The 57,671-nt window shown below is 35.7% G+C and carries 58 protein-coding genes (2 of these 58 cut by a window edge); 23 read left to right on the top strand and 35 right to left on the bottom strand.

What is annotated here, in order from left to right:
- The 5 genes in view from I6U50_RS11355 to I6U50_RS11335 are tightly spaced (at most 51 nt apart) and all read left to right on the top strand, a layout consistent with a single transcriptional unit that may run on beyond the window.
- Window positions 1-1,073, top strand: partial view of an alpha-L-fucosidase gene (locus tag I6U50_RS11355; protein ID WP_198638919.1) — the 3' portion only. It extends 1,000 nt beyond the left edge of the window; only the last 1,073 of its 2,073 coding nucleotides appear in the window; its start codon lies off the left edge, out of view; the stop codon is at window positions 1,071-1,073.
- Window positions 1,074-1,124: 51 nt separating this feature from the next.
- Window positions 1,125-1,907, top strand: a complete 783-nt coding sequence (locus I6U50_RS11350) for an L-fucose dehydrogenase (RefSeq protein ID WP_198638918.1) — start codon at window positions 1,125-1,127, stop codon at window positions 1,905-1,907.
- A 5-nt stretch (window positions 1,908-1,912) separates the two neighbouring features.
- Window positions 1,913-3,223, top strand: a complete 1,311-nt coding sequence (gene fucP, locus I6U50_RS11345; protein WP_198638917.1) for an L-fucose:H+ symporter permease — start codon at window positions 1,913-1,915, stop codon at window positions 3,221-3,223.
- The gene (locus I6U50_RS11340; RefSeq protein ID WP_198638916.1) at window positions 3,220-3,564 is read left to right on the top strand and encodes an L-rhamnose mutarotase; all 345 of its coding nucleotides are present in this window, start codon (window positions 3,220-3,222) and stop codon (window positions 3,562-3,564) included. Before fucP ends, I6U50_RS11340 begins: the two co-directional genes overlap by 4 nt.
- A 5-nt stretch (window positions 3,565-3,569) precedes the next feature.
- Window positions 3,570-4,736: an alpha-hydroxy acid oxidase gene (locus I6U50_RS11335; protein ID WP_193710714.1), complete on the top strand. Its 1,167-nt coding sequence runs from the start codon at window positions 3,570-3,572 to the stop codon at window positions 4,734-4,736.
- 116 nt (window positions 4,737-4,852) lie between these two features.
- On the opposite strand, the gene I6U50_RS11330 is transcribed toward I6U50_RS11335, so the two are convergent.
- Window positions 4,853-5,299 carry a PAS domain-containing protein gene (locus I6U50_RS11330; RefSeq protein WP_198638915.1) on the bottom strand — a complete coding sequence of 149 codons (447 nt, stop codon included), beginning with the start codon at window positions 5,297-5,299 and terminating at the stop codon, window positions 4,853-4,855.
- An 848-nt stretch (window positions 5,300-6,147) separates the two neighbouring features.
- On the opposite strand from I6U50_RS11330, the gene I6U50_RS11325 reads away from it, so the two are divergent.
- The 6 genes from I6U50_RS11325 to I6U50_RS11305 all read left to right on the top strand — a co-directional run bounded on the left by I6U50_RS11325 (window position 6,148) and on the right by I6U50_RS11305 (window position 9,962).
- Window positions 6,148-6,717 (top strand): Crp/Fnr family transcriptional regulator, encoded by a 570-nt coding sequence (locus I6U50_RS11325; protein WP_198638914.1) that lies wholly within the window; start codon window positions 6,148-6,150, stop codon window positions 6,715-6,717.
- 62 nt (window positions 6,718-6,779) lie between these two features.
- Window positions 6,780-6,932, top strand: a complete 153-nt coding sequence (locus I6U50_RS16090) for a hypothetical protein (protein ID WP_317192028.1) — start codon at window positions 6,780-6,782, stop codon at window positions 6,930-6,932.
- Window positions 6,914-7,189, top strand: a complete 276-nt coding sequence (uraH, locus tag I6U50_RS11320; protein ID WP_317192029.1) for a hydroxyisourate hydrolase — start codon at window positions 6,914-6,916, stop codon at window positions 7,187-7,189. Before I6U50_RS16090 ends, uraH begins: the two co-directional genes overlap by 19 nt.
- 126 nt (window positions 7,190-7,315) lie before the next feature.
- Entirely contained in the window at window positions 7,316-8,479 is a 1,164-nt protein-coding gene (locus tag I6U50_RS11315; protein WP_198638913.1) for an MFS transporter, read from the top strand.
- Between the two features lie 231 nt (window positions 8,480-8,710).
- Window positions 8,711-9,148 (top strand): nucleoside deaminase, encoded by a 438-nt coding sequence (locus I6U50_RS11310; RefSeq protein WP_198638912.1) that lies wholly within the window; start codon window positions 8,711-8,713, stop codon window positions 9,146-9,148.
- Between the two features lies 1 nt (window position 9,149).
- Entirely contained in the window at window positions 9,150-9,962 is an 813-nt protein-coding gene (locus tag I6U50_RS11305; RefSeq protein WP_198638911.1) for an META domain-containing protein, read from the top strand.
- A gap of 155 nt (window positions 9,963-10,117) precedes the next feature.
- Here the strand turns inward: I6U50_RS11305 and I6U50_RS11300 are convergent, their stop codons facing one another.
- Together I6U50_RS11300 and I6U50_RS11295 are read right to left on the bottom strand one after the other, a co-directional pair.
- The gene (locus tag I6U50_RS11300) at window positions 10,118-11,794 is read right to left on the bottom strand and encodes a sulfatase family protein (RefSeq protein ID WP_198638910.1); all 1,677 of its coding nucleotides are present in this window, start codon (window positions 11,792-11,794) and stop codon (window positions 10,118-10,120) included.
- 93 nt (window positions 11,795-11,887) lie between these two features.
- A complete protein-coding gene (locus I6U50_RS11295) occupies window positions 11,888-13,438 on the bottom strand; it encodes a sulfatase family protein (RefSeq protein ID WP_198638909.1) in 1,551 nt (516 codons plus the stop codon).
- 919 nt (window positions 13,439-14,357) lie between these two features.
- Between I6U50_RS11295 and I6U50_RS11290 the strand changes: the two genes are divergently transcribed.
- The 5 genes from I6U50_RS11290 (at window position 14,358) to I6U50_RS11270 (ending at window position 18,479) form a co-directional block, all read left to right on the top strand.
- Complete coding sequence (locus I6U50_RS11290) at window positions 14,358-14,507, top strand: hypothetical protein (RefSeq protein WP_198638908.1); 150 nt, start codon at window positions 14,358-14,360, stop codon at window positions 14,505-14,507.
- Window positions 14,508-14,864: 357 nt separating this feature from the next.
- The gene (locus I6U50_RS11285; RefSeq protein ID WP_198638907.1) at window positions 14,865-15,419 is read left to right on the top strand and encodes a hypothetical protein; all 555 of its coding nucleotides are present in this window, start codon (window positions 14,865-14,867) and stop codon (window positions 15,417-15,419) included.
- A 391-nt stretch (window positions 15,420-15,810) separates the two neighbouring features.
- Entirely contained in the window at window positions 15,811-16,575 is a 765-nt protein-coding gene (locus tag I6U50_RS11280; protein WP_193710741.1) for a LytR/AlgR family response regulator transcription factor, read from the top strand.
- Between the two features lie 11 nt (window positions 16,576-16,586).
- Window positions 16,587-17,693, top strand: coding sequence for a sensor histidine kinase (locus I6U50_RS11275; protein ID WP_198638906.1), 1,107 nt, complete (start codon window positions 16,587-16,589; stop codon window positions 17,691-17,693).
- Window positions 17,694-17,903: 210 nt separating this feature from the next.
- Window positions 17,904-18,479: a DJ-1/PfpI family protein gene (locus I6U50_RS11270; protein WP_232805925.1), complete on the top strand. Its 576-nt coding sequence runs from the start codon at window positions 17,904-17,906 to the stop codon at window positions 18,477-18,479.
- Window positions 18,480-18,612: 133 nt separating this feature from the next.
- Here the strand turns inward: I6U50_RS11270 and miaA are convergent, their stop codons facing one another.
- From miaA to I6U50_RS11235, 7 genes are all read right to left on the bottom strand, one after another.
- Window positions 18,613-19,524 carry a tRNA (adenosine(37)-N6)-dimethylallyltransferase MiaA gene (gene miaA / locus I6U50_RS11265; protein ID WP_198638905.1) on the bottom strand — a complete coding sequence of 304 codons (912 nt, stop codon included), beginning with the start codon at window positions 19,522-19,524 and terminating at the stop codon, window positions 18,613-18,615.
- Window positions 19,514-20,347 carry an ion transporter gene (locus I6U50_RS11260; RefSeq protein ID WP_198638904.1) on the bottom strand — a complete coding sequence of 278 codons (834 nt, stop codon included), beginning with the start codon at window positions 20,345-20,347 and terminating at the stop codon, window positions 19,514-19,516. The genes miaA and I6U50_RS11260 overlap by 11 nt, the downstream gene beginning before the upstream one ends.
- A gap of 66 nt (window positions 20,348-20,413) precedes the next feature.
- Complete coding sequence (locus I6U50_RS11255; RefSeq protein ID WP_198638903.1) at window positions 20,414-21,787, bottom strand: exonuclease domain-containing protein; 1,374 nt, start codon at window positions 21,785-21,787, stop codon at window positions 20,414-20,416.
- Window positions 21,788-21,807: 20 nt separating this feature from the next.
- A complete protein-coding gene (locus tag I6U50_RS11250; protein WP_198638902.1) occupies window positions 21,808-22,461 on the bottom strand; it encodes a YggS family pyridoxal phosphate-dependent enzyme in 654 nt (217 codons plus the stop codon).
- 4 nt (window positions 22,462-22,465) lie between these two features.
- Window positions 22,466-23,716 carry a DUF1015 domain-containing protein gene (locus I6U50_RS11245; RefSeq protein WP_198638901.1) on the bottom strand — a complete coding sequence of 417 codons (1,251 nt, stop codon included), beginning with the start codon at window positions 23,714-23,716 and terminating at the stop codon, window positions 22,466-22,468.
- Between the two features lie 175 nt (window positions 23,717-23,891).
- Complete coding sequence (locus I6U50_RS11240; RefSeq protein WP_198638900.1) at window positions 23,892-24,779, bottom strand: 3-hydroxyacyl-CoA dehydrogenase family protein; 888 nt, start codon at window positions 24,777-24,779, stop codon at window positions 23,892-23,894.
- A 154-nt stretch (window positions 24,780-24,933) separates the two neighbouring features.
- The gene (locus I6U50_RS11235; RefSeq protein ID WP_198638899.1) at window positions 24,934-25,899 is read right to left on the bottom strand and encodes a Gfo/Idh/MocA family protein; all 966 of its coding nucleotides are present in this window, start codon (window positions 25,897-25,899) and stop codon (window positions 24,934-24,936) included.
- Window positions 25,900-26,035: 136 nt separating this feature from the next.
- Here I6U50_RS11235 and I6U50_RS11230 point away from each other — a divergent pair, with 136 nt between their 5' ends.
- Complete coding sequence (locus I6U50_RS11230) at window positions 26,036-26,677, top strand: protein-L-isoaspartate(D-aspartate) O-methyltransferase (RefSeq protein ID WP_193710900.1); 642 nt, start codon at window positions 26,036-26,038, stop codon at window positions 26,675-26,677.
- Window positions 26,678-26,944: 267 nt separating this feature from the next.
- On the opposite strand, the gene yidC is transcribed toward I6U50_RS11230, so the two are convergent.
- The 4 genes from yidC to I6U50_RS11210 all read right to left on the bottom strand — a co-directional run bounded on the left by yidC (window position 26,945) and on the right by I6U50_RS11210 (window position 31,236).
- Window positions 26,945-28,822, bottom strand: a complete 1,878-nt coding sequence (gene yidC, locus I6U50_RS11225) for a membrane protein insertase YidC (protein WP_198638898.1) — start codon at window positions 28,820-28,822, stop codon at window positions 26,945-26,947.
- 52 nt (window positions 28,823-28,874) lie between these two features.
- The gene (locus tag I6U50_RS11220; RefSeq protein ID WP_193710752.1) at window positions 28,875-30,509 is read right to left on the bottom strand and encodes a CTP synthase; all 1,635 of its coding nucleotides are present in this window, start codon (window positions 30,507-30,509) and stop codon (window positions 28,875-28,877) included.
- Window positions 30,510-30,630: 121 nt separating this feature from the next.
- Window positions 30,631-30,867: a DUF3820 family protein gene (locus tag I6U50_RS11215; RefSeq protein WP_198638897.1), complete on the bottom strand. Its 237-nt coding sequence runs from the start codon at window positions 30,865-30,867 to the stop codon at window positions 30,631-30,633.
- The gene (locus I6U50_RS11210; RefSeq protein ID WP_193710754.1) at window positions 30,868-31,236 is read right to left on the bottom strand and encodes a response regulator; all 369 of its coding nucleotides are present in this window, start codon (window positions 31,234-31,236) and stop codon (window positions 30,868-30,870) included. It abuts the gene before it with no gap.
- A 532-nt stretch (window positions 31,237-31,768) separates the two neighbouring features.
- On the opposite strand from I6U50_RS11210, the gene I6U50_RS11205 reads away from it, so the two are divergent.
- Entirely contained in the window at window positions 31,769-33,295 is a 1,527-nt protein-coding gene (locus I6U50_RS11205; RefSeq protein WP_198638896.1) for a GH3 family domain-containing protein, read from the top strand.
- On the opposite strand, the gene I6U50_RS11200 is transcribed toward I6U50_RS11205, so the two are convergent.
- The 3 genes from I6U50_RS11200 to I6U50_RS11190 form a co-directional block, all read right to left on the bottom strand.
- Window positions 33,292-33,864 (bottom strand): M48 family metalloprotease, encoded by a 573-nt coding sequence (locus I6U50_RS11200; RefSeq protein ID WP_198638895.1) that lies wholly within the window; start codon window positions 33,862-33,864, stop codon window positions 33,292-33,294. The two genes, I6U50_RS11205 and I6U50_RS11200, sit on opposite strands and share 4 nt — an antisense overlap.
- A 226-nt stretch (window positions 33,865-34,090) precedes the next feature.
- A complete protein-coding gene (locus I6U50_RS11195; protein ID WP_198638894.1) occupies window positions 34,091-34,573 on the bottom strand; it encodes a DUF4168 domain-containing protein in 483 nt (160 codons plus the stop codon).
- A 209-nt stretch (window positions 34,574-34,782) separates the two neighbouring features.
- Window positions 34,783-36,651: a TIGR00341 family protein gene (locus I6U50_RS11190; protein WP_198638893.1), complete on the bottom strand. Its 1,869-nt coding sequence runs from the start codon at window positions 36,649-36,651 to the stop codon at window positions 34,783-34,785.
- A gap of 340 nt (window positions 36,652-36,991) precedes the next feature.
- On the opposite strand from I6U50_RS11190, the gene I6U50_RS11185 reads away from it, so the two are divergent.
- Entirely contained in the window at window positions 36,992-37,435 is a 444-nt protein-coding gene (locus I6U50_RS11185; RefSeq protein ID WP_198638892.1) for a VOC family protein, read from the top strand.
- Between the two features lie 71 nt (window positions 37,436-37,506).
- Here I6U50_RS11185 and I6U50_RS11180 read toward each other — a convergent pair whose 3' ends face one another.
- From I6U50_RS11180 to I6U50_RS11170, 3 genes are all read right to left on the bottom strand, one after another.
- A complete protein-coding gene (locus I6U50_RS11180) occupies window positions 37,507-38,319 on the bottom strand; it encodes a Cof-type HAD-IIB family hydrolase (RefSeq protein WP_198638891.1) in 813 nt (270 codons plus the stop codon).
- Window positions 38,320-38,481: 162 nt separating this feature from the next.
- Window positions 38,482-38,838 (bottom strand): phage holin family protein, encoded by a 357-nt coding sequence (locus tag I6U50_RS11175; RefSeq protein ID WP_193710763.1) that lies wholly within the window; start codon window positions 38,836-38,838, stop codon window positions 38,482-38,484.
- A 52-nt stretch (window positions 38,839-38,890) separates the two neighbouring features.
- The gene (locus I6U50_RS11170; RefSeq protein WP_198638890.1) at window positions 38,891-39,523 is read right to left on the bottom strand and encodes a SanA/YdcF family protein; all 633 of its coding nucleotides are present in this window, start codon (window positions 39,521-39,523) and stop codon (window positions 38,891-38,893) included.
- 126 nt (window positions 39,524-39,649) lie between these two features.
- Between I6U50_RS11170 and I6U50_RS11165 the strand changes: the two genes are divergently transcribed.
- Entirely contained in the window at window positions 39,650-40,282 is a 633-nt protein-coding gene (locus I6U50_RS11165) for an NAD(P)H-dependent oxidoreductase (protein ID WP_198638889.1), read from the top strand.
- On the opposite strand, the gene ribB is transcribed toward I6U50_RS11165, so the two are convergent.
- The 12 genes from ribB to I6U50_RS11105 all read right to left on the bottom strand — a co-directional run bounded on the left by ribB (window position 40,279) and on the right by I6U50_RS11105 (window position 52,026).
- The gene (gene ribB, locus I6U50_RS11160; RefSeq protein ID WP_198638888.1) at window positions 40,279-41,427 is read right to left on the bottom strand and encodes a 3,4-dihydroxy-2-butanone-4-phosphate synthase; all 1,149 of its coding nucleotides are present in this window, start codon (window positions 41,425-41,427) and stop codon (window positions 40,279-40,281) included. The genes I6U50_RS11165 and ribB overlap by 4 nt on opposite strands.
- A 30-nt stretch (window positions 41,428-41,457) precedes the next feature.
- Window positions 41,458-42,909 carry an LptF/LptG family permease gene (locus I6U50_RS11155; protein WP_198638887.1) on the bottom strand — a complete coding sequence of 484 codons (1,452 nt, stop codon included), beginning with the start codon at window positions 42,907-42,909 and terminating at the stop codon, window positions 41,458-41,460.
- Between the two features lies 1 nt (window position 42,910).
- On the bottom strand, window positions 42,911-43,552 hold the full coding sequence (locus tag I6U50_RS11150) for a LolA family protein (RefSeq protein WP_198638886.1): 642 nt from the start codon (window positions 43,550-43,552) through the stop codon (window positions 42,911-42,913).
- 19 nt (window positions 43,553-43,571) lie between these two features.
- Window positions 43,572-45,950, bottom strand: coding sequence for a DNA translocase FtsK (locus I6U50_RS11145; RefSeq protein WP_198638885.1), 2,379 nt, complete (start codon window positions 45,948-45,950; stop codon window positions 43,572-43,574).
- A 192-nt stretch (window positions 45,951-46,142) separates the two neighbouring features.
- A complete protein-coding gene (locus tag I6U50_RS11140; RefSeq protein ID WP_193710770.1) occupies window positions 46,143-46,505 on the bottom strand; it encodes a diacylglycerol kinase in 363 nt (120 codons plus the stop codon).
- A complete protein-coding gene (gene tpx / locus I6U50_RS11135; protein ID WP_198638884.1) occupies window positions 46,505-47,005 on the bottom strand; it encodes a thiol peroxidase in 501 nt (166 codons plus the stop codon). The genes I6U50_RS11140 and tpx overlap by 1 nt, the downstream gene beginning before the upstream one ends.
- 128 nt (window positions 47,006-47,133) lie before the next feature.
- Window positions 47,134-47,382, bottom strand: a complete 249-nt coding sequence (locus I6U50_RS11130) for a DUF6952 family protein (protein WP_193710772.1) — start codon at window positions 47,380-47,382, stop codon at window positions 47,134-47,136.
- Window positions 47,363-47,677, bottom strand: coding sequence for a thioredoxin family protein (locus tag I6U50_RS11125; RefSeq protein WP_198628581.1), 315 nt, complete (start codon window positions 47,675-47,677; stop codon window positions 47,363-47,365). Before I6U50_RS11125 ends, I6U50_RS11130 begins: the two co-directional genes overlap by 20 nt.
- A gap of 21 nt (window positions 47,678-47,698) precedes the next feature.
- Window positions 47,699-48,337, bottom strand: a complete 639-nt coding sequence (locus tag I6U50_RS11120) for a peroxiredoxin (RefSeq protein ID WP_193710774.1) — start codon at window positions 48,335-48,337, stop codon at window positions 47,699-47,701.
- Window positions 48,338-48,521: 184 nt separating this feature from the next.
- Window positions 48,522-50,009, bottom strand: coding sequence for a Na+/H+ antiporter NhaC (gene nhaC / locus I6U50_RS11115; protein WP_198638883.1), 1,488 nt, complete (start codon window positions 50,007-50,009; stop codon window positions 48,522-48,524).
- A 134-nt stretch (window positions 50,010-50,143) separates the two neighbouring features.
- Complete coding sequence (locus I6U50_RS11110; protein ID WP_198638882.1) at window positions 50,144-50,722, bottom strand: outer membrane beta-barrel protein; 579 nt, start codon at window positions 50,720-50,722, stop codon at window positions 50,144-50,146.
- Between the two features lie 101 nt (window positions 50,723-50,823).
- Window positions 50,824-52,026 carry an aminotransferase class I/II-fold pyridoxal phosphate-dependent enzyme gene (locus tag I6U50_RS11105; protein ID WP_198638881.1) on the bottom strand — a complete coding sequence of 401 codons (1,203 nt, stop codon included), beginning with the start codon at window positions 52,024-52,026 and terminating at the stop codon, window positions 50,824-50,826.
- 232 nt (window positions 52,027-52,258) lie between these two features.
- Here I6U50_RS11105 and I6U50_RS11100 point away from each other — a divergent pair, with 232 nt between their 5' ends.
- Both I6U50_RS11100 and lpdA read left to right on the top strand, forming a co-directional pair.
- The gene (locus tag I6U50_RS11100) at window positions 52,259-52,717 is read left to right on the top strand and encodes an Lrp/AsnC family transcriptional regulator (protein WP_193710778.1); all 459 of its coding nucleotides are present in this window, start codon (window positions 52,259-52,261) and stop codon (window positions 52,715-52,717) included.
- A gap of 101 nt (window positions 52,718-52,818) precedes the next feature.
- Window positions 52,819-54,225, top strand: coding sequence for a dihydrolipoyl dehydrogenase (gene lpdA / locus I6U50_RS11095; RefSeq protein ID WP_198638880.1), 1,407 nt, complete (start codon window positions 52,819-52,821; stop codon window positions 54,223-54,225).
- Window positions 54,226-54,418: 193 nt separating this feature from the next.
- On the opposite strand, the gene I6U50_RS11090 is transcribed toward lpdA, so the two are convergent.
- Window positions 54,419-55,057 (bottom strand): hypothetical protein, encoded by a 639-nt coding sequence (locus I6U50_RS11090; protein ID WP_198638879.1) that lies wholly within the window; start codon window positions 55,055-55,057, stop codon window positions 54,419-54,421.
- A 6-nt stretch (window positions 55,058-55,063) separates the two neighbouring features.
- Window positions 55,064-55,558 carry an RNA polymerase sigma factor gene (locus I6U50_RS11085; protein ID WP_193710781.1) on the bottom strand — a complete coding sequence of 165 codons (495 nt, stop codon included), beginning with the start codon at window positions 55,556-55,558 and terminating at the stop codon, window positions 55,064-55,066.
- Window positions 55,559-55,738: 180 nt separating this feature from the next.
- Here I6U50_RS11085 and I6U50_RS11080 point away from each other — a divergent pair, with 180 nt between their 5' ends.
- Window positions 55,739-57,046, top strand: coding sequence for an NAD(P)/FAD-dependent oxidoreductase (locus I6U50_RS11080; RefSeq protein ID WP_198638878.1), 1,308 nt, complete (start codon window positions 55,739-55,741; stop codon window positions 57,044-57,046).
- A gap of 236 nt (window positions 57,047-57,282) precedes the next feature.
- On the opposite strand, the gene I6U50_RS11075 is transcribed toward I6U50_RS11080, so the two are convergent.
- Window positions 57,283-57,671, bottom strand: the 3' portion of a protein-coding gene (locus I6U50_RS11075) for a hemerythrin domain-containing protein (protein WP_198638877.1). It continues 46 nt past the right edge of the window; 389 of the gene's 435 nt are visible here — the last part of the coding sequence; its start codon lies off the right edge, out of view; its stop codon occupies window positions 57,283-57,285.

The raw sequence follows: 57,671 nt of genomic DNA, 5'->3' as shown, positions 1-57,671 counted from the left end.
ATGAGAAGGATGTAGAGCAATTAATGAAGTTGCGCAAACAGCTTGATAAAGATTTTGCCCAGAATTTGGCGACCAATGCCAATGTCACGGCTTCTTCAGAAGCAGGATCAGATTATACTGCTCAAAATACGACTAATGGTGATACTGAAGCATATTGGATGCCCGAAAAAGAAAGCATAAAATCCTACATATCAATTCAATTTAATGAACCTCAGGAAGTTAATCGTTTTGTGGCGCAGGAATATATAGCTCTGGGACAAAGAGTGAAATCTTTTGAATTGGAAGGCTTGATTGATGGTGAATGGAAAAATATAAGTTCGGGTACTACTATAGGTTATAAACGAATATTAAGATTTGATGTAGTAAAGGTTGATGCCCTGCGTTTAAGCATTTTGGATGCCAAAGCAAGACCACTAATTTCAAATATTGAAGTCTACAGGGCACCATTAGTAATGGAAGCTCCACAAATTGTTCAAAACAAAAGTGGCGAAATTAACCTGGAGAGCTACGATAATGGTCTGGAAATATACTATACCTTAAATGGAGAGAAACCCAACAAAGATTCTGAACACTATTCTGAAGCTTTTGTTTTGCAAGATCCTACCCAGGTAATGGCGGTTGCGTATAACCCCACAACCAATTCCTATAGTGAAATTTCAACTAAAAGACTGGATATACCTAAAAAGAATTGGAAAGTAATAGATGAGAAAGATGAAGCAGATAAAATTATAGACGCCAATATCAATTCGGTTTGGACAAAAGAAGGCAAACTTCCGCAGGAAATTATAGTAGACCTTGGTGCCTCTTATAACTTAAAAGGATTCACTTATTTACCACATCAAAGTAGATGGCCACAAGGTGTGATTGCCGACTATAAATTTTTGGTTAGCCAAAACGGCAAGCAGTGGACAAAAGTTAGTGAAGGAGAGTTTTCTAATATTAAGAACAATCCTATAGAGCAGCTTATTGAATTTAAAACTACAAAGGCTCGTTATTTTAAGTTTATAGGAAAAAGAAGTGCCGATGATTCAGAAGTTCTTGGAATTGCTGAAATAGGGGTGATCACAGAATAATAGTCGTTTAGGAAGAAGAATTAAAAACAGGTTTAAAGAAAAAATTTAGATATGGATTTAGGATTAAAGGATAAAGTGATTTTAATAACCGGCGGAACCAAAGGCATAGGTGGGGCTATCAGTAAAGCGGTTGCCCGGGAGAATGCAATTCCCGTATTTATTGGTAGAGGGGAAGCCAGCGGTAATAAAATGCTTGAAACCTTGAAAGCCAGTGGAAAAAAAGCTCGTTTTATCCAGGCTAATTTAAATGAAGAAGGAGAGTCTAAAAGAATTGTGGAAGAAGTTCTACAGGTCTTCGGAAAAATTGATGCCCTGGTTAATAATGCAGGGGCAAATGATAGTATAGGTTTAGAAGCCGGTAATCCTAAGAAGTTTGCCAACTCGGTTTTTAATAATTTGAATCATTATTATGAGATGGCACATTATTGTCTGCCTGCACTTAAAGAATCTAAAGGTAATATTCTAAATATTAGTTCTAAAGTTGCCCTGGTAGGCCAGGGAGGAACCTCTGGATATGCAGCATCAAAGGGAGCGCAACTGGCTTTAACACGGGAATGGGCAGCCGAATTATTGCCTTATAATATTAGGGTGAACGCCATCTTACCGGCAGAGGTAATGACACCGCTTTATAAAAGTTGGTTGGATTCTTTTGATGATCCTGAACAAAAACTAAAAAATATAACCCAAAATATTCCACTGGAGCAAAGAATGACCTCTGATACCGAGATAGCCGATTTGGCTGCGTTTATTCTATCTGAAAAATCTGGGCATACCACCGCGCAATGGTTTTCTCCAGATGGTGGTTATGTACATTTAGACCGATCTTTAACCTAAATACTATGTCTCAGGAATCTTTAGTTTCAAAGAAAGTACTGCTGCCGTTTATTTTAATAACAGCTTTATTCGCATTATGGGGTTTTGCCAATGATATTACTAACCCTATGGTTTCGGCCTTTAAAAAGGTTTTAGAGCTTAATAATTTTCAGGCTTCATTGGTACAACTTGCATTTTATGGAGGGTACTTCACAATGGCCTTGCCGGCAGCACTTTTTGTTAATAGGTTTTCTTATAAAAAAGGAGTGCTAATGGGGCTGGCGCTCTACGCTCTGGGAGCTTTATTGTTTTATCCTGCTGCAATTTTTCAGGAATATATCTTCTTTTTATTGGCTTTATATATCCTAACATTCGGACTGGCATTTTTAGAGACTACCGCCAATCCTTATATTTTAGCAATGGGCAGTGAAGTAACTGCTACAAGGCGTTTAAACCTAGCCCAGGCTTTTAATCCTATGGGGGCTTTAGGTGGTTTAATCGTTGCACAACACTTTATTTTAGGAGCGCTTGAATCTGATGATTTAGATAGCAACGGAAACCCTATTTATGGAAGCCTTTCTGAATCTGCCAAGGCAACTATAAGAGATTCAGATTTGGAAGTGATAAGTACTCCTTATGTATTATTAGGGCTGGTAGTTATACTATTCTTCCTTGTTATTTTTTTAATAAAAATGCCTGAAAATAGAAAGAAAGAGACCAGGGTAGACGTATTACCGGCTATAAAAAGACTTTTTGGCAATAGAAAGTTTGTTGGTGGAGTAGTAACGCAAGCCTTTTATGTAGGGGCACAAATTATGTGTTGGACCTATCTTTATCAATATGCCGAATCTATAGGAATAGATAATAAAAGTGCCGTAAATTATGGTATTGCTGCTTTATTAATATTTCTTATAGGACGCTGGATAGGGACCTTTTTGTTACGTTATATAACTTCAGGGAAATTATTGATGTTATTTGCCTTAGGCGCATTAATTACTTGCCTGATCTGTATTTTTAGTCCGGGGTTAATTGGCTTATATTCTTTGGTAGCTGTTTCTTTTTTTATGTCTATAATGTTTCCAACAATCTATGGGATTGCTTTAGAAGGTCAGGGAAACGATGCGAAATTTGGAGCAGCGTTTTTAGTAATGGCCATTGTAGGTGGAGCTTTAATGCCCACTTTTCAAGGTATGATATTGGATATTGGCGGTGCCGGCTATAAAGATACTAGTATCCTGGGTGTGCCAGAAGTTAATTTTTCCTTCTTTTTACCTGTACTATGCTTTATAATTGTTGGCATCTATGGGTATTATATTTATAAAAGAAACAACGCATGAAAACTAAAAAATACGTATTAGCTTGTGATTTAAAGGATGATGTAGCCTTAATCAAAAAGTATGAAGACTATCACCGTGAGGTATGGCCCGAGATTATTAATAGTATACGAAACGTTGGTATTTTAAATATGGAAATTTTTAGAACGGGAAACCGCCTGGTTATGGTTATGGAAACCCAACCAGATTTTTCATTTGAACGAAAGTCTAAAGCCGATGAACAAAATCCTAAAGTTCAGGAATGGGAAAACCTAATGGGGCAGTACCAACAGGCAGTCCCATGGGCAAAGCCAGGTGAGAAGTGGACCTTAATGGATAAAATTTTTGATCTAGCAAATACATAGAAAATATGGCAAATTACTTCAATGCTCAATATCCTTCTATAGAGGACCTTAGGGCAAAAGCTAAAAAGAGAACCCCCAATTTTGCATTTGAATATTTAGATGGTGGATGTAATGAAGATATAAATCTTTATAAGAATACTTCTGATATTCGAAAAATCCAGTTAGAGCCCAGATACCTTCAAAATTACCATACGGCAACTACAACTACTAAACTGTTTGGAAAAGAATACAGTGCACCTTTTGGAATTTCGCCGGTAGGATTACAGGGCTTAATGTGGCCAAACTCTCCTGAAATACTCGCCAAAGCAGCTTTTGAGCATAATATCCCCTTTATTTTAAGTACAGTTACCACTATGAGTATTGAGCGCGCCAGTGAACTTACACAGGGCAACGCCTGGTTTCAGTTATATAATCCTGTAGAGGATGAGGTTAGAAATGATATCTTAAAAAGGGCCGAAGCGGCCGCCTGCCCTGTTTTAGTGCTTTTATGTGACGTGCCCACTTTTGGTTATAGACCCAGAGATATTAGAAATGGGCTGGCCTTACCCCCAAAAATGTCGGTGAAAAACATCTTACAAATCTTAGGAAAACCCGCCTGGGCCTTAAATACACTTAAGCATGGCGTGCCCACTTTTGAAACCTTAAAGCCCTATACGCCCGAAGGATTAAACCTGAAACAATTAGGAAAGTTTATGGATAAAACCTTTTCCGGAAAATTAAATGCTGAAAAAATTAAACCTATTCGGGATAAATGGAAGGGAAAGCTAGTTCTTAAAGGAGTTTCGGCGCCACGCGATGTGGAAGATGCCATAAAAATGGGGTTTGATGGGGTAATTTTATCCAATCACGGTGGTAGGCAGTTGGATGCTGCGCAATCAACGATTTCAACTTTACCTAATATAGCTGAAAAATATGGTGATAAAATTGAAATAATGATGGATAGCGGTCTTAGATCTGGACCAGATATTGCCCGTACTATGGCAGCCGGAGCAAAATTTACCTTTATGGGAAGGTCTTTTATGTATGGTGCTGCAGCCTTAGGGAATAAAGGAGGAGATCATACTATAACTATGCTAAAAACACAGTTTAAACAAGTAATGGACCAATTATGTTGTGAAAATGTAGAGGATTTAAAAGGTCATTTAATTAAAAATAGCCTGGCTGAACTTTAGATTTTAGCAACTTTGAGTTTTAAAAGAAGACCACAGTTTCCGTTAGCATTTTAAAAATGATTTATAACGGAAACAATGGTCTTTTTACTCCATAATCGAAATAATTTACAATGCGGTTAGGAAACATTTAGTTCCCTTATTAGTAAACTCTTAAGTTTCTTATTTTCTAAACGTAATTCCTTGTTTTCTTCTTTGAGTGTAACAGAATCATTTATTTGAATATAAGTAAGAATCACACCATCAATTTCTTCTTCATAATCGGTAAAATAGGGTTGTATGCATAATTGGTATAAGCGTCCATCACTTAACTCTATTTCTTTTTGTACCACACGTTCGGTGATTAAAACCCCTCGTACATTTTCTATAAAAGCTTTATGACAAAGTTTATTTTTAATTGAATGTAATTTCTGCCCAATACAATCTCTGCTTATTCCAAAATGTTCTTCGGTGGCAGGGGTTAATTCCCTTATAAATAGATTTACGTCAACAAATAGTTGCGGTATAATTGAGTTTTCAAAATACTGACTCAAAATTCTATTGCCTAAAGACAATCTACTTTGCATATTTTTTAGAATTAATACTATTATAGATTTAATTAAAAGAGTTCTTTTCGGCCATATTTGGTGAAAAGAACTCTTTTTTATACTTGGTTTTATTATTTAATTTTTACTACGAAACTCTTGATTTGCGTCCTTTCAACTTTTTTTCTTCCAACTTACGAGCAGCTTTTTCCTGCCTTCTTGCTTTTAAATCTTTTTTAGAAGTTTTTAGATTAGAACCTCGTTTTGCCATGACAAATAAATTAAAATTCAACACAATTTTTCAAAAGAACGAACCTGTATACTAAAACCTTTATATAGCGAGTTATACTCCCAAATTAGGGACTGTAAATAATTAATAAAGGAAAAACAGGTTAAAAAAGCACACTCGCCGGTGCTTATAAAGTCGGAAAGATGATCTTGAGTTTTAAAAAAGCCTGATTCATAGCTATAACACTAAAAGTGAAAATATTAACTCGCAATTTACAATATTTTTCTGTATAAAAAATTAAGGAATGTTTAAAAAACCTTTTAATTAGTTAAATTATCCTAAATCTAAAATTTAATCCGATTTAATAAAAATACCTGTAGTTATATTCAGCCCATTTTTCTGGATTTTCTAATTTTAAATTGTTAGGAAACGCTGAGGTTTTTTTCGATACCCAAGACTTAATAATTCCTGGTTGGCTTGAAATTCAAATAAATCTATTTTATACCCTATTGATCGGTACCGCCAAAGGATATCATACCCCGAGGTAGTTTATTTGGTGCGAGTTAATTTATTAAAAATTAAAAACCTTAATTTGTAATAATCATCTTTAGATAGGTATAAGAGGTGAGCAATTTTATAATTTTAAGGTAAGTAAAATAAGATGTATCAGAAATTTAAAGAATACCTACAAAACATAACTTCCTTAAAGGAAACCGATATTGAGTATATTGCCGGTTTCTTTAGTTTTAAAACTGCAAAGCGAAATGAAATATTGGTAGATTGTGCCCAGGTTTGTACCGACTTTTACTTTATCAACAAAGGAATGATGCGTATTTATACCTTAAATTCAGAGGGTATAGAAACTTCCCGGTTTTTTGCTTTTGAAGAAATGTTTTGTACGGCTTTACCAAGTTTTATTGATCAAAAACCCGCAGGCGAATATCTTCAATGCCTGGAGAAATCTGAATTATTGGTGTGTAAACGGCAAGACTTCTATAAATTAATTAAGCAATTCCCGGAGCTAGATCGGGTTTACCGAAAGATTTTGGAACTTGGATTTATTACTTCTCAAAAAAGAATTTATGGCTTCCAGGGATTTAATGCCCTTGAAAAAGTAAAATGGACCATAGAAAACCAACCAAGAATCCTTTTAAGAATTTCCAATAAAATAGCAGCTTCCTATTTGGGGATTTCTCCTTCTACTTTAAGCCGGGTTAAAGCTAAGCTCTAAATTTCTTGACTTATGTCAACGTTTATGGGTAAAAGCCTTTTTATTTTTGTAAAAAAAAGAAAATGAAAAGAGTAGTTTTAAGCTTTGGTTTGTTCCTATTGACTTCATTGGGGTTTGCTCAAGAAGATAGTTACCAGTTATCTACGCATATTTTAGATATCTCAGAAGGCGCTCCGGCAGCAAATGTTGCTATTAAATTAGAAAAAAGGAAATAATAAAACGGAGTCCTGGGGACTATGTTTCCGAAAATTTAACCACCGAAAATGGCCGGGTTAATGACTTTCTTCGTGCACGGCAGAATAATATTGGAATTTATAAGTTCATCTTTTTTGTAAATGAATATTATAAAGAAAAGGGCAAAGAAACTTTTTATCCGTTTATAGAAGTAGTGTTTGAAATTAAAGATGAAAAACATTATCACGTGCCCGTTACACTTTCTGCATTTGGTTATTCTACCTATAGGAGAAGTTAAATAATTCTTTTAAAATTGGCAGGGGCAAAACCGTAGTTGCTTTACAATTATTAGTATAGACCCTACAGTAATTATAGGTTTATGCCCCTTTGCCAATACTTGTTTATATTTTAGTAGCATTTTTAAATGAAACAACTAAGTAATTCAGTATTGTACCTAATGAGTATTGCAGCCGGCCTGGTAGTTGCAAACTTGTATTACAATCAGCCGCTGCTTCACCAAATAGCTGTTAGCTTTTCTGTAAAAGAATCGGCTGTAAGTAATGTAGCTCTTGCTACGCAGTTGGGTTATGCCCTTGGCTTATTAATCATTATTCCGCTAGGTGATAAGGTATCTAATAAAAAGATTTTACACATTGATTTCTTTTTAATGATTTTGGCATTAATTGCTACGGCAGTTTCAAATTCTTTGTTGTTACTTATTATTAGTAGTTTTTTTATAGGCTTTACATCGGCTATTCCGCAACTTTTTGTTCCCATGGCAGCCGAGTTGTCCAATGATAAAGGCCGTGGTCGTGCCATAGGAATTGTAATGAGCGGATTGCTTATTGGTATTTTAGGAAGTCGGGTAATAAGTGGATTGGTTGGGGAACAATTTGGTTGGAGAGCCATGTATTATGCGGCTGCGTTAATTATGCTAGCACTCTATATATTGCTCCAACTTAAATTACCGGTAATAAAACCCAGTTATAAAGGTAGTTATGCCGCCTTAATGAAATCTCTTTGGTTTTATTTAAAAACGGAACCCGCTCTAAGGTTGGCCGCACTTAGGGGAGGATTGGCTTTTGCAGGATTAAGTGCTTTTTGGACTACCCTGGTTTTCTTAATGGAAGATTCTTTTGGCTACGGCAGTGATGTTACGGGAGCTTTTGGTCTTTTTGGAATATTAGGAGCCCTGGCGGCTACTGTAGTAGGTAAAATAAATGATAAGGTTGATAAAAATAAGATTATTCTATATTCAATTATTTTACTTATCCTGTCCTGGGGTGTTTTCTTGTTTTCAGCAAAGTCTTTAATAGGTTTAGTAATTGGGGTTACATTAGTAGATCTTGGTCTACAGGCTTTACATATTACGAATCAAAATATTATCTTTTCAAAGAACCCAGAGGCACGCAACCGGGTAAATACAATTTATATGGTAAGTTTTTTTATTGGTGGATCGCTAGGTACCAGCCTGGGTGCCATAGCCTGGGAACATTTTAGATGGAACGGAGTTTCCATTTTAGGAATTCTTTTGTCTCTTGCCCTACTTTTGGTATACTTAGTGTATAGAGGTAAAAGCCCTTCTTAACTAAGAATTACCTGAAGAAATAGAAAGTATATCCTATAGGTTTTCTGTACTTAAAAAGTATAATTTAATTCTTGCTTTGGAGTTAACAGGGGTTAGTGGTAAATGCCTGAAAATAGAAACTAATACCGGCAGCTTTCAATATTCATAAATTAGAAACCAAAGAAAATATGAGAAAAGCTCAAGCTAATTTTACACAAAATGATGTAGAACATTTAAAAACACTGCCTTGCTTTGGCTAAAGAGGCTTTTGAGGCCGGCGATGAACCTTTCGGTTCTATTTTAGTCAATAAAAACAAACAGGTAATCGCCACGGCCCGAAATAGGGTTAATGAAATTAATAACCTGGCCCATCCTGAAATTGAATTGGCCCATTGGGCCGCAAAAAATCTTTCTAATGAAGAGAGAAGCACTACTACTATGTATACCAGCGGTGAGCATTGCCCTATGTGTGCTGCAGCCCACGCCTGGGTAGGATTGGGAGAAATCGTTTATTTAAGTTCAGCAGCCCAATTGGGTACCTGGTTGGCAGAAGTGAAGGCCAAACCTGCTCCTCTTAATTTTATTTCGGCCGAAAAAATTATTAAGAATACCAGTATTAGAGGTCCTTATGAAGGAGAACTTCTAGAAGAAATTAAGGATTTACAAATAAAATACCATAAAAATAACTAAGATGAAAAAGAATATAATTGGATTGACCCTTATACTTTTAACAACCATAGCTTGTAATACCTCAAAAAAAACACAGGAACCTGCAGATAATGTTGTTACTAACTTTTCAGATAAAGAATTAATTACTAAAGAAAAATGGATTCTTACAGAATTAGAAGGCCAGGAAATAACTGGCAATAAAGATAACCACATTTATTTTACTTTAAATGCAAATGAGAATAGGATACAGGGATTTTCCGGATGTAATACTTTTATGGGAGAGTATAACCTGAATGAGAATAACAGAATTAGATTTTCTAAGCTGGCTTCTACCCGGATGGTCTGTTTTGATACTCCTGTTGCAGAAAGCGAAGTTTTAAAAGTTTTTGAACTGGCTGATAATTATACTATTAAAGATAATTTGCTAATGCTTAATGTAGGTAGGCGAAGTCCTTTAGCTGTTTTTAAGAAATCTACCCCTGAAGTTGTAGAAAAGTATTGGAAACTTAAAAGCCTTGGGGGCCAGGAGGTGAAAATGAGCGAAAACCAGGAAAGGGAAATTTATTTTATATTGGAGTCAAATACCAATAGAATTAAAGGCTTTGCCGGTTGTAATACATTTAATGGTACCTATGCTTTAGAAGAAGGCAATAGAATTAATTTCTCTCAAATGGCAGCTACCTTAAAGGCCTGTTCTAATCTTACCATAAACGAATTGGAGTTTTTAAAGGTTTTTGAGCTGGCAAATAATTATACTATTAAAGGAGATGTTTTAAATTTAAATATTGGAAGGCGAGCACCTTTAGCTGTTTTTGAAGCGGTTTATTTTCATTAAAAAAGCCTCATAATCGTTTTTAGTAGTGTTCTAAATTTCCAGATTTAAATCTGGAAATTTAGATTGGGGTAACATGGTTATAAAATGTTTTATTGACACCGCCAAAGGATAAACTACCCCGGGGTGGTTTACTAAAAATATTTTTAAAAGGTTAATTATTTGTCATTATAGACTTTAATAAACTGCTTATCCAGTTCTTCTGAATCTTTATATTTTTTACGAGTTTCCTCCAATTTTTTAATCATCATCTCTCTTACTTCAGCATAATCAGGATCGTAAAAGACGTTATGTAATTCTTGCGGGTCGTTTTTGCGATCGTAAAGTTCCCATTCGTCTACATCGTAATAAAAATGCATAATCTTATATTCTTTGGTAGCAATTCCGTAGTGTCGTTTAACGGCGTGTTCGGCAGGATACTCATAATAATGATAGTAAACGGCATCCCTATCCCAGGCATCCTTTTCTCCCTTTAGCAATGGTAATAAGCTTTCACCCTGCATTTCATCTGGTGCATTTACACCAGCTGCATCTAAAAAGGTTTGTGCAAAATCAAGGTTTTGTACCATTTCCTCTTTGGTAATGCCTGCTTCTATTCTGTTGGGCCATTTTATAAGTAGGGGAGTTCTAAAAGATTCTTCATACATAAAACGTTTGTCAAACCAACCATGTTCTCCCAGGTAAAAGCCCTGGTCTGAGGTGTAGACAACTATGGTGTTTTCAGATAAATTATTATCATCTAAATAGTCTAAAACACGTCCTACATTTTCATCTACAGAAGCAATAGTTCCCAGGTAATCCTGCATATAACGCTGGTATTTCCATTTCATTAAGTCTTTATCATCCATTTCGGGATATTTTTCTTCAAACTCTTTGTTAATAGGATCGTAAACTTTATCCCAGGCAGCTTTTTGTTCTTTAGACATCCTGTTGGTAGGGTCTCCCAGGTAGCGTTCTTTTATTCCCAGTTTTTTAACTGTAGAATCTTTTAATTTATTATCGTTAGTAAGCACCATATGAGTTAGAATATTCATTTCGGCGGTTTTCGCAGCGGTACTTTTACGGCTTTTTGGCTGGTCTAAATTGTACTTTTTAGATGCTGCATCGGGAGAACTGGCTTCAAGGTCCTCAGGGTGAATACGGGTGTAATCATCAAAAAGCGTTTCGGGTAATGGGAATTCTTTTTTAGTAAATTCTTTATAATGTCTTTCTGCCGGTAACCAGGCACGGTGTGGTGCTTTGTGTAGGTACATTAATAAGAAAGGTTTTTCCTTATCGCGTTCTTTTTCTAACCAATGTATGGTAAGGTCTGTAATAATATCGGTTACATAACCATCTATTACCGTATCACCATCTTTGGTTATAAACCTGGGATTATAATAACTTCCCTGGCCGGGTAAAATTTTAAACTCATCGAAGCCTTTTGGGTTATTCCCAAAATGTAATTTTCCGAACATAGCGGTTTGATAACCCGCATCCTGTAAGATTTGTGGGAAAGTAACATTAGTAGTGTCAAATTTACTCAGGTTATCTATCTTGCCATTTAAATGACTGTGCTTTCCGGTTAAAATTACGGCACGCGAAGGGGCACAAATAGAATTGGTTACAGAGGCATTATTAAAAAGAGCGCCTTCTTGCGCCAGCCTGTCTATATTGGGAGTGTTAATTAGTTTATCGTTATATGCACTTATAGCCTGATATGCGTGATCATCAGACATCATAAAAACAATATTGGGGCGTTTGGTTTCGGTTTTTTTTTCCGTCTCCTGGTTTTTACAGGAGAATAAAGCTACTGCAATACCTAGTGAGAAAAGGAGTGTTTTGTAGTTTAACATATAACTTAATTTAGATTTTCGCTTACTTATGTCAGGAAATAATGTTGAAAATTGATTACAGATATTTTAAGATTTGTATTTCCCAATTCTTTTTTATTTGTGTGAACTTAATTCTTTAGAATCTCTTATTTTTTTCAGGTTTTGTTCCATTTCTTTGGTTTTTTTAGGCATTTCAGCAGCCAGGTTTTTTGTTTCTCCGGGATCTTGTTTTAGGTTATAAAGCTGTGGTTCTTTATTAAACCCGGTCTCTATATCTACACCCCATGGCACCATTACGGGGCCTGAATGGGGTTCTATATATTTATAATCGCCTTCAACGTAAGAGAGTACATTTCTAATGGCTTGCTGTACAAGGGATTTTCTGCCACTAACATCATTTCCAAGTAAAGCCTGCCATTGGTTTTGGCTGTCTATAGCCCTGGTTTTTAGTAATTTTTGACCTGTTGCGGCTGCAAACGACCTTAAGAAATCTACCTGGCTCAATAAAGCCGTTGAGGTTTGGTTCGCTGCTATTTTACCTTTCCATTGCACGATTAATGGTACTCTTGTACCTGCTTCAAAAGTGCTATATTTTCCGCCACGAAATTTTCCAAAGGGATTATGAGTACCCAATCTTTCGGCGGCACCATCTACGTACCCATCATCCAGTACTGGGCCATTATCGCTGGTGAAAATTATCATGGTATTTTCTTCTAATTTTAATTCCTGAAGCTTCTTCTGGATGGCACCTACCGTATAATCCAGTTGAACAATTACATCGCCGCGAGCTCCTTTTCCGGTAACACCCTCAAAACGTTCGTGGGGTACGCGGGGTACGTGAATATCATGCGTTGAGAGGTAAAGGAAAAATGGAGAGTCTCTATTTTCTTCAATAAATTCAACCGATTTTTTCACCAATTTATCAGCTATATCTTCGTCTCGCCACAATGCATTTTCACCTCCACTCATATACCCAATTCGGCTAATTCCATTTGTAATACTCTGGTTGTGGCCATGAGAATACATCATTTTTAATTGTTCAGGGTTTTTGCTTCCGGTAGGCTTATCATTAATGTTTTCGCGATAGCTTACGCTTATGGGGTCTTCTGGATCCAGGTTGACTACCCGGTGATTTTCTACAAAAACAGTAGGTACTCTATCGCCGGTTGCAGGAAGAAGGTAGGCATAGTTAAAACCTATTTCTAAGGGGCCCGGTTTAATTTCTTTATTCCAGTTTATGGGCGATTTATCCCCCAGTCCCAGGTGCCATTTTCCTATGGCTGCTGTGTTGTACCCGGCTTGTTGTAAAACTCCGGGTAAGGTGGTACGTCCTGGTAAAATTAAACTGGTAGCATCTCCCGGTGCCACACCGGTGCCTTTCTTTCTCCAGGCATATTCTCCTGTAAGCATAGCGTAGCGAGAGGGAGTACAGGTGGCCGCAGTAGCGTAGGCGTTGGTGAATTTTAATCCGTTTTTCGCTAAATCATCAATATAAGGTGTTGGGATTTCCCCTCCATAACTGCTAATATCCCCATAGCCAAGATCGTCGGTATAAATGAGGATAATGTTGGGGTTGTTGTTAATTTGTGATTTCGCCGAAATAGATATAAGAATTAAACAGCATAGCAAAAGTAACCTACTGTTAGATTTTAAATTACGCTTCATCTAAAAAAGGATTATTTTATTGTTTATTGGGGTATTGTGAATTAGAAGGTTTAAATATAATTAAGCTTTAAACTTAAAACAAGCTTTTACGGTTATCTTAAACTGAAATTTTGAAAGCTTTTAGACTGTTAAATCAGCTAATAATGGAAGACAGGCTACTATTTCAAATATGTCTTTTATGACTAATTTAAAGTTTATAGGTTTTTCTAAGATCTGAGAAAATAAATGTAATATTTCTTATAGATGTTTTTATTGCCAGGCTTGATTTTGATCTAAATTTTGATTAGCATTTATTTGTTTTTGCGGAATTAGAAAAATAGTTAACCTTCTCCGTACAATGCAAATCTTTTTAAATTGTTAAGGAAGACGTTACCTCCTATTGCCTATCTAACAATATTATACCATTTTTCTCCTTTAAAATATAATTTAAACGCTCGTTGATGTCTAGTTTCTATTAAGATTTTCTTATGGGGCAAACTTCCAGTTAATGGCAATAAAGTAATCAGGTATCGGCTAAAAAAATTGAAGATGAAAGAAGGTAGTTCTTTTGAGGATTTTTTTGAGGCTAAGGGGCTTTAGTACATTATTTTATCATTTTTAATTTGAAGAAATGCCTAATTTTTAATTCTGAACAGTATACATATTTCGCTTAGTTGTGTATTGCTTTAAAGGTAAGGCTGTAGCTTTTCTAAAAACCATAATCTCTATATCAGTAAATAGGGGATTTCCCCAGTGGCATTTGAGTTTTATTAGCTTTAAATTAAGCGTGAATTTTAGTTAGGATTTATTTTATAAAGTATGGTGCAAAATTACTTTAAGAGAAAAAGATAGAAATTTTACAATCTCAAATATTCTAAAAATACTCACTTTATAACAATAGCCTATAAAAAGTTTTTAAGTCTAACTTAATTTCTGTGCTATGAACCCTTTCAATATATTTATCGAAAATTATAAGACTGCTACTGCCGGTTTTCCAATTTTAGCTAAACTTTTCATTTTGCTAATTCTTGCCTGGATTGTAATTGCTGCTATTTTTGCCGTTTTGGGAACACTAAACCTTATATTTTAATGCTAAATAATAGTATATAACTTGTGTACCAGGGGACAGACTCAATATTTATATTTTTCTGGGCTTAGTACCTTCGCGAAAACCTATATTTCCAATTATAGGTTTTTTAGTTTTGGCAATGCTATTCCTAAATTTTTTTAAACCTAAGGCTTACCCATTTAATCTGAGCCTATATTTCATGTTTTAAATCATAAACAACTATTTTTCAGTCTTATATCAAATTTTGAATGTTTCATTACCAAAAACACACACCTTGTATCATTACTAGCTATTTCGCATAGATTGCATCTTAACTTTAGGATATAATTAAAAACAAGCTTGTACCTAAACTGTTTATAAATCCTAAAATTAATTGTTATGAAAACATTAGTCGTTATTTTGATGCTTGTGAGCTTTAACTTTAATAGCCACGCACAGTTAATTACAGAACTTGAAGAAACAAGAATAGACTATTCACCTCTTATTTTTACTGAAACCAATAATCCTGATGAATATCTTTATAAAATAAAGGATGATCACACTTTTGATTTTTTGAAAAATCCTATGGCATTTATGGAATCTTACTTTGATATCTCTCAATTTATAGAGCAGGTAGGGCATAAAAATTATGATTCTTATTTAGTGCGTTTTTCCACAGATAAAGGATTTCTTGAAGCAAACTACTCTAAAGATGGAGAATTAAAGCGAACAAGGCAGCATTTTAAAAATATTGCGTTGCCTCTTGCGGTTAGAAATGAGTTGTGGAGGCAAACCAGGGGCTGGAGCATGCTTAAGAATTCTTATGTGGCCAAAGGTAATGGCCGTTTATTAGAGAAAGAGCTTTACCGAATTAAAGTGGTGCACAATGACAAAACTAAAGTTATTAAAATTGATCCCAAAGAGTTGAATAAAGAGCCTGTTGCAGGTATGTAAGGGCTTTCAACCTATTCGATAATCCAGGCTTTTTGTCCTTAAACTTGTCTTCAATACAGAAAATCCATGTAATGCCTAAAAGGCTTGTTATAAGGAAATAACTGGAATAATGCCTGTAAAGTTATGATTTGGTTAAATAAAAACCTAAAAAATGCTTTACAGGCATTTGCTATGTGTTTACTCTATATTCTTAATATTATACTCTTATACCTGCAGGTTTACTTTATAGCATATATTAGTTAGTTTACATCAAAATATAAAATACCTACAGCTAGAAATGTTCGTTTTACTGCATCAAAATATTTGTTTTCAGATGTTTATATGTTGGAAAATCGGGGTCATCAGGAAAAATATTTATAAATTACATAGGTAAAGCCTTAATGTAAAAATTATGAAAGCACTTATAGTAGATGACGAAGAACTGGCAAGAAAAAGAGTACTTAACCTGCTTGCCGAAGTAGAGGAAATTCAGGTTTTGGGAGAATGCACAAACGGGAAATCTGCTATAACACAAATTAATAAACTCAAACCAGAACTAGTTTTTCTTGATATTAATATGAAAGATATGAATGGTTTTGAAGTATTAAATAAGCTTCGTGTAATCCCCAAACCTGTAGTTGTTTTTGTAACTGCTTATGATAATTATGCCACAAAAGCTTTTGATGTAGATGCGTTCGACTTTCTCTTAAAACCATTTAGGGACGAGCGTTTTTTTAAAACCATAAAAAAGGTATTGCATATATCGAAAAATGAAGCCCAGGAAAATTTTGAGAAACGTTTACAAACCTTGTTTGAGGTTTATAAGAAAGACCAGGCGAATACGAGTATTCCATTAAAATTGCCGGTAAGACAGGGCAATAAAACAATTTTGTTAAAGCCTGAAGATATCAGTTATATATGCGCTTCCGGCTATTATGCCGAAATTTTTTCTAAAGACAACAAATATGTTCTTCGGGAATCTCTAAATAACCTGAACGATTTTTTTAAAGATCATGCTTTTTTTAGAATTCATAGATCAGTAATTGTTAATCTAAATCATATCAAGGAGATTGTACATTCAGATTTTTCTGAAGTAGACGTAAGGATGAAAGACGATAAACTATTACGCATAAGTAAATCTCATAAAAAAGAATTGTTCGAAAAACTTGGAATTTAAAGTACTTTGCTATGAGCCTTTCAACATTTAAAAATAAATATATAGATGGTAAGCTTATTTTGCTCTTAGCTGCATTTTATACTTTATTTAATTTTGTCTATTTGGGTAAATTAGCCTACATGCGTGCCTTTGTTTACAAAGAAATTGTAGAGTCCTGGCATGACATTATAGTTCATAACCTTCTTATGGATTGGTTTATAGTTATGGTTTATATGACTTTAATAGCCATAAGTACTAAACGTCTATTGGATAAAAATTACTCCTGGATAAAGATTTTTTTGCTTCATACCTTATTTTCAATTTTAATAGGATTTGTAATTAGGTTTTTTTTCGACCTCTATGGAATTATATTAGGGCGCATGAGTTTTGCCGATTATAGCTTAAAGGCAAGTATAGACCGAATGATATTTGTAATAGATCTTAATTTCCTGATCTATTTTGCCATGATTTTTATTATTTACACCTATTACTATTTAAAGCAAGTTAAGGAAACCCAGAAACAAAAGGCATTGTTAGAGTCTCAGCTTACCAATACACGAATGAAAATGTTGTCTTCTCAACTCCAGCCACACTTTTTGTTCAACACTTTAAATTCAATTTCGGTATTGGTAGAGATGGATGCCAAAAAGGCTCAGGATACTATTGCAGATTTAAGCGATTTACTTCGGGAAATTTTATATAGCGGCGATAATTATAAAGTAACTTTAAAAAAGGAATTGAGAATGTTAGAATATTATTTGAACATTCTTATGCTAAGGTTTTCAGATCATTTAACCATTGAAAAAAAGATAGATGAAAAGCTCTTAGATCATTTAGTACCGTCTTTGCTCCTGCAACCTATAATAGAGAATTCTGTAAGGCACGGTTATTCATATCATAATACACATTTAAAAATTGTAATTAAGGTATTTAAAGAAAAAGGCTACCTGGTACTTAGTGTTTATAATAATGGTAAGGCACTAACCAAAAAACAAGAAGCACTACTGGATAAAGGGATAGGGATTTCTAATACCCGGGATCGTTTAAAAACACTTTATGGAAAAAAGGCAACTTTCAAAATTCAAAATAAAAATTCAGGAGTGGAAACCTTAATTAGAATTCCGTTTTCCAAAACCTGATTTTAATTTTTTTGATAGATATACCATCTGTGCCTTCCAGTCTTCAAAACACTAATTGTCAATAAAGGTAGGGTCGAGTTTAATTTGATGAGTGCCAGGCATGGTAATCCCAGGAAGTTTAGATAGGTTTAACTATTTTTTAAAGATTGGTTTTCAAAGCTTAACCTGAATTTTATTAATTTAAGCAAAGATTTTAAAAAATTAATAATTATGAAAAAAATACTCTTTTTAACCGGAGATTTTGCCGAGGATTACGAAACCATGGTGCCTTTTCAAATGTTGGTAATGCTTGGATATAATGTTCATACCGTTTGCCCGGGAAAGAAAAAGGGGGATAAGGTAAAAACCGCTATTCACGATTTTGAAGGAGACCAAACTTACACTGAAAAGCCAGGCCATTTATTTGAGCTTAACTATAATTTTGATGATATAAATATAGAGGATTACGCGGGACTTGTAATGGCAGGTGGTCGCGCTCCAGAATATCTTAGGTTGAATAAAAAGGTAATAGAATACACCAAACATTTTTTTGAAAAAGATAAGCCAGTTGCAGCCATTTGTCACGCTATTCAAATTCTTACAGTGGCAAATGTTTTAAAAGGAAGAACGCTTACAGCATATCCAACTATAGGGCCTGAAATAGAATTGGTAGGAGGTACGTATAAAGAAGTTGACCCTACTGAGGCAGTAGTAGATGGTAATTTAGTGACATCGCCTGCCTGGCCGGGGCATTCGGCTTTTATTGGGGAGTTTGTAAAGCTACTGGGTGCTAAGATTGAGATTTAAATAGTTTAATTTTATATTCTCAAAGAACATCTAATTTAGTACGCTTATTTTTCCGGAAGTTGTAGAGCTGTAAACTCTCTGTATTGAATTATAATAAATGGCCTCTACTTTAGTGTACTACCTATAGAGCCTTTTAAGTATTTATTTTAGATTCAATAAAGTTTTGAATGGTTTCAACAGGTGTTTTATAATTAAACCAATTGGTTTCCTTGTCTTTTTTAAACCAGGTTAATTGTCTTTTTGCAAATCTACGTGTGTTCTTTTTAATCTCTGAAATTGCAGTTTCCAGAGATTGGTTTCCTTCTAAATAAGCAAAAAGTTCTTTATAGCCAACCGTATTTAGAGCGTTTAATTCACGTTTTTGGAATAGGTTTTTAGCTTCTTCCATTAAACCTTCTTTTATCATAATATCTACCCGTTTGTTTATGCGGTCGTAGATGATATTACGGTCGGCATCAAGTCCTATGCTTATTGCGGTAAAATTGCGGGTTTTCTTAGGTTGGTTTAGGTATGAGGAATAAGGTTTTTGGCTACTTATACAAACTTCCAGTGCCCTAATTAGTCGATGAGGATTTTCTATATCTACAATTTTAAAATAATCTGGATCCAGTTCCTGTAGTTTATTTTGTAAAGGAGTGAGGCCTTCTTTTTCAAATTTTAGGTTCAAATCTTTTCTAATTTCTGAAGAAACCTCGGGGAAATAATCTAAGCCTTCTAAAACACTTTTAGTGTAAAGACCACTACCTCCCACCATAATTACGATATTTCGCTCCTTAAATAATTCATCTAACTTTTCAATGGCTTCAGTCTCAAAATCTCCTACGTTATAAGTGTCTTGAATAGAGATATGCTGAATAAAATGATGCTTAGCTGCTTCTAATTCCTCTTTTGAAGGAACGGCTGTACCAATGGTCATTTCTTTATAAAACTGCCTGGAATCTGCTGAAATTATTTCAGTAGCAAACCTATTTGCCAGTTCTATGGCCAAAGAGGTCTTACCAATGGCTGTGGGACCTACAATATTTAAAAGATAATTAGTGTTCATTAAGTGGTTTTCCGCAGTTATGGCAAAACTCGGCATTGTCTAAATGTTTAGTTTCATTACAATGTGGGCAAGCCTGGGTGTTTTTAGGAATTTTACCTCTTTGCGAACGGGTAATTTCTGAAGTTACGATTCCGGTAGGAACTGCAATAATGCCATAACCTACAATCATTATAAATGATGCTATAAAACGGCCCAGGGGGGTTATAGGATGAATATCTCCAAAACCCACAGTGGTAAGGGTTACAATAGCCCAATAAATGCTAAGGGGTATATTATCAAAACCGCCTTCTTCACCCTCTACTAAATGCATTAACGTACCCATGATAATACAGATTATAAGAACGGCAAATAAAAAAACAATAATTTTGGGCCTGCTATTACGCAGCGCTAGTAAAAGTCGGTTAGATTCACCTATGTACCTGGTAACTTTTAGGACCCTAAATATTCTAAGTAACCTTAAAGCTCTAACAGCAAAAAGTAAATTGTGGCCTCCAAAAAGAAAGGCGAGATAGGTTGGTAGCGTTGAGAGTAAATCTACAATGCCGTAGAAACTAAAAATATAGTGTTTTGGTTTTTTTATAGAGATTATCCTAAGAATATATTCTACACTAAAAATAAAGGTGATAATCCATTCAGCTATATAGAAATGCCAGTAATACTTTGTGTTAAGGGAATTTACACTTTCTAGCATTACAAGCACTATACTTATGGCAATTACAACAAGTAAGGCCACGTCAAAAAACTTTCCGGCCGGGGTGTCGGCTTCATAGATAATTTCGTGAAGCTTTGCTTTCCAGCCTGATTTTGGTTCTATTTTTGGCAAAAACTTAGTGATTTAGTAATTATTCAAATTTAAATAAATTAGTCAAGCCAGTCACTAATTTGGAGGTTATTTAGCCAATGGGTTTAGTGGAACTATTTTTAACCTGGAATTTCGGCGCAAATAGCTTTGGATAATGTGCTGGGAGTCCCGGTCGTTTTTCATGGGAGTAATTATAGACCTCACAATATCTATATTGTTAATTTGATGATTCAGGTTAAAATAGCCAATTCCCTTAAATTCACCATCTTCAACCAATAGAACGCTTTTTTCATCTACTTCGCGCCCACGATCTATAACAAGCATATTTTGATTCTTGTATGAATGCTGGTCTATAAGAAGCTTAACTCTTTGATTATAAGTTTCAAAAGATTCTTCTTCAATGCAGGCACCTTTGCATTTTTCTATACTATAGTTAAAACAATTTCCAGTACCTTTTTCCAGATGGCAAAGACGGCGACAAAGCTCATATTTTTCTACCCACTTTTCCAGGACATTTTTGGCCCTCTTTAACGAAGAAAAGCTGGTAATACTATTCTTTTTTCCCGCCCTTGCTATATATAGGTTTATATATCCATTTTCATTGGTAGAATGATAAAGTGCGTGACTAAAGATATTCTTTTTTAGCGCTTTGTTATATTTAGGCTTGTTTTGCTTTATCTCCCGGTTTTCCTTTAAAAGTGCGGCGAGTTCGTTCCCTGTAGCTTCATAGCTTACCGAAGTAACTTCGTTTTGCATTTGCCTTGCTTTGCGATGTTCGCTGGTAAAATGCTGGGTAACCCTTTTTTTGATGTTTTTACTTTTCCCAATATATATAATATCACCTTCGGCGTTATGAAAGTAATAAATACCTGTGATGCCGGGTAAGTCTTCCAAAATGTAAACCAGTCGCGTATCTACCTGCCTTTTAGGTTCTAACTTTACAGCGTCTTTTAAAATGTTTTTCTCTACGTCTTTGTCTAATAACATTTTGAAAAGCTTTACCGTAGCCTGGGCATCTCCGCTAGCTCTATGCCGGTCGCTTAATGGAATTCCCAATGCCCTAACCAGTTTCCCCAGGCTGTAGGACTCCTGACCCGGAATAAGCTTTTTGGAAAGTTCAACCGTGCAAAGCGACTTTCTTTCAAAATTAAAACCTAATCTTTTAAATTCGGTACGAAGTATACGATAGTCAAATTTTGAATTATGTGCTACTAAAACACAATCTTCGGTTATTTCTACAATGCGTTTAGCAACCTCATAAAATTTTGGGGCATTGCGAAGCATATCGTTGTTTATACCGGTGAGGTTAACCACAAAAGGCTGAATGGTTTTTTCGGGATTAACAAGGCTTATAAACTGGTCTACTATTTTTAAACCATCAAACTTATAAATAGCAATTTCGGTAATTCCTTCTTCGTTATATTTACCTCCGGTAGTTTCTATGTCTACAACTGCGTACAAAAAATATGCTTCTGTTTTAATTAATTTCTAGCTCCAAAAATATGGCTTCCTATGCGCACCATATTGCTTCCTGAATTTATGGCAATTTGGTAATCGCCGCTCATCCCCATAGAAAGTATTTTCATATCTGTATAGCGTTCCTTAAAATCTTTAAAAACCGATTTAAGGTGATCAAACTCTTTTTTAACCTGTGCCTCATCATCTGTAAAAGTAGCCATTCCCATGAGTCCTTTTACTTTTACGTAATCTAGTTTTTTAAATTCATCTGAATCTAAAATCTCTTTAGCTTTTTCAGCCGAAATTCCATATTTGGTATCCTCTTCTGCAATTTTAATTTGCAACAGGCAATCTATACACCGACCATTTTTGTCGGCTTCTTTATGAATTTCTTTCAATAATTTTAAACTATCTACTGCGTGGATTAAAGCCACATAGGGCGCCATGTATTTTACTTTGTTTCGCTGCACATGCCCCACCATATGCCATTTAATATCTTTAGGAAGTTTTTCCCATTTTTCTGTCATTTCCTGAATCTTATTCTCACCAAAATCTCTTTGGCCCGCTTCATAAGCTTCTAAAATGTCGTCTACGGGCTTGGTTTTTGAGATAGCAATAAGCTTTATATCTTCGGGTAAATCTTCCTGGAACTTTTTTATGTTATCTGAAATGTTCATGCAACTATTTTTTGTTGATTTCAAACTCGTAAATGGTTAATCCGTTTAATAATTTGGGTTCAATATAAGTGCTTTTTGGTGGCATAGTTAAACCTTCATCTGCGGTTTCTTTAATTTCTTCTATACTTAACGGAAGCATTCCAAAACCTACGGCAAACTCTCCTTTATCTATACGGGTTTTAATTTCTATAAGATCATTTTTACCGTGAATATAAGAAATACGCTTGTCATTTCTTAAATCCTGGATTCCTAAAATTGGCTGAAGCACTTTTTTATACAGAATGTAAGGGTCTAATTTACTTAAGGAATTATCAAATTCATAGTTTGTTTTGCGCAAGTAAAGGGAATAAAATTCCCCATCTAAATACATATTAAAATGATGTTTGTGCATGGGTTTATAAACTTCCATACCGTGATTTTCAATTCGGAAATATTGATCTAACTCAATAAGGAACTCTTCTTTGGTATGCCCGTTTAAATCTGTTATTAACCTACTAAACTCATGAATCTTTAAATTGCTTTCTGAAATTAGATAGCTCATAAAATAGTTGTAAGCTTCTTTTCCCGTATGGTTCTCATTGGCCTTTTTGGACTCCTGGGCCAGCAAGTAGGAAGAGGCGCTTCTATGATGCCCATCGGCAATATACAGATGGGGCATTTTATCAAACTCTTCTTTAATTTGCGCTACTAAATTTTCCTCATCAATTTTCCATAAATAATGAATTTCCCGGTTGGCAGTGGCAAATTCATATTCGGCACGAGTTTTCATAACCTTGTTAATTACTTCATCTATCCTGGTGTTGTCCTTATAGGTTAAGAGTACCGGTTCGGTATTAAAGCCTACCACTTTAAGGTAATCTTTGAACATTGTCTCTCGGTGGGCAATGGTTTCTTCGTGTTTTTTAATAAGGTTATTTTGATAATCTTCAGCACTGGCGGCAGCAATAATTCCGCAGCAACTACTTTCCCTGCTTACTATTTTATAAAGATAATAGGCTGGTTTTTCATCTTTTATAAACGAATTTTCTTCTTTAAACTCTAAATAACGATTTTTTACCATTTCAAATCGCTGTCCACCGGTAATCTCGTGCTGGAATTTATAACCAGGGTTTAAAATGTGTAAAAAAGAATAAGGATTATACTGTAAGATAGCCCTTATTTCAGCTTCGGTATAATCTTCAAAAGATTTTGTAGCTACAAGTCCGGCTTTTGCCCGTTGCGGTCTAACTGCTCTAAATGGAAGTATTTTGGTCAAAAGTAAATATTGAAATTCTACTTAATTAATGGGCTTAAATAAAATCTAAATTCGTCAAGCTAACCTGCCCGTCCGGTCTGGTGGGCCTGTTTTAGCTTGACGATTAAAAATTAATAGAAAACCCCATTAATTGGTTGCTTTATTTTATAATTATTTCCTCAAGAAATATTAGCACTTAGCTAAATTGTGAAGAAACTTTTTCGGCTTTTTTGCTTTCAGAATAATCATAAAAGCCTTCTCCCGATTTTACACCAAGCTTTCCTGCCATTACCATATTGGTTAATAAGGGGCAGGGTGCATATTTAGGATTTTTAAAGCCATCATACATTACCTCCAGGATAGAATGGCAAACATCCAGGCCAATAAAATCGGCTAGTTGAAGTGGTCCCATGGGGTGTGCCATACCCAGTTTCATTACAGTATCAATTTCTTTAACCCCGGCAACATTGTTGTAAAAAGTTTCAATTGCCTCGTTTATCATTGGCATTAAAATACGGTTGGCCACAAAACCCGGATAATCATTTGCTTCAACAGGAACTTTATTTAAGCTTTCAGAAAGCTCCATGATACTTTTAGTAACCTGGTCGCTGGTATTGTAACCGCGAATAATTTCAACCAATTTCATAATAGGGACCGGATTCATAAAGTGCATTCCAATAACACGTTCCGGGTTGGAAACTACCGATGCGATTTTTGTGATAGAAATTGAAGAAGTATTACTCGCTAAAATTGTTTTCGCCGAACAGTTTTCGTCTAATTGTTTAAAGATTTTAAGTTTAAGGCTTTCATTTTCTGTAGCAGCCTCTACAACAAGATCTATTTCTTTTACACCTTCAGCAATATCAGTGAATGTAGTGATGTTGTTAAGCGTTGCTTCTTTGGTGACTTCGCTTATTTTTTCTTTAGAAACCATTCGGTCTAAATTCCCCGAAATAGTTTTCATTCCTTTATTTAGGTTTTCTTCAGAAATGTCTATAAGCTTTACCATATAGCCAAATTGGGCAAAGGTATGGGCTATTCCATTACCCATAGTGCCTGCTCCTATTACTGCAATATTCTTCATTTTGTGTGGTTTTATATGAATTGTAGTTTATTTTAAGCAACTAAAAATTTACTCGATAATTCGGGTTTATTCCAATAGTTATCGGAACTCCGACGCTTGCCTTGAAATCAAAAAACTTTGCATTTCATGCCTGCTTGGCTTGCCACGAACTAATTTACTTGCTAAAACTTTCAATTACTCCATTGGCAACCCGAAGGGCTTCGGCAGCCTGTTCTAGAGTTACTACCGGGGTAGTATTATTATGTATAGCATCGGCAAAGGTTTCTAACTCGTCTAATATGGCGTTGTTTGGGGAAACCTCAGGATTATCAAAATAGATTTGTTTTTTTACGCCTTCGGCATTTTGTAAGATCATAGCATAATCATCAGGTGTTTCCGGGGCATCCTTCATTTTTACAATTTCGCATTTCTTTTCCAGAAAATCTACCGAAATATAAGCGTCTCGCTGAAAAAACCTTGATTTACGCATATTTTTCATTGATATTCGGCTGGCGGTTAAATTGGCTACGCAACCGTTTTCAAATTCTATCCTGGCATTGGCAATATCGGGGGTATCGCTAATTACTGAAACCCCGCTGGCATTAATGTTTTTTACTTTAGATTTTACCACGCTTAGAACCGCATCAATATCATGGATCATTAAATCCAGAACCACGGGAACATCTGTTCCGCGAGGGTTAAATTCTGCAAGGCGGTGGGCTTCAATAAACATAGGGTTTTCAATTTTTGAAGCTACGGCCCTAAACGCCGGGTTAAAACGCTCTACGTGCCCAACCTGGCCTTTTACACCATGTTTTTTTGCTAATGCAATAAGTTCTTCGGCTTCGGCAAAAGTATTGGTGATGGGTTTCTCTATAAAAAGGTGCTTCCCTGCCGTAATGGTTTTTTTAGCTACTTCAAAATGGGAAAGGGTAGGAGTAACAACATCTACTACATCTACTGCTGCGATGAGGTCTTCTATGGTATCAAATTTTTTATAACCAAATTCCGCTGTGATCTTTTTAGCGTTTTCTGAGCTGGCATCATAGAAACCTACCAGTTCATACTTTTTAGATTGATTGAGTAATTTTAGATGTATTTTGCCTAGGTGTCCCGCACCAAGTACGCCAACTTTCAACATATTTTTTAGCATTTTTCACAAAAATAGTATTTTGATAGCAAATAGGTTAGCAATAAGGCGGTGAATCTCTCCCGATTTCAATTGGTAACTTTGGCTTCTATTGAGTACTTTTGCACGTTAAACGAGAAATTAAGTGATTCAGGACAATTTTAGACATAAAGGAAAGAGGCAGCAATTGGTGAAAATCGTTAAGAAGAAGGGGATTACCGATAAAGCGGTTTTAGGTGCCATTGGGAAAATACCCAGACACTTGTTTATGGATAGTAGTTTTGAAGATCACGCATACCAGGACAAGGCTTTTCCTATTGCTGCAGACCAAACTATCTCACAACCTTACACGGTTGCATTTCAAACTGAAAAATTACAAATTGAAAAGGGTGAGAAGGTTTTGGAAATTGGAACAGGAAGTGGTTATCAAACCGCTGTTTTGTGTGAGTTGGGGGCCAGGGTTTATAGTATAGAACGCCAACGTGAGCTATACAGGAAAACAAAAATGTTCTTAAATAAAATAGGTTATCGTCCTAAACACCTAAGTTTTGGAGACGGCTACAAAGGAATGCCGGAATATGCGCCTTTTGATAAAATTATAGTAACTGCGGGTGCTCCTTTTGTACCCAATGACCTTCTTGGGCAATTGAAGGTTGGGGGCAGAATGGTGATTCCGGTGGGAGAAGATGTACAAACGATGACGCTTTTTATAAGGAAATCTCCAACAGAATTTGATAAAACAGAGTTTGGACAGTTTAGATTTGTGCCCTTACTAGGAGATAAGAATTAATAGAGGTTTTTAAAAAGCTTTTCAATTTACCCTCATCCTGAATTTAGTTTAGGATTTGAAATGACTTAATTTTTCTAGCTTAATAGATCCTGAAACGAGTTCAGTATGACGTAGTAAACTACCTCGGGCCAAGCCCACGAGGCATTTGTTGAAAAACAATTTTTAATTTCGAGGCAAGCCTCGGGGTATTATACCTTTTGGCGTTACCAATAAAAAACTCCGGTTTAAAATATTTTAAACCGGAGTTTTGTGTTTAAGCTTTTTTGCTTATTTCTTTTTCTGTTGTTGCTTTTTTTGTTGTTCTGCCTGCTCCATCATTTCCTGCATTTTCCTGGCAAATTTACCTTGTTTTTTAGGTTTTTTCTTGTTCTCCTGGATTTTTGCGTGAATCTTATCTTCATCAATAATTACATATTTAATCACCAACATAATACCTATGGTAATAAGGTTAGAGGTAAAGTAGTATAATGAAAGTCCACTGGCATAGTTGTTAAAGAAGAACAACATCATTAGAGGAGACAGGTACATAATAAATTTCATATTGGGCATTCCCGGCTGTTGGGCCTGCTGCATACTTTGCCCCGTAGTCATCATCATATAAATAAAGATGGCAATAGATGCTAATATTGGGAATAAACTCACATGGTCTCCATAAAACGGAATATGGAAAGGCAATTCTGCAATGGTATCATAGCTTGATAAATCGTCTGCCCATAAAAATCCTTTTTGTCTTAACTGGAATGCACTTGGGAAGAACTGGAACAAGGCATAGAAAACCGGAATTTGCATTAAAGCCGGTAAACAACCGCTCATTGGGCTGGCTCCTGCTTTACTATACAACTTCATAGTTTCCTGTTGTTTTTTCATTGCATTGTCCTTATACTTTTCGTTAATCTCATTAATTTCAGGACGTAAAACCTTCATTTTAGCCTGGGATAGATAAGACTTATAAGTAACAGGAGAGAGTACAATTCTCACTACAATGGTCATAACAATAATTGCGATACCGTAGCTTGGTAAAACTCCGCTTAAAAAGGCAAAAAACGGTATAAATACATATTTATTAATCCATCCAAAGATACCCCAGCCTAAAGGAACAACTTCATCAAGGTTACGGTCGTAATCGTTTAAGATCTTATAATCTGTTGGCCCGTAATACCAATTCATATTATAATTAAGTTCGCCGCCTTTTAATTCTAAAGGTAATTGTGCCGCAAAATCTTTGGTATAAACCGTGTCTATCTCTTCGTCTTCTACAAGGTTTTTAGAAATAAATTTTCCACGGCTAAAAGGCGTGTCTGTTAATAAGATTGAAGAAAAGAAGTGTTGTTTAAAAGCTACATAGGTAATGTTCTCATCTTCCTGCTCTTCAAATTTACCGCTACCTAAATAATCATCGTTTCCATCATCATATTCGTAAATTAGGTCGGTGTAGCGATTTTCGTATGAAATACTTTTTGCGTGGCGGTAACCTTTTAGCTGCCAGTTCATGTTAATATCACGAGAACTGTTTAAAACGCCGTTTAAGCCCTGTGACCTTATGCTGAAGTCTAACATGTATTCGCCAGGCTTTAAAACATATCTATATTCCAGAAATTCGTTTTCTGAAACCTTAAGCTTCATAGAGATAATTTTATTATCTCCACTTTCGGTTACTTCAGGTTCAAAATAAAGGTTTTCGGTGTCTAATGTTCTTCCATCAGTAGTGGTGAAATTAATGTTGAAGGAGGCATTTCCATCCTTAATTAAATATACCGGGATAGAATCGAAGGTTTTGTAATTGGTTAACCTTGCTTCTGAAATATAACCACCTTTATTATTAATTTTAAGTTCTAAAAAATCATTAGAAACTGTAGTGGTATTTTCTGTAGCCGATGGAAGGCTTGCCGAATAGCCAAAAGCACCTAAGCGTTCACGCGCCTGTGCAAGTGCGGTAGAATCTGTATTGGAACTTTGTAATTCTTGCTGTTGTTGTTCTGGTACCTGATTGGAATTTTTGGTTTCGGGCGTTTCAACCTGTTCGGTTTCCTGCTGCGGATCTACTACTTCTTCTGAAGCACTATTGGTATATAACATCCAAATTAATATTCCACCAATAAGTATAAATCCAATTAAGGATTGAACATCAAATTTCTTTTCTTCCATGCTTTTCTAAACTATAACTTGCTTTTGGTCAATAAGTCGGCCATTATTTGTTTTATGCCAGACTGGCATTCTTTCTATTTTTTGAAAAATCGTAAGCTGCCTTAATAAATGCTATAAATAAAGGATGCGGTGTTGCAACTGTACTTTTGTATTCGGGATGATATTGTACACCTACAAACCAGGGATGATCCTTTAATTCTATAACTTCTACAAGGCCTGTTTCGGGATTAATTCCGGTACTAAGCATCCCAGATTTTTCCAGCTCTTCCTTGTATTTGTTGTTATATTCATAACGATGGCGATGCCTTTCTTTAATTTCGGTTTTACCGTAAGCTTGTTGTATTTTTGAGCCTTCGGTAAGTAGGCAATCCCAGGCACCAAGTCGCATAGTTCCTCCTTTATGCGTTACTTCTTTTTGCTCTTCCATGAGATCTATTACCGGATGTTTTGTACTGGGGTCCATTTCGGCAGAATTGGCAGTTTTTAACTTTAACACGTTTCTGGCAAATTCAATTACTGCCATTTGCATTCCCAGGCAAATACCTAAAAATGGTAATTTGTGTTCCCGCGCATACTTTACAGCATCAATTTTACCTTCTATACCACGCTCTCCAAAACCGGGAGCAACCAAAATTCCATCTAAGTTGGCAAATTTGTGATCTATGGTATTTTCATTGATAAATTCTGAATGTATGCTTTCAATATTTACTTTGACTTCATTTTCTGCACCTGCATGAATAAATGCTTCCAAAATAGATTTATACGAATCCTGAAGCTCTACATATTTGCCAATTAAACCAATAGTAATTTCGGCTTTAGGATTTTTATGTCTTTGCAAAAACTGGTTCCATCTATCTAAATTAGGTGCAACATCATCTGGTAAATGTAATTTCTTTAATGTTACAGTATCCAGGCCTTCTTTCAACATTAAATTAGGAACATCATAAATAGTAGCCGCATCAATACTTTGAATAACTGCTTCCTGCCTTACGTTACAGAAAATAGCCAGTTTTCGCCGAATATCATCAGAAAGTTCGTGTTCGGTTCTGCAAACCAAAATGTCTGCTTTAAGTCCGCTTTCCATTAAAGTTTTTACACTGTGCTGCGTTGGTTTGGTTTTAAGCTCTCCGGCAGCAGCAAGGTAAGGCACCAGGGTTAGATGGATAATTAGAGCATTTTCATCTCCTAATTCCCATTTTAATTGGCGCACGGCTTCAATATAAGGTAAAGACTCAATATCGCCTACTGTACCCCCAATTTCAGTAATTACAATATCGTAATCTCCATTTTGCCCCAAAATTTGGATGCGGTCTTTTATCTCATTGGTAATATGTGGAACCACCTGTACGGTTTTTCCTAAAAATTCTCCGCGTCGTTCTTTTTCTATAACACTTTGGTAAATACGCCCGGTAGTAACATTGTTTGCCTGGGAAGTATTTACATTTAAAAAACGTTCGTAATGACCAAGGTCAAGATCTGTTTCTGCACCGTCTTCGGTAACATAGCATTCGCCATGTTCGTACGGGTTAAGTGTACCGGGATCTACGTTAATATAAGGGTCGAGTTTCTGAATCGTGGTTCTAAATCCGCGTGCTTGTAATAATTTTGCCAGTGAAGCTGCTATAATCCCTTTTCCAAGAGAAGAAGAAACGCCGCCGGTGACAAAAATATACTTGGTTTCGGCCATCTTTGAAGTGTTTGTTGCGTTGTTTTATTCAGGGCGCTAAATTACAAAGAAGAATAGAAAAGCCGATAATTTTAAACCTAATATTTTTAAAGTAAAAAGTAGCTAAATAACTATGGAAAATTTAAGGTTTTGGAAATTTTCTTCTAATATTCCTAAGCAATTGTTCCATTCCGTTAAGTTTAAGTTCAAAGACTTCACTCATTTGTTTTCCAAGCTTTCCTTCAGGAAAGCCTTTTTGACGATACCAAACCAAATAATATTCGGGAATATCGCTTAAATAATATCCTTTGTATTTTCCAAAATGCATTTTGGCGTGAGCAAGTTCTAAAAGCGATTTGTGATTAGGTTGAATATTCATTTATAAAGACTCCAGTAATGGTTGCAGTTCGGTAAATTTATTTTTGTTCAGGGGTTTTTCAATATATTTTATTACCGAATCATATTCCTTAGCCTTGTTTTTATCTATTGCGCTGGTACTTGAGGTAAGAATAATTATTTTATGTCTTTGTGCTTTAGATTTTAGATGGTCCAGGAACTCCCACCCATTCATTTCTGGCATATTTAAATCTAAAAAAATTAGTACATTTTGTTTTCCTCTTAGATAGGCCAATGCTTTTTCGGGGTTTGTAAAATCTAAAACATTTTTATTAAATCCTTCAATCTCTAAGAGTTTTCTTGTTATAAAATTTGCTATAGGTTGGTCATCTACCAGTATAATGGTACTCATAACGCTTTAGTTTTTAGTTGGTTGGTTTGGGGTGCTTTCATTTTAATAATCCCTTCTTAAGGAAGTGATTTTATTATTATCTTATTTATAATATCAATTTAATATTCGTTGTAAGGTAATCATAAGTTCAATTTTTGTAGAGAACCTAAGGAGACTTCGGGTGTACTCATATATTGATATAAAGTAATAAGATTTTTAGGCTTTAAAACGCTGTACAAATGAAACTAAAATTTTAATAGGTTGATTTGAATATATAGAATTATTTTCTTCAGCTTGTAAGGCCAAATAAAAATTTGAAACAGTGGTAATTAAAAACTATGAATTTAAAAAACTAGAATCAATATTGAAAAATTTTTTCGCCTAAAGTCCTACTGTCCCCGCCATATGGAGAATACTGAGACATGAACAAGTTCGGAAAGCTCAAAATTGCAAAAGGTTAAAATCTTGATAATTGTTAAGACATTAATAGTCTTGATTTTGGTTTTTTTTATCTTCCATATCTGAAAATTAACATTGATAAAAATCCATAACTATGCCTATAGTAGGTTCCATAATAAAAAGTCTTATAGATCTTCGCGATACAATTGTTTCTGAGCCGGAAGCGGAAGAGGCACAGCAGGAGGTGCTTGTTAAATTACTTAAAAAAGCGAAAGATACTCAGTTTGGGAAGCACTACGATTTTGAAAATTTATTAAAAACAAAGGATATTAAAAAAGCTTTTGCAGAGCGAGTTCCTTATTTTGATTATAATAAGTTGAATGCAGAGTGGTGGTATAAACTTCATGAAGGTGACAATGATGTTACCTGGCCTGGAAGACCACCGTATTTCGCGGTTAGTTCTGGAACTACCGGGAAATCCAGCAAACGTATCCCTGTGACCGATGAAATGTTGGAATCTATTAGAAAAGCGGGTATTAAGCAGGTGAGTGCTTTAAGTAATTTTGACCTTCCACCAGATTTTTTTGAAAAGGAGATTATGATGCTGGGTAGTTCTACAGATCTGGAAAAGGAAGGCGATCATGAAGAAGGAGAAATTAGTGGAATTAGTGCCAGTAATATTCCTTTTTGGTTTAGGGGTTACTATAAACCCGGTGAAGAAATTTCTAAAATTGAAGAATGGGACGAGCGGGTACAAAAAATAGCCGAAAATGCTAAAAATTGGGATATAGGCGCTTTAAGCGGAATTCCTTCCTGGTTAGAATTAATGATGAAAAAGGTTATTGAATATAATAACCTGGATACTATTCATGATATTTGGCCAAATTTACAGGTATATGCTTCGGGTGGTGTTGCCTTTGAGCCTTATGAAAAAAGCTTTAATGCTTTACTGGCCCGACCCATTACTGTAATTGATACTTATTTGGCCTCAGAAGGTTTTTTAGCGGTACAGGCAAGGCCAGAGACCAACGCCATGAAGCTTATTTTGGACAACGGAATTTACTTTGAGTTTGTGCCATTTAAAGCCGAATATATCAATCAGGATGGTTCTATAGTAGACCATGCACCGGTGATTTCTATAGAAGAGGTTGAAGAAGAGAAAGATTATGTATTATTAATTAGTACTGTTTCCGGAGCCTGGAGGTATTTAATTGGGGATACTATAAAATTCACCGACGTAAAACGAAAAGAAATCCGTATAACCGGGAGAACAAAATTCTTTTTAAATGTAGTAGGTTCTCAGCTTTCGGTGAATAAAATGAACGATGCCGTAAAGGAGCTGGAAAATAAATTCGATATAAGAATCCCGGAATTTACCCTGGCAGCGGTTAGAATTAACGGTGAGTTTTATCACCATTGGTACCTAGGGACCGAAGCCAATATTGAAGAAAACAATTTGGAAAAAGCTTTAGATGAATCTTTAAAAAATGCCAATAAGAATTATAAGGTAGCTCGTTCTAAGGCTTTAAAAGGGGTAAAGGTTACAAAGGTTGATCCCGATATATTTCCCGAGTGGAGTGCTGCCAATAAGAAAAAAGGCGGACAGGTAAAAATGGAAAAGGTAATGGATGAAGAGAAGTTTGCCAGGTTTGAGAAATTTGTAAAGGAGAAGAGCATTTAATCTTCATCTATTTCATCAATAAGTGCCATGATTTCTTCCTGTGAAAGATAAAGTCTTTTTATTCGGGCTTTGTAAGTATCTGCAAGGTGGGTATGGTTTAAGATAAAATCTTTTGTTGCGATAATATACTTCCCAAGGCCGTGGTTTACCGCATAGGTGTCTGCGGCCCTTTCGGCTTCCTGTATATATTTTTTTGAAGTCAGGTATTTAATACCAAACCAAAGCATATCTATTGCGCTACGATCCCGATAGTCCATAATATGTCCTAATTCGTGGCCAATCCAACCAATTAAGACTTCTGAAGGTACATTTTTTACATCAAAAACCACGTCTTCAATCTCTATTTGTTCACTAATTAAAACAAAATAGGAACGTTTTTTTTTGTTCTTTAATAATCCTGAAATTTTTGGTTGTGCCTGCATAAAAGACTTTTGAATCTCTTTTTTAAATTTGAATTCAATAGGAGTGTTCTTCAATTCGGGGTAATGCGAAAGTGCAATGTAGGTTTCCCTCCAAATTTCATCGGGTACTATTTTATTTTCAAATTTTAAAGTGTCTTTTTGTTTCATTTTGTTCTGCGCATAGAGATTATTCCAATTTAATAGGCTTATTAAAATTGAAATTATTAATATAACATAAGTTTTAGACCAAAGTATCAAATTTAATTTCTTTAAAATCTAACTAAAATATACCAAGCTTATAGGCTTATGCCAAAAAAGAGATTATAAAATAAACATAAAAAAAGGCTGCCCGGAAAAGGCAGCCTTTTTTGCTTAATTCTAATATTATTAGAAATTATCCTTGCATTAACTTTTGTAGTCTTTGTTGTAATTCAGTATCGGTTTGAAGCGCCATAGCTATCTTTTCATACCGTGCTACATCAAGTCCCTGTTCTTCAATAGCTCCTTCCATCTCTTTTTGGAATTTACCTTGCATGCTTTCAATTTCTGCTATTACAGCTTTATGCTTCTTTTTTTCCTCGGCGGTGGCATCACTTTCGGTATTTGGGTCTAAAGACGCCTGGTGAATTTCATTAAAACGTTTTATATCAAACCCGCTGTCTTCAACCTTTTTTGCCATTTGTTGTTGTGCTTTTTGGTTTACCATTCTAATTCTCTGGTAAGCATCAGCAAATTTAGAAAGCTCTTCGTCGCTAACATCTACTTCTACAGCTTGCTGCTGTTGTTGCGGTAATTGCTGGGTTTGAGCAAAAACACTTGCTGTACTAAAAAGGGCAAAAGCAAATAATAAACCTGCAATTTTCTTTGACTTAATCATAATTGTTGTTTATAGTTTTAGAATAGCCCGCAATCTATAAATACGTAATTATGATTCAAAAAATATGGATGATTAATTCTGGTTTTTTACAGAAGCTTAACGCAAATTAGATAGGATGTTAAATTTCATTGCTTTTAATTTTTTATTGACTATTGGGCACTCCTTACAAGGTTAATTAATAATTTTTTACGTTACCTGGTTACCAATAATTATTCAAATCTTCTTGCCGGGATGACTTCAAGTCTAATAGGTTCGCCAATATCTTCTTCTATTTTCTTTTTAATTTCCCTTATTTCATCCCCTTTTAGATTATCTGAACTTACAAGTGTAAGTGAAATATTAAGCGGCGTACTAAATCTTACTTTTACATTTCTAATAACCAGTTCGTTAAGGGTTGAGCCTTCTAGGCTTCGGGTAATATTTGCTTCCTTTTGAATTCGGTTAAAAGAGAGTGACAGGGGGATCATTACCATTCCAATTAATATTAAAGTATAAATTAAACCTAATTTAGCTCTTTTAAATGGAGCAAACCCAAGTACCAGGAAGGTGATTCCAGCAAACATAATAATACCGGCCAGGTTGGTTAGGTATAGTAAAAATGCTCCCGAGAAAACCTGCCAGTCCCACCAGCCAACCCCTATACCGGCAACTGCCAGTGGAGGTACTAAGGCAACAGCAATAGCAACACCTGCCAAACTTTTTGCAATACCTTCTTTGGCATGGGCATAGGCGGCAGCTACTCCTGATGCTACAGCAATTCCCATGTCTAGTAGCGTAGGGGAAAGCCTGGCGTCTATTTCAGAAGTTATTGATTTAATTGGGATAATTAAACTTACCCCGGCTGAAAATAATAAAGAAACTCCTGTTCCTATCAGAATAGTAATGACTCCCTGTTTTAGCATCCTTTTGTCATATCTTACCATACCCATAGCAAAAGAAACAATGGGGGAAATAATTGGAGCCAGGATCATTGCACCAATTATTACGGGAGAAGAGTCTCCAAAAAGCCCAAATGTTGCGATTAGGGTAGATAAAATCATCATTACTACATAAACAGAAGTAGTTTTTGAGTTCTCTCGTAATACCTTAAATAATTCCTGAAACTCCTCGGTAGTAGCCCTTGGGTAGATAGGAAGACTGCGTTTGGTCAACTCTTCCCGTTTTTCTCCGGTAGGCAGGGTATTTATCTTGATACTTTTTTTTAGATTAACTTCATCTTTCTCTGAGGTATACTTACTGGATTGGGTTAAGCATAATGATTCTGGCTCGACCCGAAGAGTTATGAGTTTTGCCCGGTCTTTTTCGCCATCTACCGTAAATTCAATAGTAGACTTATCTTTTATGCTAAGTTTGTTAATTTTTATTCTTCCTATAAACGAGGGTGTTTTTTCCAGCTGCCTTCCGAAGGAAATTAAACTGCGCAATAAAAACCAGATTAACTGCACAAGATTGGTAGGAGAAATAATAAGTGCATTAAACATGCCATCGTTTAAAGAACTCTCGGAAACCAACCTTCTGGCCACTACAGAGCTAAGAGCGTGCTCTACCACAACTATTCCTAATGCCGATGTGTGTATTACTTTTTCATCTTCAGAAGATATTTCATAAGAGTTATGGGATAAAGAAGATAAACGTCTTATATTTTTATAAAAAGATAGAACCTCCCGAAATACATTGTTATTTTGATGTTCTTCGGTAAAAATAAATACATTGCCAATATTAACCGATTGAAATACAGGTGTTTCATTACAGAAGAGCATATCCAGTTTGTGCACCTCTTCATTATTTAAAATTTCCTCGATAACTTTTTCGGGATCATTTGAAATACCTAAACCTTTAGTGGTATAGGTGTTTTCCGGATGTGGTAAAATAGCAACTTTTAGGTTTTGTTCTGCTGCTTTTGGTAAAAACTTCCTTAAGTGCTCATCGCTTAAATAGGTAACTATGGTAGCTTTATCATCTACCTTTAAATCTGTTTCAGGATAACTTAAAATTTCTTTTTCGGTATTTTCCAACAATGGAAAAATATCCTCTTCCATTTTCTCTCTATCCTTCGGATTATATAATATATACAGCATAGTTGGTTATTGGGATTGCAAAGCCAAGTTACGGTTTTTTGAAATGGTACTAAATGTTTAACCTGAGTTTTGGATTAAGTTTAGAAGGAATTTGATCTTATTTGATTTTGCTCTAAAATAGTGCTTAAATAATCCCAGAATGGCTGTAAAATGATTTATTCGATAATTGAAATTTATCCCGATAGTTGTCGTAGTTTCAAGGCTTGGTTCGAAAAAATATTCTTATTTAATGCCTTGTACGAGGTAATTTACTCTATATCGTTTTAAATATCCTGTAGTACTTTAAAGATTTTTTTGGAAAGATGCTCTTTATGACTATTTTCAAAAAAAAATAATAATAATGAAAAATGTAAGTTCGGCTGTAATCATATTGTTTGCAGCTACATCTTCTGAAAATCCTGGTAAGCTTAAAAAGGATCATGATACTATTAGAGTGAAAGATTTAAAAGTTTCAGTGCCATTCTATAGAGATATTTTAGGGCTGGAGCAAATAGATAATGCCGGACTTGGAGATCACATAAAGTGGTTTAAGTTAGGTAATGAAGTGCAGGTACATTTGGTGGAGAGTGATATTGTTGTAGAGAAAAATAAAGGTGTGCACTCGGCATTTAATACTCAAAACCTCACGAAATTTATGGAATTCCTAAAAGCTAAAAATATTGCTTTTGAAAATGGAGATGGTGAAAAAAACACCTTTACCGATAGACCAGACGGAGTTCGACAAATTTATTTTCAAGACCCCGATGGCTATTGGATTGAGGTAAATGACAATAAATTACCCTAAAATCTACAAAGGAAATTGTTTTAAATTTTCATACAAGCCTGGGCTATATAATCCAGGCTTGTTGTTGAAGATTAGTGTTTTACGGCATATTCTTCTTTAAGCAAACCTAACTCCTCTATGGTTTTTAAAACACCATTTTCATTATTGGAGTAAGTAGTTACGTATTTACTGGCATTAATAATTTCTGGATGTGCGTTTTTCATTGCGTAACTGTATTTCGCGTTTTGAATCATTTCCAGGTCGTTGAGATAATCACCAAAAACCAAGGTTTCCTCGGGTGATATATTCAAATCTTTTTGGATTCCACTTATGGCGTTTCCTTTATTTGCGGTTAGTGAGGTAATATCTATAAAAACCTGGGCTGCAATGGCCACTTTATAATCCTTTTCATGTTCTTTAAAATGAGGATAGGTGTGTTCTTCAACACCATTAAAGTTGCATAAAGTTACTTTTAGAATAGTGTCATCTACTTCAGTAAGGTCTTCAACTTTTTCAATTTTTTTGTAAAATTTATTTATTTCGTTATAAAAGCTATCGTCCTTAGTTTCTATGTAGGCAGATTTTTTTCCGCAAAGCACCAGGTAAGTTTCAGGAAGTTCTCTTCCTTTTCTAATAAAATCTAGAGCAGCAGACTTTTCGAGGGAATTCACATAAAGATCTTTTCCTTTATGAACCACGTGCGTTCCATTTTCAGCAAAAAATAGCATTCGGTCTTTTATTCTATCAAATTTGCTTTCCAGGTTATAAAATTGACGTCCACTAGCTACCGAGAACATAACTCCTTTTTTATGAAGCAATTCTTCTATTTCCCAAAAATTAGGATGAATTTCATGTTGATCGTTCAACAAGGTTCCGTCCATATCGGTAATAATCAATTTTATCATAGCCTAAATTTAAGCTGCAAATATAAGGGATTACTAATGTAGAGCAGTTAAGAAAACATCAAATGTATTTTTAGCGGTATAAGTTTTTATGATATATAATGAAGCAAAACTAAGGTAGAAAGTAAGCCCGGAATTATTGATTGAAAAATATTATCTATCTCCTTAAAAAAGGATTGCATCTACAATTCCACCTACAAGGGCTATAAATACAGCCAGCCATAAAGAGGGGAGAAAGCCTTCGGTTTTAAAATCAGAACTAAACTGATCTGCAATTTCAATAATAATGGCGTAGGCAATAACCCGGGTTATAAAGCCCAATCCCAGGAAGTAAAAAATACCAAAAGTAGCTACATTTAGTAGTAGAGTGAGCACCCAACTTAAAAGAAAACTGAGTAAGCCTATAATAATTGCTACAATAATTGCCGTTTTAAAGCCTTTAAGCTTTACTTTAGGCATTATATTGGCAGCGGCAAGAAGCACTAAGGCATCAATTATAATATGAACTACCCATTGCATCATGTGTTAGGTGTTTTAATTAATATAATAAAGGTATAAAAAAATCGCCAAAAAATTATTCATATCGGTTTTCTAATGATGTGGGTTTTTGTTTGATAAGAAGCTCCCAAATAGCTTTGAAATTAGCCAGTTGCTCCCTGCGTTTAATAGTCTCTGAAGAGGTATATGCAACAGGAGTAGCTTCAAAACCTTTGTAATTCGCCCCCAGTTTTTTAGCGATATAAATACTTCTGGGTAAATGGAATTTTTGGGTAATTACAGTAGCATCTTCAGTATTAAAAACTATCCTGGCCCTATACATACTATCATAAGTGTCAAATCCAGAGTGATCTAAGGTAATAGCTCTGGAAGGAACCCCTTTTTTGAGAAGATAATTTTTTATTGCATTAACTTCATCATAATCATTAGTTTTATGATCGCCACTTATTAAGAATTTTTCAATTTTATTAAGCTTATAAAGTTTATAGGCAGTTTCTACGCGATCTTTTAAAATAGGAGATAATTTACCGTCGGCATGTACACTTGCGCCCAGGATTATTCCTGTTTTAGCTTCCGGTAATTCGGTGATTTCAGAATATATAAGGTTTGAAGTTTCTTTTTTAATATAAGCTTCCAATCCAAATATAATGAGGATACTTAGCACTACAAAAAGTGTAAACCCAAGGATTAATCTTTTTAAAAACTTCATAGGCTTCACCTGTTATATCACGAAGATAAAAAATAATAGTTTACCTATATGTTTAATTTATTGTAGATACTTTAAGCAATGAAGGTGAATGTTTACCTTTGGCACTATTAAAAGAATTTTTAAGAGATGACAAATATTAAAGCTTTACAATGGCGTTATGCCACCAAAAAGTTTAATCCAGAGAAAACACTTTCTACCAAAAAAATAGATATCCTAAAAGAAGCTTTTAACCTTACGGCAACTTCTTATGGTCTACAACCTTTAAAAATGGTAATAGTTCGGGATAAAGGGCTTCAGGAAAAACTGAAAAATGCTTCCTGGGGGCAACAGCAGCTAAACACCGCTTCGCATGTGTTGGTAATTTGTATAGAAAAGAAAGTTGATAAACATTTTATAGAACAATATTTTAAACGAGTAAAACAAATACGCGAGACCCCAGATGAAATTTTAGATCCTTTTAAAAAGTCTTTGGTGGCCAGCTTTGAATCTAAAGCAGAGGAAGAGATTCACGCCTGGGCATTAAATCAGGCTTATTTAAGTTTGGGGACGCTACTTACTGTTTGTGCTACCGAAGAGATAGACGCCTGTCCTATGGAAGGTTTTGAGCCCAAAAAATATGATAAGCTTCTAAATTTAGACGCCCATAATTTAAAATCGGTTTTGGCTTTACCGGTAGGGTATCGCGCAGAAGACGATATGTTCTCAGATTTTAAAAAAGTGCGTAGGCCTTTAGAAGATGTAATTATTGAAGTGAATTAATAATTGGTATATCGAGTAATTTCCAGCCCATAACCAATCATACCCACACGTTTGGTGTGCTGGCTGTTGGAAAGTAACTTGATTTTGTGAATTTCTAAATCGTGCAAAATCTGGGCTCCAATACCAAAGTCTTTATTGTCCATATTAATAGGCGGAGCTTTTACTTCGCCTTTTTTCTGCCTTTCTTTTAGTTCGGCAAGTCTGGGCAATAAATTTAGGGATTGTACAGCAGGATTAATGAAAACAATAGCACCTCGACCTTCTTCATTAATGGCCTTAAACATACTATCTAACTTTTTATCGGCATTATTGGTAAGGGTGCCAAGAATATCGTTGTTCACTAAAGTAGAATTCATGCGAACAAGAATTTCATCATCGGTCTTCCAGCTTCCTTTTGTTAATGCAAGGTGTACCTGGCCGTTTGTAGTTTGTCTATAGGCTCTTAACCTAAATTTCCCAAAGCGGGTTTCCAGGTCAAAATCTTCCTTTTTTTCAATAAGTGAGTCGTGTTGCATTCTGTAAGCAACCAGGGCTTCAATTGAAACAATTTTAAGATCAAATTTCTGAGCGACTTCCATTAACTGTGGCAGTCTTGCCATAGTTCCATCCTCATTCATAATCTCCACAATAACCCCGGCAGGTTCAAAACCGGCAAGCCTGGCAAAGTCTATAGCGGCTTCGGTATGGCCTGTTCTTCTTAATACACCGCCTTCTTTGGCTTTAAGTGGAAAAATGTGCCCGGGCCTGTTTAGGTCTGTAGGTTTTGTTTCGGGGTCTATAAGTGATTGGATGGTTTTAGCTCTATCTGAAGCTGAAATTCCTGTAGTAACACCTTTACCTTTTAAATCTACAGAGATGGTAAAGCCGGTTTCCATAGGATCGGTATTATTGTTTACCATCATTTCCAGTTTCAGGTCTTTACAGCGTTTTTCGGTAATAGGGGCACAGATAAGTCCGCGACCGTGAGTAGCCATAAAATTAATCATTTCCGGAGTCACTTTATCGGCGGCTGCCACAAAGTCTCCTTCATTCTCTCTATCTTCATCATCTACCACAATTATTACCTTTCCTGCACGGATATCATCTATAGCTTCTTTTATACTGTGAAGTTGAAGGTTGTTTTGGGTAGTCGTTTCCTGAACCATGTTGTGTGTTATTTTGGCCTGCAAAGATATCTAATCTATTTTTCTTTTTGGCTTAATTATGCCGGCTTTTTTAAGCAGTTTTCTTATAGGCTCGGTAATATTTTCGAAAGCAAATAAGCCCTGGTCTGTAGTAGCCCGGTAGGTAAGATAAACACCCAGTGGTAGCATAATGAGCGTGGATAGCCAGGTAGCAATAAACGGACTAATGCTACCGTCTTCTGCACTATTTTTAGCAAAAATTCCTATAAAATGATAGGTTAGAAAAAGTAAAATGGCCACTACCATAGGTAAGCCCATGCCTCCTTTTCTAATAATGGCCCCCAGGGGTGCCCCTACAAAAAAGAGTACTATACATGCCACGGCCAATACATATTTTTCATGCAGGGCTATTTCAAATTTGTTGAGCTGTTTCGTTGAATTTTTTAATTCAGATTTTTTAATGTTAAGGTGTGAGAGCGCCCCATTTACAGATCCAAGTGCTAAACTAACTATTTGTATTGCCTGGTAGGTATCATACTCTTCTAAAATGGTATTTTCAATCTCTTTAATAGAATCTGAAGGTTTTAGGTTTACCTCAATATTATCAAAACTTGTACGCTGGTACATATTGGCGGTAAGGGCTCTTTTCTTTGTATTATGAGAAGTAGCAAAAGAATCTATACTCTGGCGAAGTTCTGAAATGTTAAGCATGCCCTGGGTATTATCATAACTTTCATCTTCCAGGTCTACATTGTTAAAATCAGAAAGATCCAGGTTTATGGTGTATTCTTCAAAATAGCTTTTCAGAAAAGGTTTATCCCTTCTTTTGGAATAATCTGAGGCTTGAACTTCATCGTAATAATTACCATCTTTTAAAACCAGGGAAAGCACGTCAGAATCTGTACTTCCTGCCAATTCTCCTTCCTTAGCCTTTATAACGGTAAAATTTCCGCTTCTATTGGCAGGTTTTTTATGGATAATGACATCGCTTAAATACCGGCCATTATCGCCACTTTTGTCTTCAACCTTAATATTTATGGTTCCCAAATCGTTAAAAACACCTTCGGTAATGGCCATTGCCGGTTTTAGCTTGGCAATATTTTTCCGAAGGTTAATAGATTTATATTCTGCTGCGGGGATAACATTATTAGCAAAAAAGAAAGCGGTTACACTTACCAGTAAAATAAAAACCGTTAAACCACGCATGGCCCGTTGCAGGGAAATCCCGGAAGATTTCATAGCTGCAAATTCATAATTTTCGGCAAAATTACCGAAGGTCATTATAGAGGTAAGCAGGATGGTAAGTGGTAAAACCAGTGGTACCAGTTTTGGAGAAAAATAGAGCAAAAATTTTAGGATAATTTCTGTATCTAAATCTTTTCCTGCCAGTTCACCTATATACAACCAAATGGTTTGGAGTACAAAGATGAACATTAGAATTATAAAAACTGAAAAGAAAGTTTTTAAGTAACTGGTGAGTATGTACCGGTCTAGTATTTTCAATTTAATCTAGTCTATTGATGTAAAAATCTTCGTATCGGGCTTCTTCAAAGGTAAACAGGTTTTTAGCCAGTTCCTGGTTGGTTTTAAAGCTTTTTACAGTAATAGTTATTTGTGTGTTGTTAGCTTGTGTTTGTATAAGATTATAGATGTTTTTGGTTTGGCTATCTATTCCTAATAAGATATTTTTTACCTCTGCATCACTGTCTTTGGGTGTTAATTTTATATATTGAATATTGCGTCCATTTACATTTTTAGCAACGTCCATTTCATAATTATAACCTTCTTCATAAAAGCTAAACATTTTTGAGGGAGTTATATTATTTTCCTCTTCCTCTATATAAGTAGAGATGTTAATTTCTTCATCTTCGGGAATTATAGTGTAGATTTTCTTCCCGTCGAACATTTGGGTAGTTCCCATAAGGTTTAATAGATATTTCTCTCCTTTAATGCTAACATCACCTCGTGTTTCCTGATTTACATTAGCAGCATTGTTTTGAAGGCTATACTTGAAATCTATTACCATATTGTCGTAGGTTTTAACCTTTGAAGAGACTTCATTAAGTAGGGCTTCAGCCTTTTTAGAGTTCTGGGCCTGAAGGTTAAGGGTGAAAATAGCAAGTGTAATAAAAATTAAATTTCTCATTTTAGTATTTAAAGATGTGTTATTCTTCATTTAAAAATTGTTCTAAAGCAGCAAGATCGGTTATTAAAACCTGTCGGGCTTTACTACCTTCAAAAGGTCCTACAATCCCCGCTGCCTCTAATTGGTCTATTATTCGGCCGGCACGGTTGTAGCCCAGTTTTAATTTTCGTTGCAGCAAAGAAGCCGATCCTTGTTGAGCGGTAACGATCACTTCGGCAGCTTCTCTAAAGAGCTTATCTCTTTCGCTAACATCTATATCAACACCTGTGCCACTCTCATCTGCTTCATAAGCGGGAAGTTGATGTGCTTGTGCATAAGCTTTTTGAGAGCCTATAAACTCTGTTATTTTATCTACCTCGGGAGTGTCTACAAAGGCACACTGCAATCTTCTTAATTCATTTCCCTGTGTAAAGAGCATATCTCCACGACCAATAAGCTGGTCTGCTCCCTGGCCGTCTAAAATGGTTCGGGAATCTATTTTTGAAGTTACCCTAAAGGCAATTCTGGCCGGGAAGTTGGCTTTTATAATACCGGTAATAACATTTACCGAAGGCCTTTGTGTAGCAATAATCAAGTGAATACCTATGGCACGCGCCAATTGTGCCAATCGGGCAATAGGGGTTTCTACTTCTTTTCCAGCCGTCATAATTAAATCGGCAAATTCGTCTACTACCAACACAATATATGGTAGGAATTTATGGCCATTCTCCGGATTTAATTTTCTGGCTTTAAATTTAATATTGTATTCTTTTATATTACGAACCATAGCATCTTTAAGGAGTTCGTAACGATCGTCCATTTCTATACAAAGTGAATTTAGTGTATTTATTACCTTGGTATTGTCGGTAATAATAGCATCTCCGGAATCTGGGAGTTTTGCCAAATAGTGTCTCTCTATTTTATTAAAAAGCGTAAGTTCTACTTTTTTTGGATCTACTAATACAAATTTTACTTCCGCGGGATGTTTACTGTAGAGTAGGGAGGTTAGTATAGCGTTTAAACCAACCGATTTACCTTGCCCGGTGGCACCTGCCATAAGCATATGCGGCATTTTTGCCAGGTCTACCACAAAAGTTTCGTTAGAAATGGTTTTTCCTAAAGCCATTGGTAATTCCATCTCGGCATTCTGGAATTTGGGAGAAGCAATTACCGAACGCATAGAAACAATGGTTGAGTTTTTATTGGGAACTTCAATACCAATAGTTCCTTTACCGGGAATTGGCGCAATTATCCTAATTCCCAATGCAGAAAGGGAAAGCGCAATATCGTCTTCCAGGTTTTTAATTTTGGAAATTCTAATCCCGGCTTCTGGTACAATTTCGTATAAAGTTACCGTGGGGCCAACCGTAGCCTTAATTTGGGCGATCTCAATTTTATAGTTTTTTAAGGTTTCTACAATACGATTTTTATGTTCTTCCAGTTCTTCCTGGTCTACGGTAATGCCACCTCCATAATCCTGAAGTAGCTCCAGGGTGGGAAACTTATAATTGCTTAGCTCCAGGGTAGGGTCGAACTCTCCAAAATCCTTCACTATTTTATTGCTAATCTTATCTTCTTCTATTTCTTCTTCTCTGGCTGTTTCCACTTCCATCGCTACTTCACCGGGATCTTCATTCTTTTCAGTTTTTAAAGAGGGAGAAGGAGTAGGGGTTTGTTCCTTAGGGGTGCTGGTTTCCAGTTTTATTTCGGTAGTAGTGTCTTCGTAAGTTTTTTCCTGTTTTGGGACTACTTTCTCTTTCCAGTCGGTTTCTTCATCGGTAGCCGATACCTCTGCTTTATTTGTTTGAAATTCTTTGTTGAGACTTTCTTTTTTAGACTTTACAAAGCCCCCAATTAGTTCGGGTGTTAATTTTAGCCTTAAACTTAAATAAGCGATAAATAAGAAGAACAACAATAAAATGGTGCCGAAGAAGCCCAGGTAATCCTGAAGAAAGTCGTTCATTTCAAAACCAATCCTTCCGCCTAAAAGCGGATTTTTAGCAGCAAAAAAACCGAAGAAAATTGCTAACCAGAGCATAACTAAAATTCCCCAAAACCAGGATTCCCTTAATTTGGTAGATTTAATTCCAAGAAAAAGATGGAACCCGCTGTAGCTTACCAAAATTGAAAAAATAAAGGCAGCAATACCAAATCCCTGATACATAAAAAAGTCGCTAACAGAAGCTCCAAATTTACTAAGCCAGTTTTTGGTTTCTACTTCTCTATTAGTGAACTCACCAAGTGCGCTCTGGTCTACTTCCCAATTAAATAAAAAAGAAATAAACGCAACGCTTAAGGCCAGGCCGAACAACATAAAGAAGCTGCCTAAAACTACCTTTTGTTGCCTATTAAGTTTAAAGGAAAATTTAGTTGATTTTTTCCCGGTATTTGTTTTAGTCCTGGTTTTCTTTTTGGCCATAAATAATTGGAAGGATTTTGAGCAAAAATACAAATTAGCCCCATCTAAAGTAAAGAAATTTTACTTCAGTTTAGTCAGGCTTAGTCTATATGTTTAAACGGTCAAATCTAAGCAATTATTTTTTGAGAACTAAGTCTTATATTTTTTGAAATTTAAATTGCCGGCTTTCTGTAAGTTATTTCAGCAAATAAATTAAAATATATAGGGAAAATAGATAATTGCACCAATAATTACCGCGGTAATAGCTGCTATAAAAACGGCTCCCGCGGCAATATCCTTAATATGGCCAATTTTATTATGGAAATCTGGGTGTACAAAATCTGCCATTGCTTCAAGCGCAGAGTTTAAGCCTTCTGCCGTCATTATAAGACCAATAGCTAAAAACTGAAACATCCATTCGGTTTTAGTTATTTCAAAGAAGTAGCCGGCAATACACATAATAATGGCAATTACAAATTGCACCTGTATACTTTGCTCGTGTTTTAATAGTAACCAGGCTCCTTTAATGGCATAACCGCTTCCTCTTATTCTCTTGCCCAGAAAACTATTGCGCATTATAAAAGGGTTTTTAATGCAGCAAGATAATCTGGTTCTTCTCCTATTTCCGGTACTTGTTGACTGTGAATCACAACCCCATTTTCATCTAGTACAATTACAACTCGTGATAGTAGTGCTTCAAATGCACCATCTATAATTTCAAGGCCATAGTCTTTGCCAAAATTTCTATCTCTAAAATCCGATAGGTTTAGTACGTTTTGCAGTCCTTCGTCATTTACAAAGCGTTTTTGCGCAAAGGGTAAATCGCGGGAGATACACAAAACCACGGTATTTTTGAGCTCGGTAGCACGTTCATTAAATTTTCTAACCGAAGTTGCACATACACCGGTATCTATACTTGGAAAAATATTTAGAATAACGCGTTTTCCTTGAAAGTCGTTTAAAGTAGCAGTACTGAGGTCTGATTTTACCAGTTCAAAATGTGGAGCTCTTTCTCCTTTTTCGGGTAGGTTGCCATAGGTGTTTATTTTTTCACCTTTAAGTGTTATTTGCGACATGGGTTTTACTATTAAATTGGTTTGCTAAATTTAGAACATCTAGCATGGGGATTTACTAAAATTATCATAAAAACAAAGGGCTGTCTAAATTTAGACAGCCCTTTTAAATTATAGTAATAATGCGATTTTTAGCGGTCTATAGAACCCACTACTTTTTGCATAAAGTTGTTACAGGCATCTTTTTCAGGTGTTCCACCATCTATTGCTTGCTTAACTTCTACAGCACCGCATAAATTTGAGATCAATTCTCCTATCACATCCATTTCCTCGTCTTTTACTGAACGATGTTCAGAATAACTTTCAAGAACTTCTATGGTATGCTCCAGTTTTTGAGCCTCATTTTCGCGAGCTAAATGTTTAATTACTGGTAACTTCATTTACTAGGTCTTTTAGCGGTTCAAATTTGTTGGTTTGTACCTGATTTACGAAACTTCCATTTTTAAAAGTGGCGAAAGTTGGTAGGTTATCTACCTTAGCCAGTTTTCTGGATTCTGGATATTTCTCGGCATCTACCATCAAGAACGTTGCATTCTCATTTTCTGAAGCCAATTTCTTAAACTTAGGCTTCATCAATCGGCAGTTACCACACCATCCGGCCATATACTGTACCACCACGGTTTCGTTATCTGAAACTATCTCGTTTAAATTATCTTTTTCTAATTCTTTTATCATAGCAATTTCTTTCCCTTTTTTTTAATTCAAGCTTAAGTAAGAAGCAACACCATCTCTATTGGCATTCATTGCTTCTTTACCTTCTTCCCAGTTTGCAGGACATACTTCACCTTTTTCCTGTACGTGCGTATATGCATCTACAAGTCTTAAAAATTCAGCTACGTTTCTACCAAGAGGCATGTCGTTTACTCCTTCGTGGAAAATTTTACCTTCTTCATCAATAAGGTAAGTAGCGCGGTAAGTTACATTGTCTCCTTCTAAAGTAACATCTCCTGTCTCTTCATCATAAGATTCACCGGTAATATCTAAAATACCAAGACGAGAACTTAGGTTTCTGTTAGAATCTGCAAGAATTGGATATTTAACGCCTTCAATTCCACCATTATCTTTTGGAGTATTTAACCAGGCGAAATGTACTTCAGGTGTATCGCAAGAAGCACCAACCACCATTACATTTCTTTTCTCAAATTCTTCTGCAGCTTTTTGGAAAGCATGTAATTCTGTAGGGCAAACAAAGGTGAAATCTTTTGGGTACCAGAATAACAATACTTTTTTCTTGTTTTTCTGAGCTTCTTCCAAAATGTTTAATTGAAAGGTATCACCCATTTCATCCATTGCATTTACGCTTAAATTTGGGAATTTTTTTCCTACTAAAGACATATTACTTCTATTTTTATTGGTTTAACTTTTTTTTCTTATTTGAGTACAAATTTAGGGAATGATTCCGTAGAAAAAAGTTATTCAAATTTTAAAATCCTATTTAGTGATAGTTTTTGTTTATGCGTATTCAGTTTTTTAATAATTAAATCTTATTTATCCCTTTAAGCCCTATTATTGTTGAATTTTAAGCAGTTTGAGTTTTAGTTGATTGACTTAGCTCTTTAATTTTTATACCCAAAGCGGCAAAAAGTAAAGTCATAAACGGACTCAAATAATTAAAGAAGGCATATCCTGCATAATTTAATGTAGGCACGCCTAAAACTCCACTATGATATGCGCCACAGGTATTCCAGGGAATTAGTACTGAAGTAACAGTTCCAGAATCTTCTAAGGCTCTACTTAAATTCTCTGGGGCCAGGCCTTTATCGCGGTAAGCTTTAGCAAACATTTTTCCGGGAACCACTATAGCTAAATATTGGTCTGAAGCGGTTGCATTTAAGGCTAAACAGCTAAAAACCGTACTGGCAAATAAGCCGAATGTGGTATGAAATAAATTCAATAGCGCCCTGCTTATTCTTGCCAGCGCTCCAATGGCTTCCATAATTCCACCAAAAACCATAGCGCAAATAATTAACCAGATTGTTCCAAGCATTCCTGCCATCCCTCCGGAAGAAAATAGGTCATTTAGGTTTTTATTGTCGGTTTCTACCGCAGTATCTACCGTAATGGCATTCATTACCCCACGATAACCACTAACAAAATCTAAATCTGTAGTGCCTGCAATTTGCGCAACTATGCCCGGTTGAAAGAGTAGGGCAGCAATAGCCCCTAAGAGGGTTCCCAATAAAAGAGCGATTAAAGGAGAGGTTTTTTTAACGATTAAGGCAATCACAATGGCCGGAACGAGAAAAAGCCAGGGAGTAATTTTAAAAGATTTTTCTATTGAAGCCAGGATAGCAGAAGTGTCAGTAGTCCCTGATGTTTCCAAATTAAGTCCTATAATTATAAAAATAAGTATGGTTATGCTTATGGTTGGAACCGTGGTTATGGTCATATACCTAATATGGGTAAACAAATCGGTTCCTGCCATTGCGGGTGCCAGGTTTGTAGTATCGCTTAAAGGCGATAGTTTATCCCCAAAATAAGCTCCGGAAAGAATGGCCCCGGCAGTCATACCTACCGAAATGCCTAAAGCTTCGGCTATACCTATTAAGGCAATACCCACGGTTGCAGAGGTGGTCCAGCTACTTCCTGTAGCCACCGAAATAACAGCACAAATAATTACACAGGCTGCTAAAAATATGGTAGGATTTAATATTTGTAGGCCGTAATAAATCATGGTAGGTATAATGCCTGAAATAAGCCAGGTCCCTGCCAGGGCGCCTACCATTAAAAGAATAAGAATAGCCCCCGCCGTACTTTGGATGTTACCGGCAACTTCGTCTATCATTTTCTCATATTTTACCTTGTTGAAATATCCAACAACGGCAGCTACAGCACCCCCCAATAACAGGATAAATTGATTGGAGCCACTTAAGGAGTCGTCGCCAAAAACAAAAACATTAAAAGCAAGCATAATAATAAGCGCAAAAACAGGAATTAATGCAGGCCAAATGCCAAGTTCTTTATTGGTAGAAATTTGTTCAGTTTGAGACGAGTCCAGATTTTCCATTAAGATATGAAATATAAGATGAAACCTTTTTACGAGGTTCTAGTTGAAATTATATTAATTAAATTTTAATTTTCGCTGGTAATTTTACGATTTTACACGAAAATGAGCAAGTTTTCCTTAAAACTATAATTTAATTAAAATTTATAGCCCAGTCCAAGTTGCACACCAAATGAAGTAAGTTTTTGATGATTGCTTTCTTCTTCAAAAGGAATAACGGCATACCTTCTAAAGTTTGGATTTATAAAAACACTAAACTTGCTAAATGCATATTGTGCACCCAGGCCAAAGCCTACACCAATTCCCGCTTGTGGATCTACAGATTCACTTTCCGATCCCTGAAAATCCATCACGGGGCCGCCATTCACGAAAAAATAATCTAAAAAACGAAAGTTGGCAAAAATGGGTATAGAGGTAGTTTGTAATTCTTCGGTGCGCGTAGTTTGCCCGGGCATAGGCGCCGAGGTTATTAATACTTCTCCCCGCCAGTAATTGAGCCCGGTTTCCAGGGCTATATTATCGGTCACATCAAGCAAATACCTAAACCCAAATTCATACGTGTTTTCAATATCATAACTGGCAGCTCCATCAAGATTATCTTCTGTAAACAAATCACTACCGGTAAATCCATAGTATAGTCGTATCTCGTTTTGGGTTTGAGAAAAAGCAGTAAAGGAAAAAAGTATAAAAAACAGGGGGAGTAGAAGTTTCTTCAAAGTTTAATTTTTTGTGAATATACAAAAAAGAAAAAGTTCGAAAATACAGTCATTGATTATCAACTGTACATTCGAACTTTCAGGTAACTTCTGTGAGTGTTCTATTTTAAAATGCCTACTTCCTGCATACAGGATTTCATCATTTTATAAGTGCGTTCTATATCGTTGTCCAAACCAATAGAAAATCGAATTAAACCATTGCTTAAGCCCATTTTTTCCTGTTCGTCTATTGGAATTTCAGAAGAAGTGGAACTTCCGGGTGCACTAAAAAGTGTTTTATAAAAACCTAAGCTTACGGCCAGATAGCCCAGGTTTTTTTCTTGCATCAGTTCCATTAGTTCGTTGGCTTTTTCAAGGCTGCCAACATCTATGGTCAATAAACCTCCAAACCCATAATCGGGATTCATCATTTTTTTAAAGGTTTCGTGGCCGGGATGACTTTTTAATCCGGGGTAAACGGTTCTTAATCCATCTTCCTGAAATTTTTCAGCCAACAACATAGCATTTTTGCTATGTTGTTTAATCCTAATGTGTAGAGTTCTTAAGTTCTTTAGAACTGAAGCAGCTCGCATACTATCCATCGTTGGTCCCAACAGCATATTTGCACCATCATTTACACTGCGAAGTGCATTGATGAAATCCTGTGTTCCGCAGGTTACTCCGCCAACCGTATCGCTGCTGCCATTTATAAATTTGGTTAAGCTATGCACTACCACATCGGCACCCAATTCTTTAGGACTAATTGAAAGTGGGGAAAATGTATTATCTACCACAAAACTCAGTTTATGTTTTTTGGCAATTTTGGCAAGGACTTCAATATTGGCCACCTCCAACAAGGGATTGCTTACCGATTCGCAGTACAGGACTTTTGTGTCTTTGGTAATGGCAGCTTCAACCTGTTCGGGATTGGTAATATCTACAAAGGAGGTTTGAATATTAAATTTCGGAATAAAATTTTTTAAGAATGCATAAGTGCCACCATATACCGTTCTGCTGGAAACAATATGGTCACCGGCCTGGCACAATTGAAGTAGGGTAGAGGTGATAGCTCCCATGCCACTAGCCGCTACATTCGCGGTTTCAGTACCCTCCATAGCGGCAAGCGCTTCGCCTAAATATAAATTTGATGGTGAAGAATGCCTGGAATATAGGTAACAACCCTCAGCATTTCCTTCAAAAGTATCGAACATGGTTTTTGCTGAAAGAAAAGTATAGGTAGAAGAATCAGAGATAGAAGGATTTACGCCTCCATATTCTCCAAAGTATTGAAGATCTTGAATTTTATCGGCAGGTTTATATTTCATCTTTATGTTATTTTAAATTCCTATAAAAATATACTTATAAAGAATTAAAATCAATTTAAAATTATATAATTAGTAAATAAAACTGTTTAAATTGAGTTTTTTAGAATTAAATTCTATATTTAATTTAAATTTCCAATACTTTAGAAAATTTTTCATTTAAGGTCCAGATAAATTTCAGCGAAAATATAGCTCTATCGATTTTATAGTATTAATGCTCCAACATAAATCAACAATGAATTTAGACCAGAAAGACCTTCAAATATTAAAACACCTGCAGCAGGATAGTAAAATGACCAATAAAGAAATTGCCAACAAGTTGCAGCTTTCGGTTACCGCGGTTTTTGAACGTATAAAGCGACTTGAAAGGGAGGGGGTGATTTCAAAATACGTAGCGCTTGTTGCTCCTCAAAAGGTAGCAAAGGATTTTATGGTTTTCTGCCAAATAAAACTTATTCAACATTCCCGGTCTTATCTCACCAAGTTTGAAGCTGAGGTCACTAAACTTACCGAAGTTTTGGAATGTTATCACGTTAGTGGAGAATATGATTATATTTTAAAAGTCCTTGTAAAAGACATGGAAGCTTATCGGGAATTTATGGTGACAAAGCTTACTAATTTAGACCATATTGGCAGTACCCAAAGCACCTTTGTAATTAGTCCTGTAAAAAATACAACTGCAATAAACCTTTGATTTCTAAATTTTAGAATGTATAATTCCTTCATTGGTCATTGATTTGAATAGTTGTACTTTTGTGTTTACTTTATTAAAAAAATAATACAAAAACTAAAATTATGAGTAAATATGATGTTGCAGTTATAGGTTCTGGCCCCGGAGGCTATGTGGCCGCTATACGCTGCGCACAACTGGGAATGAAAACTGCTATCATAGAAAAATATTCAACTTTGGGAGGAACCTGTCTTAACGTAGGGTGTATTCCAAGTAAAGCATTGTTGGATTCTTCTCACCATTACCACGATGCTGTAAAACATTTCGAAGAGCACGGGATAGATATTCCGGGAGAGGTAAAAGTAAACCTTGAGAAAATGATGGAGCGTAAATCTTCAGTGGTAAGTCAAACTTGTGATGGGGTGAAGTTCCTGATGGATAAAAATAAAATAGATGTTTTTGAAGGTGTAGGTTCTTTTAAGGATAAAACCCATATCAATATTACAAAAAACGATGGGGAAACCGAAACCATTGAGGCGGCTAAAACCATTATTGCCACAGGTTCAAAACCGGCTAACCTCCCTTTTATCGAGCTGGATAAAGAACGAGTGATTACTTCTACTGAAGCTTTAAAATTAAAAGAAATTCCTAAACACATGGTCGTGATTGGCGGTGGTGTAATTGGTTTGGAACTAGGCCAGGTTTACCGTCGTTTGGGAGCCGAGGTTACCGTAGTAGAGTTTTTAGATAGAATTATTCCTACTATGGATGCTGCGCTTTCAAAAGAGCTTCAAAAGGTGCTTAAAAAGCAAGGTGTAAAATTCCATACGTCTACTAAGGTGAAATCGGTAGAGCGTAAGGGAGACGAGATTATTATAAAGGCAGATGATAAAAAGGATAAGGAAATTGAAATAAAAGCAGATTACTGCCTTGTTTCTGTTGGACGTAAGCCTTTTACCGACGGATTAAATGCTGATGCTGCCGGAGTAAAAATAGATGATAAAGGCAGAATTGAAGTAAACGAACATTTGCAAACCAATGTAGATAATATCTATGCTATTGGCGATGTGGTAAAAGGTGCGATGCTGGCCCATAAGGCCGAAGAGGAAGGAACTTTTGTTGCTGAAAATATTGCGGGACAAAAACCACATATTGATTACAATTTAATTCCGGGTGTTGTTTATACCTGGCCTGAAGTTGCCGCAGTAGGAAAAACCGAAGAACAACTTAAGGAAGAAGGTGTGAAGTATAAGGAAGGAAAATTCCCAATGCGCGCCCTTGGACGTTCCAGGGCAAGTGGCGATACAGACGGATTTGTGAAAATTCTTGCCGATGAAAAAACCGATGAGGTTTTAGGCGTACATATGATTGGTGCACGTACCGCCGATCTTATTGCCGAGGCTGTTACCGCAATGGAATACAGGGCCTCTGCTGAGGATATTGCCAGAATGAGCCACGCACATCCAACCTATGCTGAAGCCGTTAAGGAAGCTGCTCTTGCCGCTACCGAAAATCGAGCGCTTCATGTGTAAGTAGTTTTTAATAGTTATATAAAAACGGCTGTTTGATTTTTTCAAACAGCCGTTTTCTATTTTATCCTCTGAGATTTAAACAACCCTTTAGGCTAGAAATCTCATTCTGAACTCGTTTCAGGGTCTAAGCTTAGTAGACCTCCTAACTTTTAATATGAATTAGGTAAAATAAAAGTAGCTTTTAAATGAGAATCTACACTTCCAATTTTTTTAATTCTTTATAGTTATTATTTAATCTTCGCAGTAGAATTCCATAAATAACCCGGTAAAATAGCCATATTAATCCAAGAAACACAACAAGTCCTCCAATCATTATTGCGGCAAACATGAGCCATTGTAAAGGAGTAAAACTGTACTTTTCGATATCTTCTACTGTAGTGCTTGAAATATGATAATCCATCATAAAATAGGTATAGATTAAAGCAACTAATGCTGTAGAAATCAAAATATAACCTATATAGTACTTTACGGTTTTTCTGGTTCGTAAAATATTTTTCATTAACTGAGCTGCATTATCTGTAGAAGATATTTTTCGGTAGTTTTTATAGAAGCAAAAAATAAAGAAAAAAGTAATGCCGTAATTAATTACATAGGTGGCTACGGTAAATTCTTTTAGATGAATACGCTCCATTTCCTCCCAATATTCATGGTCTGCCATAAAAACCGTAATAAGTGCCCAGAATAAAAATTCAATAATACTAATTACAAAAATCCATTTTACTATAGAAGAAGATCGCTTCCATAGCATTTGGTATATTTGGTTATAGGAAAGATGGGGTAAGCTGCTTTCCCGTTTTTTCCAGTCTTTTTTTAATAAATCCAATCCATCCATTATTCACTACGGATTTAAAATGTTCTTTAATTTTGTTTTTACCCTATTCATCTTCACTCTTGCATTTACTTCAGTAATACCAAGGGTTTCAGAAATGTCCCTGTAATTTTTATCTTCCAGATATAAAAAAACAAGTGCCTTTTCAATATCATTTAATTCCTGAATTGCGGCATACATTACTTTTAACTGTTGCTCGGTTTCATCGTCATATTCTTCTGCTTTAATCTTAAAATCTACCGTATCAAAATCTTGTGTAGGTATACTTCTTTTTTTCTTTCGGTATAACGTAATAGCAGTGTTAAGTGCCACCCGGTACATCCACGTACTAAATTTTGCTTCGCCCCTAAATTTTGGGTAAGCTTTCCAGAGCTGAATGGTTATTTCCTGAAAAAGATCGTTATGCGCATCTTGATTATTCGTATAAATACGGCAAATTTTATGTGCAATATTCTGGTGCCTTTCCAGGTTGGTTACAAATTGATGTTCTAATTCCTTGTTCACAATAATTGGTTAGCAACTTATATGTAGCGCAAGTACCTGCAATGTTACAAAAAAGTATAAATTCGCGTTAATGAGACTTTATTTTTTCCACTAAAGAACCAGAAAACTTAAATTTGAAGGCACTACCGCGATAATTGTGGTATTTTATAATCTCTAATTATTGGAGAAAAACCAAGTTTTATGAATATTCCAAGAACAAATTTACCTCGAGTCGTTATTATTGGTGGCGGTTTTGCAGGAATGGCCATGGTAAGAAAATTGATAGGCGAGGACGTACAAACTGTAATTCTAGATCGGCATAATTACCATACATTTCAACCTTTGCTTTATCAGGTTTCTACCTCCGGTTTAGAGCCAGATTCTATTGCGTACCCGATGCGTAAAATTACACGAAACAGCAAGAAATGCCTTTTTAGGATGGCTGAAGTAAAATCTATAAATCCTGAAAAAAGCCTTATTGAAACTTCTATTGGAGATTTAATTTACGATTACCTGATAATCGCAACGGGATCTAAGACCAATTTCTTTGGAAATGAAAGTATTGAGAAAAACGGAATGTGGATGAAAACGGTTCCACAGGCCCTAAATATTCGTAGTTTGATCCTGGAGAATTTGGAACAGGCGGTAATTACCGATGATCCTGAATTAAGAAAAGCACTGCTAAATTTTGTGCTAGTGGGTGCCGGACCAACCGGGGTAGAATTAAGCGGTGCCATAGCCGAACTTAAAAACCATATTGTCCCTAACGATTATCCCGATATTAATCCTAATGAAATGAATATTCATCTTTTAGAGGGACTGGACAGGGTTTTACCCCCAATGAGCGAAAAATCTTCTAAGAAAGCTCATAAGTTTTTGGAAGAACTCGGTGTGAAAGTTCATTTAAATACTATGGTAAAGGAATATGATGGGCATTTGGTAACCACCAATACCGATCTTAAATTAAAAACAGAGACTTTTATTTGGGCAGCCGGGGTAACAGGGGCACCGGTTAAAGGTTTAAAGGCCGGGGCATTGGTAGAAAAGGCCAATAGATATGAGGTGAACGCTTTTAATCAAATTAAAGGATACGAAAATATTTTTGCCATAGGTGATATTGCTTTAATGCAAACCAAAGATTATCCAAAGGGTCACCCAATGGTTGCTCAGCCGGCAATTCAGCAGGGAAAACACCTGGCCGCTAATATTATGAATATTGTGAATGGTAAAACCCTGGAACCTTTTAAATATAAAGATAAAGGGACTATGGCCACGGTAGGAAGAAATAAGGCGGTAGTAGATTTAGATAAAGGTTCTTTTGGCGGCTTTATGGCTTGGTTTATCTGGATGTTTGTGCACCTTTGGTTTCTTATTGGCTTTAGAAATCGTTTGGTGACTTTCTTTAACTGGCTCTATAATTATTGGAATTATGATAAAGCGGCCCGACTAATTATTAGGCCTTTTAAAGGCTATGAAAAACAAATGAAATTAGATAAAGAAGAGATATAAATAGAAAAAAGAGAAAGAGACTGTTTGAGAATTTTTTAAGAACGTCATCCTGAATTTATTTCAGAGCCTGCCCCGATTCTTTATCGGGGATCTAATATGATGATAATTAAAGAACATGTTAGAAGCTGAAACAAGTTCAGCTTGACAAGAATAAACTTTTTCAAACAATCTCTTTTACTTAGTCTGACTTTCCTTAATTTACTTTATTCCGAAAGCTTATTAATTGGCTTTTTCAATTATCTCATTTTCTTAATTTCTTTATTGTAATCTTCAGCAAGGGAAAGCTTTTGGTTATCGGTTAGCGCTTTTCCGGCCATTTGAAAAACTTCCTGTTCTTCTTCATCTAAATGATGAATTACCTTATGCTCCAATTCTTTTGCTTTTTTAAGCCAGTTGGAAGCATCCATCTCTGTGTCTTCCAGTTGTTCTATAAGCTCATCCATCTCGTGATGTTCAGCTACACTGTGTCTGGCTTTTTCCTGGGTAAGGTCTTTTTTTATTAAAGGAATATAAAAATGCCTTTCTTCGGCATCTGCATGAATCTTTAACTCGTGTTTTAATTGTTCAAAAATCTTTTTACGCTCTTGGGTATCGCCGTGGGTTTCTACTAACTTGGCAACAAGAT

It is taken from the genome of Salegentibacter maritimus (assembly GCF_016236975.1).
Classification (GTDB): Bacteria; Bacteroidota; Bacteroidia; order Flavobacteriales; family Flavobacteriaceae; genus Salegentibacter; species Salegentibacter maritimus.
This window is presented reverse-complemented; position numbering and strand designations above follow the sequence as displayed.

Coding starts and splice junctions, on each gene's coding strand:
- I6U50_RS11350 (WP_198638918.1), top strand. CDS start 1,125: ATGGATTTAGGATTAAAGGATAAAGTGATTTTAATAACCGGCGGAACC.
- fucP (WP_198638917.1), top strand. CDS start 1,913: ATGTCTCAGGAATCTTTAGTTTCAAAGAAAGTACTGCTGCCGTTTATT.
- I6U50_RS11340 (WP_198638916.1), top strand. CDS start 3,220: ATGAAAACTAAAAAATACGTATTAGCTTGTGATTTAAAGGATGATGTA.
- I6U50_RS11335 (WP_193710714.1), top strand. CDS start 3,570: ATGGCAAATTACTTCAATGCTCAATATCCTTCTATAGAGGACCTTAGG.
- I6U50_RS11330 (WP_198638915.1), bottom strand. CDS start 5,299: ATGCAAAGTAGATTGTCTTTAGGCAATAGAATTTTGAGTCAGTATTTT.
- I6U50_RS11325 (WP_198638914.1), top strand. CDS start 6,148: ATGTATCAGAAATTTAAAGAATACCTACAAAACATAACTTCCTTAAAG.
- I6U50_RS16090 (WP_317192028.1), top strand. CDS start 6,780: ATGAAAAGAGTAGTTTTAAGCTTTGGTTTGTTCCTATTGACTTCATTG.
- I6U50_RS11315 (WP_198638913.1), top strand. CDS start 7,316: ATGAAACAACTAAGTAATTCAGTATTGTACCTAATGAGTATTGCAGCC.
- I6U50_RS11305 (WP_198638911.1), top strand. CDS start 9,150: ATGAAAAAGAATATAATTGGATTGACCCTTATACTTTTAACAACCATA.
- I6U50_RS11300 (WP_198638910.1), bottom strand. CDS start 11,794: ATGTTAAACTACAAAACACTCCTTTTCTCACTAGGTATTGCAGTAGCT.
- I6U50_RS11295 (WP_198638909.1), bottom strand. CDS start 13,438: ATGAAGCGTAATTTAAAATCTAACAGTAGGTTACTTTTGCTATGCTGT.
- I6U50_RS11290 (WP_198638908.1), top strand. CDS start 14,358: ATGAACCCTTTCAATATATTTATCGAAAATTATAAGACTGCTACTGCC.
- I6U50_RS11285 (WP_198638907.1), top strand. CDS start 14,865: ATGAAAACATTAGTCGTTATTTTGATGCTTGTGAGCTTTAACTTTAAT.
- I6U50_RS11280 (WP_193710741.1), top strand. CDS start 15,811: ATGAAAGCACTTATAGTAGATGACGAAGAACTGGCAAGAAAAAGAGTA.
- I6U50_RS11275 (WP_198638906.1), top strand. CDS start 16,587: ATGAGCCTTTCAACATTTAAAAATAAATATATAGATGGTAAGCTTATT.
- I6U50_RS11270 (WP_232805925.1), top strand. CDS start 17,904: ATGAAAAAAATACTCTTTTTAACCGGAGATTTTGCCGAGGATTACGAA.
- miaA (WP_198638905.1), bottom strand. CDS start 19,524: ATGAACACTAATTATCTTTTAAATATTGTAGGTCCCACAGCCATTGGT.
- I6U50_RS11250 (WP_198638902.1), bottom strand. CDS start 22,461: ATGAACATTTCAGATAACATAAAAAAGTTCCAGGAAGATTTACCCGAA.
- I6U50_RS11240 (WP_198638900.1), bottom strand. CDS start 24,779: ATGAAGAATATTGCAGTAATAGGAGCAGGCACTATGGGTAATGGAATA.
- I6U50_RS11235 (WP_198638899.1), bottom strand. CDS start 25,899: ATGTTGAAAGTTGGCGTACTTGGTGCGGGACACCTAGGCAAAATACAT.
- yidC (WP_198638898.1), bottom strand. CDS start 28,822: ATGGAAGAAAAGAAATTTGATGTTCAATCCTTAATTGGATTTATACTT.
- I6U50_RS11220 (WP_193710752.1), bottom strand. CDS start 30,509: ATGGCCGAAACCAAGTATATTTTTGTCACCGGCGGCGTTTCTTCTTCT.
- I6U50_RS11215 (WP_198638897.1), bottom strand. CDS start 30,867: ATGAATATTCAACCTAATCACAAATCGCTTTTAGAACTTGCTCACGCC.
- I6U50_RS11210 (WP_193710754.1), bottom strand. CDS start 31,236: ATGAGTACCATTATACTGGTAGATGACCAACCTATAGCAAATTTTATA.
- I6U50_RS11205 (WP_198638896.1), top strand. CDS start 31,769: ATGCCTATAGTAGGTTCCATAATAAAAAGTCTTATAGATCTTCGCGAT.
- I6U50_RS11200 (WP_198638895.1), bottom strand. CDS start 33,864: ATGAAACAAAAAGACACTTTAAAATTTGAAAATAAAATAGTACCCGAT.
- I6U50_RS11195 (WP_198638894.1), bottom strand. CDS start 34,573: ATGATTAAGTCAAAGAAAATTGCAGGTTTATTATTTGCTTTTGCCCTT.
- I6U50_RS11190 (WP_198638893.1), bottom strand. CDS start 36,651: ATGCTGTATATATTATATAATCCGAAGGATAGAGAGAAAATGGAAGAG.
- I6U50_RS11185 (WP_198638892.1), top strand. CDS start 36,992: ATGAAAAATGTAAGTTCGGCTGTAATCATATTGTTTGCAGCTACATCT.
- I6U50_RS11180 (WP_198638891.1), bottom strand. CDS start 38,319: ATGATAAAATTGATTATTACCGATATGGACGGAACCTTGTTGAACGAT.
- I6U50_RS11175 (WP_193710763.1), bottom strand. CDS start 38,838: ATGATGCAATGGGTAGTTCATATTATAATTGATGCCTTAGTGCTTCTT.
- I6U50_RS11170 (WP_198638890.1), bottom strand. CDS start 39,523: ATGAAGTTTTTAAAAAGATTAATCCTTGGGTTTACACTTTTTGTAGTG.
- I6U50_RS11165 (WP_198638889.1), top strand. CDS start 39,650: ATGACAAATATTAAAGCTTTACAATGGCGTTATGCCACCAAAAAGTTT.
- ribB (WP_198638888.1), bottom strand. CDS start 41,427: ATGGTTCAGGAAACGACTACCCAAAACAACCTTCAACTTCACAGTATA.
- I6U50_RS11150 (WP_198638886.1), bottom strand. CDS start 43,552: ATGAGAAATTTAATTTTTATTACACTTGCTATTTTCACCCTTAACCTT.
- I6U50_RS11145 (WP_198638885.1), bottom strand. CDS start 45,950: ATGGCCAAAAAGAAAACCAGGACTAAAACAAATACCGGGAAAAAATCA.
- I6U50_RS11140 (WP_193710770.1), bottom strand. CDS start 46,505: ATGCGCAATAGTTTTCTGGGCAAGAGAATAAGAGGAAGCGGTTATGCC.
- tpx (WP_198638884.1), bottom strand. CDS start 47,005: ATGTCGCAAATAACACTTAAAGGTGAAAAAATAAACACCTATGGCAAC.
- I6U50_RS11130 (WP_193710772.1), bottom strand. CDS start 47,382: ATGAAGTTACCAGTAATTAAACATTTAGCTCGCGAAAATGAGGCTCAA.
- I6U50_RS11125 (WP_198628581.1), bottom strand. CDS start 47,677: ATGATAAAAGAATTAGAAAAAGATAATTTAAACGAGATAGTTTCAGAT.
- I6U50_RS11120 (WP_193710774.1), bottom strand. CDS start 48,337: ATGTCTTTAGTAGGAAAAAAATTCCCAAATTTAAGCGTAAATGCAATG.
- nhaC (WP_198638883.1), bottom strand. CDS start 50,009: ATGGAAAATCTGGACTCGTCTCAAACTGAACAAATTTCTACCAATAAA.
- I6U50_RS11105 (WP_198638881.1), bottom strand. CDS start 52,026: ATGAAATATAAACCTGCCGATAAAATTCAAGATCTTCAATACTTTGGA.
- I6U50_RS11100 (WP_193710778.1), top strand. CDS start 52,259: ATGAATTTAGACCAGAAAGACCTTCAAATATTAAAACACCTGCAGCAG.
- lpdA (WP_198638880.1), top strand. CDS start 52,819: ATGAGTAAATATGATGTTGCAGTTATAGGTTCTGGCCCCGGAGGCTAT.
- I6U50_RS11090 (WP_198638879.1), bottom strand. CDS start 55,057: ATGGATGGATTGGATTTATTAAAAAAAGACTGGAAAAAACGGGAAAGC.
- I6U50_RS11080 (WP_198638878.1), top strand. CDS start 55,739: ATGAATATTCCAAGAACAAATTTACCTCGAGTCGTTATTATTGGTGGC.